Source organism: Paenibacillus sp. FSL R10-2734, assembly GCF_037963865.1.
GTDB lineage: Bacteria > Bacillota > Bacilli > Paenibacillales > Paenibacillaceae > Paenibacillus_AQ.
Genome location: NZ_CP150170.1, coordinates 749,730 through 807,400 on the forward strand (window position 1 = coordinate 749,730; position 57,671 = coordinate 807,400).

Here is a 57,671-nt window from a genome sequence, read left to right on the forward strand (position 1 = left end):
GAACAACTGGGGCGACGCATCTAATGTAATTGAAGATTACGGTAAGAACTTTCAATATGTGTTGAGTGGAAAGATGACGATTGCGGAAGCACTACAAGCCATTGATAAAAAGACCAATGAACTCATCCAAGGTAAAGCACAATAATGAGCTATAATACTTGCGGCAGCCTAGTCGCTGCCCGCAAGTGTTTTACAAGAGAGGTTGAATAGTATGAATACGAAAATGAGGTTGCTAAAGAGGGAACTTGATTATCAAATATTGATCCTGCCGGTGCTGATCTTTTATGTACTATTTTGTGTCTATCCCTTTTTCTCGACATTTTACTATAGTTTTACCGACTATTCCAATATGAAATTAGATAATTTGAAGTTTGTAGGACTTGATAATTTTAAGGGCATTTTCAAAAGTGATCTGCTAACGATATCGATTAAGAACTCCATTATCTACGCCATTCTAATGACCGTATTCCAGACTAGCCTCGGCTTAATTCTGGCTGTATTTCTAGATCGAAAACTAAAAACCAAAAATATTTTACGTTCGATGTTCTTCTTGCCTGCGGTATTTAGCCCATTAATTATCGGTTATTTGTGGAGCTATATTATGTCCACTTCAGACTTTGGTCTGATTAACCGGGCGGTCACTGCGCTGGGATTTGCGAAAATCAATTTTTTAGGCAATCCTGACTTGGCCTTGTATTCGGTGGTCGGAACGCAATTGTGGCAGTGGACAGGGTGGGTGATGGTTATCTTCCTTGCCAATCTGCAATCCATTCCTAAAGACTTATATGAGGCGGCAGAAATCGATGGCGCAAATAGCTGGGGTAAGTTCTGGAGAGTGACTTTGCCACTTATGCAGCCCTCCGTTAACGTTGTGTCGGTCACTGCCATGATCGGTGGGTTAAAAGTATTTGATATTATCTTTGCACTAACCGAAGGCGGACCGGGGAATTCGACGCAAACGATTATGACAGCGTATATCAAGACCGTCTTTACTGAAGGATTTTATGCAAAGGGAGCAGCCTTTGGGGTTGTATTCTTCATTGCCGTGATGATCATTACGATGGTGATGATGAGTTTCTTGAAAAAATGGGGTGAACAAACACGATGAATACGAAATGGTTACGTAAATGGGGTAATCCCTTATTTGAAGTTTGTATGATTATTGCTGCCTTGATTACTTTCATACCGATCTATTATTTGATTGTGACTACGTTTAAGACGCCAGATCAGGCGACGCTGTTTCCCTTGTCATTACCTACTACTTTTAACTTCGGCAATTATGCGGAGGCATGGAACACCATGCAATATCCGCGTGTATTTATGAATACGTTGATTGTTACGGTGCTATCCGTGTTAGGTATTGTCCTGTTCTCCTCCATGGCGGCGTATGCTTTGGCGAGAAGAAATCATGCGTTTAATCGCTTCTTGTTCTACTTTTTCTTGGCGGGGATGATGGTTCCTTTCCAAATGGGACTTGTAAATCTGTATAAATTGATTAATGCGCTTGGTTTAATGGATCACTTAGCTGCCGTTACGGTTGTAAATATCGGTACGGGTAGCATCATTGCAATATTCTTGTTTCATAGTTTCTTCCTTAGCTCAGTTCCGATTGAACTGGAAGAAGCAGCATTTATAGACGGTTGTTCGGTTTTCAAAACATTTTGGCTCATTGCATTCCCCTTATTGAAGCCAGTTATAGCAACTGTGGTGATCCTAAGCACGTTGAACGTATGGAACGACTTTATGAATCCACTCCTATTCCTACAATCAAGAGAGAATAACGTTATTCTATTGGAAGTCTTCCGTAACGTAGGACAATTCTCAGTGGACTGGACCAGCCTCTTCCCAATGCTGCTGATGGGTGTCGCGCCTTTAATGATTTTCTATCTGGCGATGCAAAAATACATTATTAAGGGCGTTGCCGCTGGAGCGCTAAAAGGATAAAAGGAGAATTCATTCTATGATGCTTCAAAGTGTAGATGCAATGGATGTACTAGCTATGATTGAAAGAGTTATCGGGCCCGATAAGTCTTCCCAAATTCGTTTGGAGTCCATAGCGCAGGATAATGGTCAGGATGTATTTGAATTAGTAAGCGACAGTGGCACGGTTGTCATCAAAGGCTCCTCCGGAACAGCTTTAGCATCGGGCTTTCACTGGTATTTAAAGCATACTTGTAAGGCACATTTATCATGGTGTGGGAATCAGCTTGAGTTGCCTGAACAATTACCTGGACTACTCGAATCCGTACGGCTCGGGACTCCTTATAAATATCGGTACTATTTGAACTATTGTACCTACTCTTACTCGATGCCCTTCTGGGATTGGGAGCGTTGGGAACAAGAAATCGATCAGATGGCCATGAACGGCATTAACTTGGCACTTAGCATCATTGGGCAGGAAGAAGTGTGGAGAAGAACGCTGCTTCGGATAGGCTATGAGGAACAAGAGGTTTCTAAATTTGTATGTGGGCCGGCTTTCTTTGCGTGGCAGTGGATGCAGAATATGACGTCTTGGGGAGGTCCGCTGCCCGAATGGTGGTTTGAAGATCGAGCTAAATTAGCGAATGCCATTCATCAGAGGATGTTAAGCTTAGGCATTTCGCCTGTGCTGCCGGGCTATAGTGGTATGGTGCCCCGGGGTTTCGGTGATAAATTCCCTAGTTCACAGCCGATTGATCAAGGCAAATGGTGTAATTTTGATAGACCTTCACTCTTGCTGGTAGATGATCCGATGTATGCTACAGTGGCTACTGCTTTCTACGAGGAACAGCAAAAGCTATTCGGGACAGATATTCATTTCTATAGTGTAGATCCGTTCCATGAAGGTGGAAATACGGAGGGAATCGATTTAGCAGTGTATGCTGTTGGCGTTCAGACTGAGATGCTGCGTCATGATCCACAGGCCGTGTGGGTATTTCAGGCTTGGGAGGGCAATCCGAAAAAAGAAATATTACAGAATGTGCTTCCAGAGCAGGCATTGGTGCTCGATTTATGGTGTGAGTCACATCCGACTTGGGAGACGAATGAAGCTTTTCAGGGAATTCCTTGGGTGTGGTGTATGATTCAAAATTATGGTGGTAAAAACGGGATGTTCGGCAACTTAGACAGAATTGCCCATGATCCCATCACTACCCTGAACAATCCGCAAGCCGGCCGAATGAGTGGAATCGGAATGGCCATGGAGGGAATTGAGACCAATCCCGTAATGTACGATCTATTGGTGGACACCGTTTGGCGCTCAGAAGCTACTGATGTTGGGGAATGGCTAGAGGGTTACATCGAACGTCGGTACGGTAAAGTCGTTCCAGCAGCACAAGAGGCTTGGAACCTCCTACGACAAAGTGTATACAACTGTAATACGATACAGCAGGGTGGGATGGAGTCCTTCATATGTGCACGTCCGTCCTTGGACCTTACCAAAGTGTCTAACTGGGGACCGACCAATGTATATTATGAGCTTGAAGAAGTGCGTCAAGCCTGCAAATCTCTGTTCAACTGTTATGAGGAATATAGCGATTCAGAAACCTATCGGTATGATCTTACGGATGTGACTCGGCAAACCTTGGCCGATTTGTCCCGAGTCTATTATAAACGCTTCACGGATGCTTATCGGGCAGGGGATCAGGTTACATTTGAAAGACAATCAGGTCAATTTCTACAGCTGATTCGTATGCAGGAACGTCTGCTGCGTACCTATAAACAATTTTTGCTCGGACCGTGGCTTGAAGACGCTAAGCGTATGGGTAGAACGGAAGAAGAGAAAGCACTGTTCGAATTTAATGCGAGAACACTGATCACATTGTGGGCTCCAGAGGAATCATCACAGCTCCTACACGAATATTCTCATAGAGAATGGTCTGGTCTAATCGAGAGCTTCTACTTGCCACGATGGGAAATGTTTATCTCTTCCCTTAGTAAGGCGATGTTTAATCAGACCACACCAGAACCTATCGATTGGTATGCTTGGGAGTACAAATGGACGCAAGGTCATGAGCCATTTGCGACAGAGCCAAAGGGATCGCTGTATGAAGCGGTGAGCAGCATCATAAATACGATTTCAGAGTTTGGTATAGCAGATTAAAATGAATGAGCTTCAAGGGAAACAGTGTTCTAGCCAGAAAGTGGCGAGGGGGACTGTTTTTCCCGCATTTCTTGGCTGTAGTGATTTGGCTTCAGAAAACCATTGAATTTAAGAATGAAGTTGATAAAATTAGGCCATAGAGGGGAGTCCTATCATGTACAGAATGCTAATAGCAGATGACAATAAATACGAGAGAGATGGCATGAAATACTTGATCTCTAAATATAAACTTCCTTTAGAAATCAGCGAGGCCAGAAACGGCAAGGAAGCGCTGCAGATTATTGAGCAACAGGAATTTGATCTTTTATTAACAGACATTAAAATGCCCTTTATGGATGGGCTGCAGTTAGTGAAGGCGGCCCGGGAGATCTACCCTACTATGAAAATCATACTTCTCAGCGGGCATAGCGAGTTCGAATATGCTAGAGTAGCTATTCCACTCAGAGTGCTTCATTATTTGTTAAAGCCCGTGGAAGCAGAAGCATTACGCAGCGTTCTGTCTGAGGTCGTTGAACAATGTGAGTTAGAGAAATCCCAGCGAAATAGCAGTGATTTGCAACCGCATACAACCATTGGAGCACCCTCCAAGTCAGAAGCGGATGGAAGCCGTTCGGCAGATAATGAATATGGCAAAAGAGCTGTAGACGAATTGATCCGTATCATCGAGAGCCAATATAACCAGGATCTAAGCTTGGAATATTTAGCGGCGAGTGTCCATCTGTCGGGCAGCTATCTTAGTCATATTTTTAAGAAAAGAACGGGCACAAGTGTGGTGAAATATATCAACCAGTATCGTATGGAAAAAGCGAAAGAATTTTTGGATCAAAGCAACTATAAGATTAACGATGTTTATAAAATGGTTGGTTATTCGGATTTTTCATATTTTGGTGTGTCCTTTAAACAGCATTTCGGACTTACGCCGACGCAATATCGGGAAAAGGTCCGTTCGTTGTGAGAGCGATCCTGACGTTTTTTCGTGATAGAAAGCTCAAAGACAAACTATTGGCCTCCTATCTTGTTGTGATCATTATCCCCATCTTAGTATTAGGAATCTATTCTTACCGGACAGCCGAATTTTATTTGAAGCAGCAGCTGATGATGGGTATGAAGAATACGGTCGAACAGATTTCGCTTAACTTGGAGCAGACCTTTGAAAAACAGAGTAATTTTATTGATTTCATGGTATTCAACCCGATTATCAAGAAAATTATGGGCTATGAATTAGGCGATATCATGAGTTATACCAAGGAGCTAAATGAAAATATTGAGCCGACACTTTGGTACTATACGAATATTAATATGGAGTTAAAAGAAGTTAACTTCTATTCAGAATATACGGGCAAGCAGATCGGAAACTTTATCTACTCCAGTGAGCAGGTTCGAAATTTAAATTGGTATCAATCTGCGAAGATGAGCAATCAGACGGAGTGGAGCTATGACGAGGACGTCTTATTTGTAACTCATAATATTATGAAAAGTAATAATACAACCTTTGCTGGTGTGCTGTACGTGAGGCTGGATAAGGATCGAATATTTGAGAAAATGGATGAACTGAATACAAAGAGTGATTATGGCATCATTATTACAGACCGCAATCAACAAGTCGTCTATTCGAGTGCAAGTAGCGGGGTTGAAGAAGAGAATATCGCAGATCATATCGTAGGTGCGAGTTCAGGACAAATCAATATTGGACATAAGGAATATTCCTTGGTCAAAAGTGATATCGAACGCCCGGGATGGACGCTTTATTATTATACACCTGTAAAAAGTATGATTGTGGATACCAGCAGTATCCTAACAGCGATGGTGTCCATCATAGTGGTGTGTATTTTAATCTTATTGCTGATTATATGGATTTTTACAAAAACGCTAGTGCAACCCATCTATAAGCTGAAAAAGAAAATAAGAGTCGTTGAAGAAGGCGACTTCGATATCCTGATTCATTCTAATTCTAAAGATGAAATTGGTGAGCTTACCAATAGCTTTGCCAGCATGGTTCGTAGGATAAAGGAATTGCTCGGGCAGGTCTATCAATCAGGCATTATGGAGAAAGAAGCGGAATTGAAGGCACTCCAAGCACAGATTAGTCCTCATTTTCTATACAATACGCTTTCAATTATTAATTGGAGGGCGGTTCAAGTGGAGGCGGAGGACATCAGCTTGGTGGTCAATGCGCTTTCGAAATTTTATAGAACCAGTCTGAACAATGGAAAGCAATTGACGAGTATTCGAGATGAAATTCTTAATATTCAGGCTTATATCGATATTCAGTTGGCCATGCATGATGATCAGCTTTTCGATGTTACTTATCATATTGAGGAAGAGTTGTATCCTTATCAGACGATTAACTTTATTTTGCAGCCCATTGTTGAGAATGCGATCAAGCATGGTATCGATGAAAAAGAAGATGGAAAAGGCATGCTCATCATTGAAGCTTATACTTATAATGACGATATTCGGTTTGTGGTAAGTGATAATGGGAAAGGGATGGATCAGGAGCAAATCGAGCAGTTATTATATTCTAACGGAACAGGCTACGGTCTGAAGAATGTCCATGAACGAATTAAGCTGTACTATGGAGAAGCCTATGGCGTCTCTATCGAAAGTGAACTGAATGTAGGGACAAGGATATGTATTGATATTAACAAAAGGTCATTCCTATAAGGGATGACCTTTCTTTATGCTTGGTTACATCTGAAAAAGCTTGTAAGCAATATACGCTGCAACGATCCAAATGATGATTGCAGAGATCTTATTAATGACCATCATGATTTTGCCGCTCGAATCTATTTGCCCTACGGTCTTTCCTGCTACAGCTAGCCCAAAGAACCAAATCCAAGAAACAAGGATAGTCGAAACAGCAAAGGTAACTTTGTCTATGCCAGTATAACTAAGGGAGCTAGTGCCGATAACCCCAATGGTATCCATGATCGCGTGTGGATTTAATAAAGAAACGGACATCGCAAACAGGATTTGTTTTTTTGAGGATAGTGGTGCTGCGTCTTGGGAGGAAGAGGTAGGTGTGCTTCTCCAGATGGACCATCCCATATACAAAAGAAATACAAGTCCTACAGCAAATAAAGCGGTCTGCAGAACAGGGAGGGCAAACACAAGAACGGAAACGCCTAATACCGCTAATAAAATAAGAAGGGTGTCACATAAAGCGGCTGTAATAATAACTGGAATGGCCTTTTTAAACTGTGGCTGTGAGGCGCCTTGGTTAAATACAAAGACATTTTGTGCGCCAAGCGGAAGGATTAATCCAAAGGCTAAGGCGATTCCGTGAAGTAGTGCGGCTAACATAGTTGATTCCTCCGATGATGAGTAATGCGATATAAGAGTTGATGAGTTCTGGCTAAATAATAAGTACTATCATACAATGAGGACTTTCATTTAAAAAGATGTTTAATCAGCAGTAATTACACCCTTAGTGAATATGTCATCCCAACTCATGACCTTTTGTAACTAGTAAGGGCTCAAGGGGTTACACTATAATAAAGGTCTAGTCAGCACAGTATTAGGGGGCAATTCAGTGTTTAATCTGGTTAAGCAGTGGTTCTGGTACGATTGGCTCGTCCTCCTGTTTCGGATTTGTTTTTCTACTTCATTTATGATCACCATGTGTTATCTCTCGGAGGATTTTACGATTCCTTTCTGGATTGTGTTTGTATGGGGCGTGATCTCTTTTTCAGTGCCTTGGTTTTGTTTGCAGCTCCATTACAAGTATTATCTGATTGCGGAGATCCTCCTTTCGGGCGGTTTATGCTTATATTTGGCTGCTCTGTTTCCTGAATCGTATGTAACTTTTCTGCCTATCGCTTTTATGATTGCCAGCAATAGTGCACAGAAGTCCTATCGTTGGTCAGCTCCGATCACGGTTATTTTGATTCCATTTATGTTATCTAGATTGTCACAACAAATGGATGCTGTATCGATGATCCTGAACTTTGGTTTGGTGTATACGCTGGGCTTCGCTTTTCATTTACTAGTGGTTAATCACAAGCAGAGCGGAATTATTAAGGACCAGAATGTGGTCTTGGAGCAGTACATCTCACAAGTCGAGCGCATGACACTTCTGGAAGAACGAGATCGGTTATCCAAAGATCTGCATGATACGGTGGGGCATTCTTATACTTCAATTATTATGGGGCTAGAGACTTTACGTACGGAAGTGAATACATCTGAAGGGGAACAGAAGATAGATTCCTTGTTAAAGCTAACTCGCAATGGCTTGGATGAGGTTCGTCGATATTTGCACCATGTGGGCTCTTCACAGGAATCATTGACGCTTATGCAGTCCCTGCAGAAATTAGTGGATGATTTCCAGACCTTCTCGAGGGTTAAGATTCGCCTAAGAACGTTCGGAGAGGCGTACACAGTATCCAAGCAGGCCCAAATGACTTTATACAGATGCTTGCAAGAGTCGATAACCAACGCAGTACGTCATGGTCAAGCCAGTGAAATTGTCATCAGCCTGCATTACGAAGAGAAGCAGATCCGACTGGAAGTACAGGATAATGGATTAGGCTCTGAAGACTTAAAAGCAGGATTTGGTGTGAATGCAATGAAGGAACGGGCTTCCAACTTGCAGGGCCAAGTGTATTTTTACTCTAAGCCAGGGGAAGGAACCTTAGTAACCTGTAGTTTACCAAGGCTTGAAGAGATAAAGGAGGAAATGGTTCGCCTATTAGTGGTAGATGATCAGCCTTATATCCGGGATAGTCTGCGAATTATTTTAGAGCAGGAGCCGGATTTCGAAATCATTGGGTTAGCAGAAAATGGTGAACAAGCGGTAGACTTCTGCGAGCAGGATCAACCTCACGTGGTGCTGATGGACTTAAATATGCCAGGCATGAATGGTGTGGAAGCAACCAAGCTTTTGAAGCAAAAGTGGCCAAGGGTACGAGTGTTGATCCTGACTACTTTTCAAGAAACAGATATGGCGGTCGAGGCACTGCAAAACGGGGCAGATGGCTACTTATTAAAGTCTACCGAGCCGCAGGAGCTATTCGAAGGTATACGTCTCGTACATCGGGGTGTAAAGATGATAACACCAGCAATTACGAATGTACTGATTGATCACTATGAGATGCATCCAGCGTCTGAAGCAAAGGCTGAGCAGAGCAATGAATATGGGCTGACCTCGCGTGAGCTGGAGATTCTAGAATGTCTCTCGAAGGGGATGCGATATAAATCTATTGCCGCCAAATTGTATTTGTCCGATGGGACGGTGAGAAATTACGCTTCCACTATCTATGCCAAGCTGGGTGTACGGAATCGAGAAGAGGCTGTAGAGAAAGCCTTTGGCACTTCGGAATAGACCATAACCGAATCATTTGGAATTGAGGAGCACCTTATTATCTATTTTCCCTTGCGGGAGTAGGTAATAGGGTGTTTTTTTACGTAAAAGCAAGGATCGATCAATGATTAATTAACTAGTCACTACAACCGGCGAATAAACCTGCGAAAATACATTTTTTAAGGATACGAGGAGAGCTAAAGCATTAATTGCTGCAAATCTACTGCTATTCTTACGCCAGGAGAAGCTTTTGAGCCCTAAGTGAAGATATGCCTGTACATTTGCAGTTTTAGAACTTCATGAAGCAGATATCTTTACAAGGAGCTGTATTTTTGCAGGCTTCCTCTAATCCAGCCGAAGGTATGGATGTTTAAGTGGGAATAACATTTTCAATGTAGGATGTGAGCCGAAAGATCATGAGCGTTTTGTGTGGAATAACTGTCATATGACATTATGGCACTGGCCGATTTTACATGAGGAGCATTAGCATAGGAGCTGCGTAGATGAACAATTTTTGATTGCAGAGAGGGAGAGAAGAGCATGAATCAAATGATCCGCAAACATGTGAGAAATTTCTGTTTTTTACTAATTACTTTTGCCACCGGGCTATTTTACTTTTGCTTTTATTTGGTGGGCATCACCTTTGGGGTTGCAATGTCCTTTACCTTAGTAGGGATTCCGATCCTTTATTATGTCTTACGTACTACTGAGCTTTTTTTACAGCATGAGCGAATTCGAACGAAGGTCTATACGGATATCTCTGTTCGCACGATCCCAACCCGATCTGAAGAAGAAGGCAGCTTGTGGGAGAAGGTTAAGACGACGTTGCTTGATGAGCATAACTGGAGAGCAATTATAGGGTTGATGCTGCAACTTGGAATTGGAATGCTCAGTCTCATATGTGCAACTCTTTTTTACTTGGCCCCTATTATTCTCTTGTTCGCACCTGTCTTGTACTTACTCGACATCTCTTCTATATCGTTATTCGGGATAGAAAATAAGACGCTCAATATCTCGCTTATCTTCATGCTGTTAGGTGCAATATTCCTATGGCTAGGTGCTTATCTCGGCAACGGCTTGGTAAAGATGATCGGCAGGTATACGCGGCGTTTAGTGAAGGATTTTTCTAGAAAATAAACTTTAATAAGAAAGAGGGAAAAATGATGGTAGCCTCCGTTTCATTTATAAAATTATTCTCGCAATCCCTTTGGATGCTGTGGGAGAACCTATTTGCTGTCATAACTAAATTTCGCAGTCATTCCGTGCGTAGATACGGAATATGTAAATTGGTAGTGATGAAGTATCACGGAGAAATCCTGGTTTGCCAAGATGGGCAGCAGATACTACCGGGAGATTGGGTGGGTGAGCTTCATCTAGATAATCGTCAGGTAGTGCAGCTTACGCGTACACTAGGTGCTGATCGGGCTGGAATCCGTACTGCACGCATGCTACGCGAGGCTATGAAGGAGATCAGTCGTGAACTAGATAGCAATCCAGAACTAAGCAAAGTACAGGCGTTAACCGGGATTACGCTCCTTCACCGAGGGATCATTCATGGAATAGGGTTTGAACACCATCCTATCAAGTCCAGCTGGCAGCGGCAATGGTATGGAATCTATCTTCGGTTCTTACTTCGTATGCTGCATCCGGAGGGGAAACAACGCGTAGAGGACAGCACCGAGAAGTTGTCTCCCATGAGGCTGGTGCTTAGTAAGCGGTCTTTGAAAGCGCGGTTTGCTTCGCGAAGGAAAGAGGCGGTTTCCTGATGTGGACGCTCATTATTTTAGCTATAGATGTGTTTATTCTTTATATGATCATTCCTTTCGTGATGACACGAATATTGGGATGGGGTGTTGTCTCCAGAGGGAATGCTGCGAAGGATATTGCCTTTACTTTCGATGACGGACCAGATCCATGCTATACCCCTGAATTACTGAACTTATTACATGAGCATGACGTCAAAGCTACCTTCTTCGTACTGGGCAAAAAGGCGGAGCAATACCCGGATTTAATCCAGCGAATGCATCGTGAAGGACATCAAATCGGTATCCATAACTATACTCATACGCCCAACTGGATATACTTCCCATGGACCAATAGACGGAAGCAAGTAGATCGAACAGCTGACATTGTCGAGCGGATAACTGGAGAGCGGCCTATCTTATACCGCCCACCTTGGGGGCTCCTTAATTTAGGTGATCTTGTCTTTCTCAGACGATCTTATCGGATTGTATTGTGGTCTGTAATGGTGGGAGACTGGAAAGCGTCTGTTAGTGCAGCGCAATTAAAGCAGGATATATTGAAAAAGATTAAACCAGGCTCTATCATCGTTCTACACGACAGTGGTGATACGCCGGGGGCAGATCCAGAAGCGCCGCTGAACATGATCACAGGACTTGAAGAAGTCTTATGTGATATTCAACTACAGGGTCTGAGGTGTCTGCGTGTGGATGAATTGCTCGATAAAGAGGCTGGGCGTATTGGGGCAGTCCAATCCCGGGCTAATGTCACCACCGGGTCAACGCGTAGTTATTAATGATTATTTTTTATATAGGGAGAGCTATGGTACCATTTAGAATTAAGCGATCGTACCTATATTAAATTGTTGAGCAAAGGATGGGGTAGCATGTTGAATGCTTCTTACTGGTTAACCAACATAAGACTAGAGCAGGGTCATGTCATAGAAGACGGACAAGTCGTTGGCACGAATACGAAGGAATGTCATATACGAATTGACGGAAATACAATTTCTGAAGTTATTGGAGCGGAATTGGAGCCTCAGGGCCAACTGCCTAAATATGACGGCAAAGGGTTATTGATGCTTCCATCTTTTGAGGAGGCGCATATTCATTTAGATAAAACATATTTTGCTGGACCATGGAAGGCGGTAAAGCCTGCTGCCGGTGTCTTCGAACGGATTGAGGAAGAGAAGGTATTATTGCCCAAGCTGCTGCCCATGGCGAGACAACAAGCGGAGAGCATTCTGACGCTTATACAGAGTTTCGGTGCCACCTATGTGCGTAGCCATTGTAATATCGAGCCTGTCAGCGGGTTGAAGCGTTTAGAGGCAACCCTGCAAGCATTGGATACTTTCTCAGGCAAAATTTCATCTGAAATTGTAGCCTTTCCGCAGCATGGCCTGCTTCGCTCCAATTCTGTTGAATTGGTACAGCAATCCTTGGCGGAGGGGGCAGCCTATGTAGGTGGTGTCGATCCATACTCAGTGGATGGAGATATCGAAAAGTCACTTCAGACCATGGTCGAGTTAGCAGTTATGAATAATGCTGGCATTGATCTACACTTACATGATGGAAAAGAAGCAGGAAAGCTGACGTTGTCGCGTTTGGCTGATTTGACAGAAGAAGCTGGCCTGCAGGGCAAGGTGACCGTTAGCCATGCCTTCTGGTTCGCAGGTGCTCCGCAGCAAGAAACAGAGGAAATGGCTAAACGGATGGGCTCGTTAGGGATGACTATTGCATCCACGGTGCCTATTGGAAGAATGATGATGCCACTACCGATGCTGAACAGCCAAGGTGTAAAAGTGAAGCTGGCAACAGATAGCCTTACGGATCACTGGTCTCCTTTTGGAAATGGGGATCAATTGGAGAAGGCAGGACGGTACGCAGAGTTATATGGGTATAATGATGAATTGTCCTTATCTCAATCTCTTGGATTCATAACAGGGGGGATAACGCCGCTTAATCTAAAAGGTGAGCAGGTATGGCCAAAGGTTGGAGATACCGCGAATTTTGTACTGCTGCATGCTAGCTGCTCGGCCGAAGCCGTAGCAAGAAGATCGGAGCGTCAAGCGGTATGGTTCGAAGGGCGTCTCGTGAGTGGATCATTATAGAGATATGAGAGGGGGATGACATGCTCATCTCGAACCATTTACAGGAGTATAAAGCGGCGGTGCTCTCACTTCCGAAGGGCACCGCGCTAACGAAAGAGGATCTGCTGGTGGATAAGCTTCTAATGAAGCGCAGCGGCAAGCTTGAAATGTACTATGCACCGCATAATGAGTACATGAATCCTTCTGCAAAGGTGATCATTATTGGGTTAACCCCTGGTTTTACACAAATGAGAATAGCCATGCAAGAGGCAGTCATAGGTTTGGAAGCCGGGCTTTCAGATGAAGAGGTCTGCAAAAGGGCGAAGGAGGCGGCGAGATTCGCGGGGGCTATGAGGCATACTTTAATCCATATGCTAGATACACTTGGGCTTCATCAGTATTTGAACCTTACCTCTTGTGACGAATTGTTTCAGGTGCAGCAAACGAACCTGCATACCATCTCTTTATTGCGTTTTCCTGTATTCGTAGAGAAGAAAAACTATAGCGGAGTGCATCCCAAGCTACTTTCAGATCCATTCCTTAGAGAATATGCGCTATTGTCGTTAGAGCAGGAGCTGGACATCCTGAGCCAAGCTTTAATTATTCCTCTAGGAAAAACTGTGGAGGCAACGCTCCAGCTTTTAGTTTCAGAGGGTAAGCTTGATCATCGGCGCTGTTTATGGGGCTTTCCTCATCCTTCTGGAGCTAATGGACATAGATTTAAACAGTTCGCCAGCTATCAAGAGAATATGACAAAGATTCTACAAGATCATTTATGGAAGGATTAATGTTTTTTAAATTTCATTGCAACATTTTTCACGTACCTTACGTTAAGAATGATAGAGTAGCACAAATTCATTCATCTCAGGAGGTATAACTCATTATGAAAACATTCAAAATCATCGGAGCTGTCCTGGCGGGCACATTCCTAGCATCGAACGTTGTCTCTGCTGCATCAGCACCGGTTAAACCAGTGGTGATTTCTTCTATTCCTCAGGATTCGATAGGTGGTCAGAAATTAGTTCTTGTTATTAATGGAAGCGGTTTCTCTCCTGTCGATGTTCCGCTATATGCAGGTTCAAGCAAGGAAGTTATGATTCCCATCCGTACAGCAGCCGAAGCACTTGGATATAAGCTGACCTGGAATCAAGGTACGCAATCACTAGGACTCGTCAAAGATAGCCACTCACTATCGTTTCAAGTAGGAAAAGATACATATCGCCTGGATACAACGCTCGTTCCGCTGGGTGCTGTGCCAGAGCTAAAGAATGGTAAAACGTACGTTCCATTATCTTTCTTCGAAAAAGTAATGAAGCTTGACGTTATGGTTGGCCCAACAGGGACTGTTTCGATTACTTCCAAGGGCCAAGGCAGTGAAGAAACCCCTTCAGACACTATAAAGCAAGGATCAATTACTAGTATCTATAAAGGTGAAAAGAATGCTGAAATCGGCCTCAACGGCTATGGTCATGGCGTCCGCCTGGGCATTTCCGATGAAACCGAAATCGTATCTGCTGATAATAAGAAGCTAACCTTCGCTGACCTGCAATTAGGCATGTCCATCGAAGTCGAGCACAGCATGGTGATGGCTATGAGCATGCCGCCGTTGACGAGTGCGATCAAAATTGTTGTGAAAGAACAAGCTCCCAATCAGCAAACCTTGGGAACAGCTGGCGTAATCGAAGAGGTTACACCTGTCGATAATGGTTTGACCCGAGTTGTGATTAAAGGCGATAAGCTCAGCGATGACTCTGTGGACACCATCGTTCTGAACCTTTCAAGCACTACACCAATTTTCGGTACGAAGGACAATAAGGCGGTTGCCGCAAGTGAGCTGAAAAAAGGTGACAAAGTGTATGCTTTCTACGGTCCGGTATTGACCAGAAGCTTGCCACCTATCGGCCAAGTAACCAAAATCGTCGTTGAAAACTAATCTACATGAAGTCGAAGAAATAACGGATGACATGGAAAAAGACCGGCGAGGTGTAGGTCAAGCTATCGACACGGCTTAAATAGCTTTCTTTTAAAGCTACAAATTTATCGCCATCGCCGATGAGCAAATCTCGCTTCAGCACAGAAACCGTTAAGCTACCCAAGAAGCCGCTCAAGCTGATCAGCATGCCTGACAGGAAACCGAAGATCGGGTTGAGCGGCGTCAGGTAGGGATAGATCAGATAGGAGACTCCGGTGGTTACGACAAACGCACAAGCAAAACCATCCCAAGTCAAATACGGATTAGCGGTGGGAACCACTTTCCTCTTTCCCAGATAGAGTGAGGTCAGATAGTGAACGACATCATTCAACTGGGTTAATACCACTAGAAATAATACAAGCCCCGCTCCAAACTCCGGTGTAGCAAATTGAAAGTAAGCCAAGTGACTAAGCCCGAAAACCATCAGCATCAGTCCCCATTGGGTTGAACTAACACTACGCAGAAAGCCAACCGTACCTTTATTGATGAGCCTAGGTAACGGTAGGAGTAAGAATACATAGACCGGGATAAAAACAATAAACATCCCATACCACTCGATATAAATCCAGTAGAACTGTAGAGGAATGGATAAGTACGCCCACAGAAATAGTCTGCGGTCGGATTTTCGCGACTTTATCATGGAGAAATATTCTTTAAGTGCGAAGAAGGTCAGCACCATTAGCGACAGTAATGAGACGACTGGATTGAAGAGTGTAGCGAAACAAAAGATGAAAAGCATGCCCCACCATGTTTTGATACGGAAGCCGATACCTGTATAATCTTTACTCGGCTGTAATTTGCCTATGACTACATACATCAAGTGAATGGCTGATAAGGCTGCGAAAATCAGGATTATCGTTAATAGAGAGCGGTCGATAGCTAATCACCAACTTGTTGTAGAGTAGATTCCATTAATGGGTTCATATGTTATTATGAAGGAAACATTCAATCTTGATAAGGGGAAATTTGTAAATGGCAGCTGATCAATCGGTCTTTATCTTGCTTACGAATACCGGAACGCTCTTTACGAAGCTTATTCAAGGCTACACGAGAGCACCTTATAATCATGCCTCGATCTCCTTTAATCGGGCGCTTTCCGAGTTATATAGCTTTGGTAGAAAGCATCCGAGCAATCCTCTGAATGGCGGATTCGTGAAGGAAGATATTAAGACAGGCACGTTCAGCAAGTATCCCAATACGACGTGTGTCCTCTACGAACTTCAAGTAACAGCCCGTGAGGTTGAAAAAATGGGGCGGGTACTCAAAGTCTTTATCCGAAGTCGTCAAAAGTATCTCTATAATATTCTAGGTGTGATTGGCATCGCTCTGAAAGAACCAGTAGAATTCAGTAACTCCTATTTCTGCTCGCAATTTGTAGCTGAGATTCTGGAGCGGTCAGGCATTAAGCTATGGAACAAGCTGCCCGCGCTCGTTACGCCGGATGATTTTCGACAAAGTGATCGACTGCAATTGATCTATCAAGGCAAATTAAGTGAATACGAACCTAAGCGCTAAGGGAGAGTGGTTAGATGAATAACAAAGCACGGTTCTCAAATCGGGTGGATTCGTATGTAAAGTATCGCCCGAGCTATCCTAGGGAAGCCATTGATTATTTGTACCATACGATTGGGCTAAATCCTAATTGTGATATTGCTGATATTGGTGCGGGAACAGGGATATTCTCTGCATTGCTTCTGGAGCGGGGGAGTCGTGTGACTGCCGTTGAACCGAATCCGGAGATGCGTAGAGCCGCGGAGGAGAAGCTCGCAAAGGATAACCATTTCCGTGCGGTGCCGGGGTCTGCTGAGAAGACAGAATTGTCAGACCAGTCCATAGATTTTATCGTGTGTGCTCAAGCATTTCACTGGTTTGATAGGGACGCAGCGCATTTGGAATTCAAGCGGATTCTTAAACCAGGTGGGAAGGCGATTCTGATATGGAACTCCCGGCTTACTTATGGTACCCCGTTTCTGGAGGAATATGAGCAGCTGATTCGAACCTTCGGCACGGACTACACAGAAGTTAATCATAAGAACATTACCCCTGAGAGTCTTAGTTCCTTTTTCAAGACAGGGCAGATGCAAGTAGCACACTTTAGCAATCAGCAGGTGTTTGATTTCGAGGGATTAAGCGGGCGGCTTAGATCGTCTTCATACACTCCGGTTCCCGGAGATCCACGATACGAGAACATGATGACTGAGCTGCGAAATTTATTTGAACGAAATAAGAAGGATGATAAAGTGTTTTTTGAATATGAGACTGAAGTCTATTGGGGCGAGGTATAAAAAATTATTAGTATATTAAAAAGACTCAAATCCTAGTGTAACAGGGTTTGAGTCTTCTTAATGTCAAGAAAGATGAACATAAAATGTGGTGGATTCGCCGACTGTGCTTTTGGCGTAAATTTTTCCTTTATGCTGTTCAATGATCGATTTGGCAATCGCTAGCCCTAGGCCATAACCACCTTGCTTACGCGCTCGGGAAGTATCCGTACGGTAGAAGCGATCAAAGATTCTTGCTAAATGTTCCGGTGGAATGCCCTCACCTGTATTGGTGACAGATAGCACAACAGAATCGGAAATAGCAAGCACTAAAGGGTTGAAGGCTGGAGGAGATAGCAGCATCAACAACGGAACGTTTACGATCGATTCTGCCGATGATGTAGTACACAGTAATAGCAACGTTGCCTTAACAGATGGAGAATTTAACATCAAAACTGGCGACGATGGATCCATGCGGATACCTTGGTGGCGATATCCGGTGGAGAGGGTGGCGGTGGAAAAGGAAGACCATAAGCTATAAACTGCATGTAAAAGCCACTCCATCACATTGGAGTGGCTTGTTAATACAGAGCTTAATTAGTCGCTATTAACAGGGATGAAATTCTGTTTAATCGGTTTATTTAAGGTATTTATAATCACATTGTGTGAATTAAAAGACAGAATTCGGATCAGCTGCTCTGCCATATGGTTAGCGGTATATTTGAACCCACCCTTTACCCACTCTATGATTAATCCAAATAGAGCATAGGCTGTATAACTGGAAAACAACTCAATATTTATATTGTTATTAGTGTTATTAACCACGACTAAATCCTGCTTGGTGAGCTCCTTTAAGATGTCGCAAATCTTATTTTGAAACCCAGGCAGAACATTGGATTCTACAATGATGGTATAGAAATTAGAGTATGAGGCCACATGTTCAAAAATTTTGATGCTAGAGGTGGTAAGTTCACTAACGATAAATTTATCGGTGTGAAGATAGGGATCTTTATAAGCCTTAATTAAATCCTCTAACACATCATCAATCAGCTCATTCAAAAGTTCTTCTTTGGTTTGATAATGCTTATAGAAGGTTCCTCGGTTTAAGTCGGCAAGGGTAACAATATCGGTTATTGTAATGGTGCGGAAATTCTTTTTTTCCATGAGAAATATCAATGCGTTCTTTAATTCTTTTCTCGATTTGCTAGTTCTCCGATTTTTAAGCAACAGAAGCCCACCTAACTGTCTATTTTCTATTCCTATTTCAACATAATTCCGAGTTATATATATTTATGAACATTTGGTGTCTCATTTGTATATTGATAGTTAAATTGTGGAGGATTAAACTTAAGTAGAATAAATTTTAAGTGTTTTAGAAATTTTATGTATTGATATTTACATTATAGATAAACGTAAAGGAGACTTCCAACATGAAACTTCAAGACAGAGTTGCAGTTGTTACAGGAGCAGCATCGGGTATGGGGAAATCTATCGCAGAATTGTACGCTAAAGAAGGTGCAAAAGTGATTGTAGCCGATCTTAACCTAGAAGGTGCAGAACAAGTAGCTGCAGGAATCGTTAGTAATGGTGGAGTAGCCAAAGCATTGAAAGTAAATGTTGCTCAAGTAGAAGATATCAACAACATGATTGATACCGCGGTAAATGAATATGGGACGCTAGATATTCTAGTCAATAATGCGGGTATCATGGATGGATTCGAGCCTGTTGGCGATATTACCGATGAACGATGGGATCTTATCTTTGATATAAATACTAAAAGTGTAATGCGGTCCATACGTAAAGCGCTGCCTATTTTCCTCGAAAAAGGAAAAGGTGTTATTGTGAATACTGCTTCTACAGGTGGCGTAAGTGGTGCCCATGCTGGAGCAACTTATACTGCCTCCAAACATGCTGTAGTAGGCTTAACGAAAAACACAGCTTTTATGTATGCCAACAAAGGCATTCGTTGTAATGCGATCGCACCAGGAGCTACTGCTACTAACATTAGTGCTTCAATGAAGAATATCAATGAGTTCGGCATGAGCCGCACTCAACTAACACAGGCTGTAATTCCTCGGGTAGGTTCACCTGAAGAAATCGCACAGGTTGCGTTATTCCTGGCTTCGGATGAATCGAGTTTTGTAAACGGAGCTATCCTCGCTGCCGATGCAGGCTGGACTTCAGCATTCTAAACATTGGTTATTATATAAGACGATTCGATTCATATTAAAATCGTAAAAAGATAACAGAGCAGCGATTCTCTAGGTATTAGAGAATCGCTGCTCTTTGCTTTGGGGCGTTGTTTGTTTCTGCTTCAATATTTTATCCCCGGAGTCTAACGGACCCAGATGACGTTATTTGCAAATTTTTAGCCTTTTGAGCAAGGTTTCGGACTCCAGAGACGCTATTTCATATAAAGCGGCCCATATTTGGTGTATTTCGTGCCAATAGTTGCAGTGGAGTCCGTTAGCAATATAAATGTTGAATAATACCTCGTTTAGGGTCAGCTGGGTCCGATAACGAACGACTTCTTATGGGCAAAGGTTAGCGGATCCAACGAAGGAAGTGCCCGGTGCCCGGCATGCTTTCGTTGTACCCAATGAGTACACATAGCTTATCTTTTTATGCTCTTGATATTTCCAGGGTAACCCCTCAAAATAGAGAGAATGCTAACTATAAAGGGAGTTATATGAAATGAACGATGTTAGAGCTCGGAATCATGTGAAAGTGATTGGAGAAGGAGAACGAACGATTATTTTTGCACATGGATTTGGATGTGATCAGAGCATGTGGCAGTTTATTACACCTTCATTCGAGAAGAAATATCGAATCGTTCTATTTGATTATGTAGGCTCAGGTAACTCAGATTTAAGTGCATACACAACGGATAAATATAATACGCTCCACGGCTATGTACAGGATGTATTGGATGTTATCGAAACGCTGGAGCTCAAAGATATTATTTTTATAGGCCACTCTATTAGCTCTATGATCGGGATGCTTGCTTCGATTGAGCGACCGGATTATTTTGATAAAATGATAATGATTGGTCCTTCTCCATGTTATTTAAATGAGGGGGATGCTTATTTCGGAGGCTTCGAGAAAAGTGATATCACTGAGCTTCTGGATATGATGGAGATGAATTTCGCAGGCTGGGCTAGCTTTATGGCGCCTCTTGCCATGAACAACCCTGACCCGAAGTTAACGAAAGAGCTAGAACGCAGCTTTATTTCGGCAGACCCTGTTATTGCTAGAGAATTTGCAGAAGTTACGTTCTTTGCGGATCATCGAGAAGATCTATCTAAAGCCACAGTGCCTACACTTATTCTGCAATGCTCTGATGACAGCATCGTACCTATAGAGGTCGGAGAATATTTGCATAGATACTTGAATAATAGTACCTTCCGGTTAATGGAGGCTAAGGGTCATTACCCACATATTAGTCATCCTGAGGAGACCATCACTTTAATTAATGAATATCTTACGTAAGCTGGACAAGATTATGCTGTGTTGAAAGGATATTTAGATAATGGATGACCGATTAAGATATGCGCCTTGTGGCTATGTTTCTATCACTCATGAAGGAATGATTATCGATGTAAATCAAACCTTTCTGGACCGTATGGGGTATAAACAGGTTGATTTGGTGCACAAGCATTTTGAATCTATCATGTCTACGGCAAACAAGCTTATTTTTCATTCATACTTCTATCCTTTTATTAATCTAAATGGACATGTGGAAGAGTTATTTATAAATTTGAAGGACAGTGAAGGGAAAACGATTCCATATTTATTAAATGGCAGACGGTTCGAGAGTGAAGGCGTAGAGATCATTGATTGTATCCTAGTACAGATGGGAAAACGTATCGATTATGAGCTGGAGCTGCGATCTGCCAAGAAGCAGATAGAAGCAGCGTACTGGGAAAAGGATCAAGCGCTTGCTGAGCTCAGGCAAATTCATTTGGAAATTGAACAGAAACAAATCGAACTGCTAGAGATGAATGCCGTTTTAGTAGAACTATCAAATACAGATAAGCTTACCGGATTAAAGAATAGAAGGTTTCTTCAAGAAAAGCTGGAAGAGCAGATTATAGGGTGCGGTCAGGATCAAGAGCCATTTTCGCTGTGTATCATCGATATTGATCATTTTAAAAAAGTGAATGACACCTACGGGCATCAAACAGGAGACTATGTGCTGGAGAAACTAGCAAGTATCTTGAAATTGCAATCCCGTAAAGAGGATATGGCGGCTAGATATGGCGGCGAAGAATTCGTACTTCTTTTACCTAATACAGATATCGCGGAGTCAAGGACCATAGCTGAGAACTTACGGCAATCGATCGCTTATTCAACTTGGGATATGGGCCAGATTACGGTGAGCATTGGCATAGCTACATTTACTCCCATCGATTCAGAGACCACCCTTCTGCAAAAAGCCGACCAAGCCCTTTATGCTTCTAAAGAGCAGGGAAGAAATCGGGTTACGCACATCATAGATTTGAATGAAAAGCTTCTTTAACAGGGGTCTTTTTTTTCTGCTTATCAAAGCGTGACCCAAGGTCAGCACATCTCCGTCTAGAGGATGAGATCAATTCAGGTTAGAGTCTGATTGCAGGTGACCCCCAGGGCTGTACAATTTAGGTAATGAGAAGGGGGACGGGATGGATATGAAATGGCATAAATACATATCACGCTGGGCGGATTCAAGAGGGCTAGGTGGACGAGAAATTGATTATCAATGGCCGTCTCCATCATTTCCGGTGGTAAGTATTCGCAGCAATTTGGGTCGATACTCAGGTCAGGGGTATGGTTACGGAAGTAAGCCTCAAGTGAAGACAGCTGTTGGATTAATTGCCATTGGAGATATAGCTGTCGGCTTGATTTCCATAGGTGCAATAAGCGTTGGCGTACTATCCTTAGGAGCAATATCACTAGGAATGTGGTTAGCGATCGGAGCGATAGCGCTTAGCTGGCTTGGCTTCGCAGCCGGGGCGATTGCCATTGCAGGCGTGGCGGTGGGAGCGATCGCGATAGCGGAAAAAGCGTTTGGTGCGGTTGCCATAGGTGATACGGCGTTAGGAGCGGTAGCCATAGGGAGGATCGCTGCGGGTGCGGTAGCTATTGGTCAATGGGCATATGGTGTAATCGCAGTTGGAGAGCATGGCTTCGGTTTAATTCCTATCACAGGTGATGTGTGGAATTGGTTCCGGCGTTTGTTTGGGGCGGGGAGTTAAATAGACCTCCAGTCCTAAAGTACCTCTCTTTTCTGGGATAGTCGATAAACATTATCTATCAGAATAGAAAAACTAATTGCAATTACCTATTCGTATTTCATACCATTTAATCATGCGATCAGATGTAGCGTTATGTTACTCTTTGTAATGTATTCGAAACTTCATAGGCAAACCTATGGAAATGTAGGGACGCAAAACTATAGGGACTAAGGTTATCACAACTATTGTCAGCCAGCTGCCAAAGAGTGTATTACGCTTTTTGTTCTTAAGGTTTAATAAAAATTAAGTCTTAATTTTTATGCAACTTTATATGCAATCAAGCTACTCTTTTGGGGTAGTTTTTTTTTGTGCCCATTTTTAGGCATAGAAGAGATTCATATTACATCTGGGGGGTAGAAAAGATGAAAAAAATGATTGCGATCGCTACATCGGCAGCCATGTTAGCCAGTTTTTCGAGTGAGGCAGGTTATGCTTTAGCAAGTGATGTAAGCAAGGTAAGTGTAGTGAACACCGTAGTACAAAGCAAAGCTGAGCTATTAAGCAATGCGTCAGTTATTCCGTTTGATCTGTACGGCAAGGCTATCCTAAGCGCTTATAATGATGTTTTTAGAATGAATCCTGCGAATATTAAATCCATCACAAATAACGGTGGCAACTACTCAGGCTCACCTATAGCTAAGGCTATTGATGGCGATATGAGTACGCATTGGGAAACGGGCAAACCGAATAGTTCAACGTTCACGAATGAGGTTGTCTTTGTTTTCAATGAGTCCACTGAATTAAATAGAATCGTATACGCTGCAAGACAATCCAGTGCAAAGGGGAAGGGGTTTGCTCAGGAATTTGATATTTATGGCTCAACTACGGATGCAGGCGATTATACGCTAGTATCCTCTGGAGAATATAAAGACGGAGCAGGTGACGTAGTAGAGATTCAGTTTGCACCCACAGCCTTCAAGAGACTTAAATTTGTCTTCAAAAAAGCTAACCAAGATTGGGCGAGTGCGGCTGAATTTTCTTTTTATAAAGAAGATGCCGTATCCGCTAAGATGAAAAATTTATTTACAGATGATACCTTGAGTCAAGTTAGCGCAGCATTTAATACGGCAGAGAAATTAACAGCATTAGAACAAGAAGTGCAGTCACATCCACTGTACGCGCAGTTTAAAGCAGATATAGAGAACGCCAAAGTACTACTGGAGAACCATCAAATAGAGGCAACACCAGCCAAGGTCTCGAAGCTAAAAGGGTATGGTACAGAATATGAATCTGCCTATAGCCAAGCTTATAGAATGCTAAACTCAAACGTATCTAAAGTAACTGTGAACGGTGGAAGCTACTCGGGCACGAAACCTGAATACATGCTTGATGATCAACCAAATACGCACTGGGAAACGAACAAAAACAATGATGTAAGCTTCACCAATGAAGTTGTGTTTGAGTTAGCACAAGCGGAAGTATTGGATAGAGTGGCTTTCCTGGCTAGAGATAATCGCAAAGGCTTCCCAGAGGCTTTTGAAATTTATGCATCCGAGACGAGTAAGGGAGAAACCTTCCAGCTCGTATCTAGCGGAACCGCCACTAGCACGAACGACTTTCTGGAGTTTAAATTCGAACCTACGAAGTTTAAAAGATTGAAATTCAAGTTCACGAAAGCCAATATCAACAGACCTTTTGCGGCTGAATTTAGATTTTATACAGAGGATAAAGTAAGCGAAGCTGTAAATGGTATTTTCACAGATGGCACGATGAGTGCGGTTGTTCCTGCTTATAATAGCGTCGAAGCAATCAACGAATTAGAAGAAGCGGCAAAAGTACATCCGCTCTATCCAATCCTTAAAGATGCTTTGGATTTAGCTAGAAAGCTAGTGAATGGTGAAGTTCAAATCGAAGGCACCCTCATTGAGGCCGAGCAGCGTGGTGATATGAAAAAGCATGCGACGCAAAACCTGAGAATTGGTTTCGGTACGAACAACCAACCTACGGGGCTTGTGGCAATGCCTGGTGATACGATCAATGTTTATGTGGATGCAGCTTCTAGCGATAAACTACCTTCTTTAGTCTTTTCTCAACAAGAGGCAGCTTGGAATGTTTGGGCTAGAAGCGTGCAATTGCGTCCGGGTAAGAACACTTTAAACGTTCCTGAATTTGCGACGAATAGTTATTATGCACATGATGTGACTAAGGGCGGTACGGTGTATATCGTAAATCCATATACGGCTGATGAACAAGGGAAGGCGCCTCTGATCCGGTTCGAAGGTTTAGAGAAGATTCCATTTATGACGAAGGCTACAGATCCAGAGCAATTTAAAGCTTTCCTTACCACATACAAACAAAGATTAGACGAAGATAAAGCTGCTCATCCGAATGTTCAAGATCGTGAGCTCATCGATGTGGTTGAAATGGTCAGCGATCATGTTATTTTTACAGGAACAGCTACAGAAGCGTACAACAAGTTTATTACGCAAGGTAATAATCCACTGAATACCGTAACCGGCTACGATACTTGGATGAAGACGATCTTTGACTTCTATGGCTTAGATGGCAGTAGCGAGATCCATGATGCCAAGCTAATCCGTGAAAATATTCGATTGATGCAGCCTTATGGTGCAATGTATGCTGCGGGCGATCATACAGGGATACAACTTGGAACAGTGGGGACTATGTTAGGAGATTTTAATACGACTTATCTAGGCTGGGGATTGAATCATGAAATTGGGCATCGCTTGGCTATGGGTGAACGAGAATATGGCGAAGTAACCAATAATATGGTGTCTATGTTGATGTCAGTCTATGCGGACTCGATGGATACTCGTATTCCTTTTGAAAGTGATATTTATAAATATGTGATCGAAGAAAATAAAGTGGTTATGAATCAGCAGGGCTTATTTGCACAGCTTGGTGCCTACTGGCAGTTGGAATTGGCGCACCCGGGTTACTGGACAGAACTGACCAAGCTGTACCGCGAGCGGAAGGTATCCCTTCCGAACGGCGACAACTCCAAGCAGCAGTATTTGGTGGAGTTCTCCTCTGAAGTGCTGGGGTTAGACTTAAGCAGCTATTTTGCCAGACATGGCTTCACTGTGAATCCTGAAACGAAAGAGAAGCTAGCTAAATATCCAGCACCTCAAAAACTATGGTATTTAAATAACTCGGTCGTTCATTATGAGGGAACAGGAATAACAGATAAGAATGTTGCGATAAAGGTTAATATCACGCCTAACCCTACTGCTAAATCGAACACATTAAGCTTCAGTATGGATAAGGATATTAAGAAAGATTTCTTAGGATATGAAGTGTATAGAGACGATAAGCTAGTAGGGTTTACAGGGACTGACCAGTTCGTGGACACGAATGTAGATAGCAGCATCAATTATACGTACAAGATCGTTGGTTATGATAAGAAGCTGAACCCACTGAAGCCGGTACAGGTTAAAGCCTTCAAGCCAGCGCTGTCAGTTGAAGATCAAATTACGTTAAAGCTTAATCAAACCTTTGATCCGATGAAGAATGTAAAAGCGACTAACTATCAAGGGAACGATATTACTGCTGATGTCACCCTGAAATCAAATACCGTCGATGTAACGCAAAAAGGCGATTACGAAGTGGTATATGAAGTGAAGAACGAAGGGGTTACAGAAACCAAAACTACACAGGTTACGGTAACGAGTGACTATGCCTATCTTTCGGATCTCAATGCCAAGTCAGTTGTTGTAGGTTGGGGTGAATTAAAGAAAGACAAAGCCGTTTCTGGTGGAATTATCACCCTTGTTCGACAAGGATTAGCTGCAACTTATGCCAAAGGGATCGGCGTACATGCGAACTCTGAAGTTGTTTATGATACTGAGGGTAAAGGCTATGACTTCTTTGAAAGCTATATCGGAATCGATCAAGCGATGAAAGGAAAGTCATCCTCTGCAACCTTTGAAGTGTATGTAGATGGAGAGAAGAATTTCGCGAGCGAGGTTTTCCGGGCAGGGACAGAGCACGAATTTGTAAAAATCCCTGTGACTGGCGCACGCGAAGTGAAGCTGGTTACAACAGATGCTACAGATGGTAATGGTTCAGACCATACGGTATGGGCGGATGCGAAGTTTACGAATACTTCAAGCAAACCGACCATTACAGTGCCGGAAGAGACAATCTTCGTTAAGCTGAATAGTGAATTTGATGTTTTGACCGATGTTACAGCTACTGATACGGAAGATGGTAACTTGATTGGAGCCGTTGAGGTAAACTCGAATGGGTTCACTTCAAGCAAAACAGGTACTTATAACGTCGAACTATCAGTTACTGATCGGGATGGAAATACAGCTGTAAAGACTAGAACAATCGTTGTATACAGCGCTAGTAAATACCTGAGTGATACAGCTTGGCAATCGGCAAGAACGGATTATAATGTAGTTCGAAAGGATAAAGCAAGTACTAACAATTCGATTAAACTACTCGTAAATGGTGTAACAAAAGAGTTCGCTAAGGGCTTAGGAACGCATGCCAACTCCGAGATCGTGTATAATCTGGCGGGTGCTAATTTCGAATATTTTGAAACATATGTAGGGGTTGACCGAAATATCCCAGAGCAAAACAACTCCAGTGTGATCTTCAAAATCTTCGCTGATGGGGTAGAAGTGTATAATAGCGGACTGATGAAATTTGGTACGGAAGCCAAACTAGCTCGAATTTCTGTGAAGGGTGTAAGTGAACTGAAATTGGTATTAGACAATGCAGGCAACGGAAATGCTTCAGATCATGGCGATTTCGCTGATGCGAAGTTTATGATCCTGAACAGTACACCAGAGCTTACGATACCTAAATCTGTATCTACCAAAGTGGGCCAAGCGATAGCCATAAACGAAAGCTATTCAGCAATAGATTCAGAGGACGGTGACTTGACGGCTAAAGTTAAGGTTACGGGTGAAGATCAAGTTAAATTTAATAGAGCCGGAAAGTATCCGATCACGTACACTGTAACCGATAGTGATGGAAATACGACCACGAAGACTAGAACTATAGCCGTAGTAGACATGACGGACTTTACGTACCTGACGGATTATGATTGGAATTCTACTCAGAACAGCTATACCGCACCTTTGAAGGATAAATCTATTAGTGCCAATACGCTGAGATTAACAGATGAGAGCAACCAAGTAGTGGTATACGAAAGAGGGATTGGAGCACACTCTAACTCCACGATTGTGTACGATCTAAGCGACAAGAACGCGGACTACTTCACTTCCTATTTAGGTGTAGATCGACAAATGTATGGTACGGTCGGTTCGGTGAGCTTTGAAGTATTCGTCGATGGAGAGAAGAAATTCGATAGTGGCGTTATGGGCTCCAGAGATCCGCAGAAATTCATTGAATTGGATATTAACGGAGCAAAAGAGCTGAAATTAGTCGTTACAGACGGCGGAAATGGTAACGGATCTGACCATGCTACATGGGGAGGAACCAGACTACATTTTGCGAATGGAGATCACCTATTCACTGGAGATCTGGAACAAGCGATTGCAGCGGCGAAAGCAATTTCTCTAGAAGGCTTCACGGCTGAGAGTATAGCAGCATTTACGGCCAGCCTTTCGGGTGCAGAAGCAGCTTTGGCTAATCCTTCTGTCACACAAAGTGAAGTTGATGCAGCTGTAGCAGCATTACAACAAGCAATAGAGGGTCTGACCGAAATAGACCTCACGCAAATCATTACTATTGCGGACCCATATTTAAGTGCTTCGATCAAGACCACTTTAGGCGTAACTGGAGAATTAACATTAGGTGATATGTATAACCTTACAACGTTAACGAGTGAGACCGGAAGAGCTAGATCCTTGGAAGGTCTACAGTACGCCAAGAACCTAGAGACACTTGATATTACTGGAAATGAAATTACAGATTTCTCCCCACTACAAGGGTTAACTAAACTAACGAGCTTATTGGCTGACCCTCAAGTGGTAGAGGTTGGAGAATTAAAGGGACCTGTGGTTGAATTGACCAATCCGGTGAAAGGGCTCGATGGCAGTAAAGTGATCCCTATTTCAGCAGGGGTCAGAAACACTGGAACATCTAAAGAAATCATGTTTGATATGAATGAATGGGCAGCTAATCCTGATGTGTTCACTATAGACCTATCGAACGAGGAGAAGGGAACTTACATGCTGGGGATAACTTACCAAGTCGCAGGTAATCTCGTGCAATTGATTTCTTTTATTGATAACAATTAAATCCCATAGGCAAAAAAAGAACAGACGAATTGTGGTTTATATAAACCGTGATTCGCCTGTTTTTTTGTTCCTTTTACATACTTATATTATAAAATTATCCATTTTGTAATATGACAGAAGTGATGACAACGCTCACTATAACCTGACAAGTCTTTTAATTATAATTAATCAGAACCATTTCAATCCATTCAATCAAATACACTAGAGGTGATACAGATGTTAGGAATCGGCTTGGTCATCGTTATTATAGCAGTAACCTATTTACTGGTTGCTTACAATCGATTGGTCATGATGCGTAATCGTGTGAAGGAGCCTTTTGCTACAATTGAAGCCTATCTACAAGAGCGGTTTGAGGCGCTAACGGAAGTTGCGGAAATGGTCATCTGTTATGCTACAAATGAACGTGAGACCCTAGCGCTAGTGAATAGGATGCGTACTGGTTTAAAAGATCATCAGCTACCTGCTGAGAAGCTAAGTAGATATGTGAAAATGGAGAAGTATCTTCATATGATAAATGTTCAGGTGGACAATTATCCGGAGCTGAAAGCTGGCGATGAGTATCTCAAATTGCAACGTAGCATTAATATTTTGGAGGAAAAGTTATCCGCCAGTAGACGAATCTATAATACAAATGTGACAAGCTACAATACGATGATTAGTATTTATCCTTATCGTTTATTTGCAAGGATAGCTGGATTTAAGTCGGAAATCTTGCTTAAAATGGAGGGCGCCAAACGGGCAGAGGTGAATTGGACGGTATCCTAACTGGATTTGATACAGAGAATTAAAAAGCAAGGGTTAGAGGGAGGTGTTTTCATGAAAATCGTTATTGTAGACGATCATCCTTTAGTTAGAAGAGGGCTGGCATCTGTCATTTCAATGCAACCGAATGTGCAATTTGCTGGTGAAGCTACGAATGGTCAAGAAGCATTTGACGTGATTGAAGCGACAAAGCCTGATATTGTTCTCATTGATCTTAAGCTTGCTGATGAATCGGGGCTGGATGTCATTAAGAGAGCGCGTGCTCGCGGCATTGTTAGTAAGTTCATTCTGTTGACTTCCTCTGCGAGTAGAGAGGATTTCTTAAGGGCTGAAGAAGTACTGGTAGATGGATATGTCCTGAAAGAAGCGCTGCCGGAGGAATTACTTTTTGCTATCCAGTTGGTGCACAAAGGGAGAAAGTATTATGATCCTGGTCTAATGGAAGAAAAGATGCGTATTAGCGGCAGCAGTCCGACGGATGAATTGACACCGAAAGAGAAGGAAGTACTGATTGAGCTTGGACAAGGTGCTTGCAACAGAAGAATCGCTACACGTCTCTTTATCAGTGAATTTACGGTGAAGAAGCATGTCAGCCAGATTTTAGCGAAGCTGCAGGTGAATGATCGGACACAGGCGGCACTGTACGCAAACGCGATAGGGCTAACGAAATATGAAATGTCTTATGAGTAAAAATATTGCCTTAGCATTACATACGAGGAGGTGTCCCAGCAGCCAGTTCATAGCTTTTGGGACACCTCCTGAATTGACGGTTTGTCAAGCTAAGTGCGACACCTGTTCCATAAAAGATTCGTGAGCAGATTTCCATCCTAGACATTTTCGAGGGCGGTTGTTAATGAGATGGATGGTATGAGCGAGTTCCTCATCAGTAACCTGCCCAAAGTCATGACCTTTTGGAAAGAACTCTCGAAGTAGCCCATTCCCGTTTTCGTTAGATCCTCGTTGCCAGGACGAATAGGGATCGGCAAAGTAGATATCCAGTCCGTGAAAGGTTTCTAGGGCGCTATAGCAGGCGAATTCTTTCCCGCGATCTGTCGTAGCCGTTAGAAAAGTTTTGTGAGGGTACTGGCTAGCAATGACACCGAAAGCGATCTCCATCGAGTGAGCCGTACGGTCTGGCATTTTTAGGGCTAGATACATCCGTGTCTTGCGCTCGATGAATGTGGCGGCACAGGCTCGGCTTTTTCCTCGGCTGGATACAACCGTATCCAATTCCCAATGTCCGAAAGCCTCTCGTTTACGCACCTCTTTAGGGCGCTGGCTAATGGGTTTCCCGATGAGAAAGCGTCCACGTGTCTCCATGGGCTTACGCCGTTTACCCTTATGTCTTAGTACCTTTACTTCACCTGTAGCAAGGCGTCCAGTATAGAGCCAACGGTAGATGGTCTTGAAACAAACGAACGATTTACCGTGAAGTCTCCTATGCTCGGCAATTTGCTCAGGTGACCAAGTCTGCTGTAGGTTTGCTTCCAGTTCGCTGGCTAACTCAAGGGTAAACCGACCCTTTGGTTTACACGATACTCGCCGCTCCGTGTAACTAGCCTGTGCAATCTCTGCGGCGTACGTCTCCCTGCAACTCTCTCTGTTTCGCTCTCTAGCAATGGTGGAGTGATGTCTGCCTAGTTCCTTGCCAATCTGTCGATTGGACCATCCCAAGCGAAGTAAGATTTCTAGCTGACTGCGTTCAGTTATGTTAAGATGTGTGTAGCCCATGGTTTGATTCTCCTGTGTAATGGTTGTTGTGGTGACTCCATTTTACACGAATCTTCCATGGGTGTTTTTTATCTGTCGCACTTCATATTACAATCCGTCGTATGCAATGTATCTAAGAAGTTGCTATCTTCTGGCGGATTTGGGCAATCGCTTCTCTTGTTACCACTTCCCCAGCGGCTATGTAGTCGTCCGCATCCTTAAAGCTGATTTGATTAAAGCCAAGATCGGGACGCAAGATTACATCCGCTAACTGCAGCTCTTCCTTTATTAGCTTTGCGCTCATGATGTCTATCGTATTCATTAAGGAATCTATCAGATGTCTGGCTGCTCCCTTTGTGAAAGATTCAGGGCAAACGTTAACTGCTATCACAATATCGGCTCCCATGCTTCGTACTAGCGCAGCTGGCACAGGATGAACAATGGCTCCATCGGCTAAGTGCTTTCCTTGATAATTGACAGGTCGCATGGCTACGGGAACGGCTGTACTTGCGGCAATGGCATGTGCAAGTGAACCCGTCCTCATAATATGAGCCTCACCGGTGGAGACGTCTGAGGCTATTGCGCCGAAGGGTATCGGCAGATCCTCAATTAGACGCTTACCGACATGCTTTTCGATAAAGCTGATGATGGGCGCGTTATGAACAAGGGAGCGCATAGGGAAGGTTGGGCGCACCAGTTGTCCCCAACTGATCGTAGAAAGAACCTTCATACATTCTTTTACAGACATTCCGGCTGCATAGGCACCTCCTACCATAGCTCCGACGCTTGTTCCTGCGATCATATCTATGGGAATGCCCTCCCGCTCCAGAATGTTTAACACACCAAGATGAGCCATGCCTCTTGCAGCACCGCTTCCTAACGCCAGGCCAATAACGGGGCGATCTCCTGCTTTACGGACTCGACCGAAGCGGAGGTGGTGACTGTAAATCATACGTCCTTCGCTCCGAATATAGGCTTCCCTTACGATATTTCTTAATTCCTCTACATTATTGTCGAGGTAAGGGAACAGGGACAGCATACTCAGGGCTTCTTGAGAGAGGATTTCTTGCGCATTTCCTGCTCCTTCTTTCTCTAAAAAGTATTGCGCAAGCAGCGGTATATCTTCAGTTCGCTCACGAAGAGGAGGGACAGACAAGACGGCTAAATGGGAAACGGTCTTCAGGGAACAAGTGCTAGTCAGAATGATTCGTAGCTGTGTAGCTGCCCCTAGCATCTGCAGCAACTTCTCAGAAGGACAGGATTCGGCTTCCTCGATGACAATGGTCCCTCCTTTTGCCGCAATGACCTTGGTCTCCCAATCAACGAGGCTCATGTCTGCTACATTTAACACCAGTAGCGGATATTGTCCGTTCGTTGCTCGGTAATGAAGTGCCCTTGCTACGTTTACCTTCCCTGTACCGGGTTCGCCTATCACGACAACGTGGGCCCGCTTCGTTGACAGGTGTTCAATCGATCCGAGAAGTGTTCGCATTTCGGCGCTTTCTCCGATAAGCTCACCATAACGTTCTTGTTCCTCGGATTCATGAAGTTTCATGATGATCTGACTTTTCGAATGTTCTTCTAGTACACGTTCGTTGGAATTTTGGATTCTCTTGATCATGGATTCGATGATCAGGCTGCGGAACTCGCGATTTTTATCCATCAACAGCAGCATGCCATTCCGGGATACAGATATCACATGAACGTTATCGATCGCTTCTACATGCGCACTGATAGGGTCTCTGGTAAGACAGGACATTTCCCCGAAGAACTGGCCCTTCGAGAGTACAGCTAGTTCTACCTTTATTTCCGTACTAATAAATACTTGTACCTGACCGGATACCAAAATATAAATCCGCTGGCTGACCTCGCCCTGTTGCATGATGAGCTTGCCGGGTACATAATGCTCTTCTTGTATTTCTGGGGCTAACTGCTGTATTTCTTCATCGGACAGGTGCTCAAGCATAGGGTAGTTTATGTAGGAAAGATGCAATTTGAATCCTCCTTATGTGGGCATGATTGAGTATTTTCCCCTATATTATCACAATGAAACTTAATGGATGTCATATGACAAAATAGATGACAAAACAGATGACAAATCCGATGATTAAGTTCATTACAACATAGCGTAGCACGGCGAGATCAGATGGTATAATGATAGTAATTACTTGCGATATTGCGTATTCTGTCTACCTAATTGTAACTAGGGAGTGCTGTTGATGTTTGAGATGCCAGGATACCAAACCTTAGATCTGATAGATAATACCGCAGATATCAGACTGTACAGACTCCTGCGCCAAGAGGATGGCATAAGGGTTATCGCCAAGACAACAACAGGCGAATATCCCGGATCTGCCATGGTCGATGCTTTTCGTCATGAGTATGATATGCTTCAGCGCCTTTGCGGTCGTGGAGCAATCGAGGCGTATAGTCTGGAAATCATGGCGGAACGCCCAGTCCTTCTTTTAAAAGATATAGAGGGAAGTACGCTGGATCAAATACTGCATACACCTGATCATTCACTGGGGCTTCCAGTGCTGCTTCGCATTGCCGTAGCTGTTGCTGATTGCCTTATGCAAATTCATCGTGAAAAAATAACGCTAAATGAACTAACCCCCGCTCATCTAATCGTCAATCCAATTACCCTTGAAGTGAAATTTATTGATATACGAATGTGCTCTACTGAAAGTACTACAAGTCCATTGTCGCCATTGAGCGGCCGACCAGATGCTTTTCTTCCTTATATATCGCCAGAACAAACGGGTCGAACCGGGGTGAACCCGGATTATCGTTCGGACTTTTATTCGCTTGGAGTCATCATGTATGAATGTCTCTCAGGCAGTCGCCCCTTTGAGCTTCAGGATGTTGTTGATATTGTATATCGTCATCTTGCAGATACACCTGAGCCTCTACATCGCAGGTTTCCCACTATCCCACTATCTGTCTCTGACATTGTTGGCAAATGCATGGAGAAAATGCCTGATGCGAGATATGCCAGCGCGTTTGGAATCAAGTTGGATCTAGAGGAATGTCTATCCCACCTACAACAATTCGGGTACATCGAGCCCTTCCCGTTAGGAAGCTGGGATATTCCGGAACGCTGGAGGGTATCTGAGCGATTCTACGGAAGACATTTTGAGCAACTTAGCTTACGGGAAGCGCTGAAACGAGCATCACAAGGTGCTGTACAGACGGTCTGGCTTAGTGGCGAGAGTGGTATCGGCAAAACAACCTTTATAAAAGAAACGCTTAGAAACACGATTTCTTTGGATGGTTTTTTCGCCAGAGGCAAATTCGAATCTCGACATACCTCACGCCCTTATGTCATCTGGCATCAAGTTATAGAGGAATTGGTCAGTCAACTGCTGATGGAGACGAAGCTGCAGGTGGAGGTTTGGAAGCTGCGTATTTTACAAGCTGTAGACAGTTACGGGCAGCTGCTGATTGAACTCGTCCCTAAACTTGAGCTCTTGATTGGCCCACAACCCTCCGTACCTCCGTTGCCGCCGCTGGAAGCTCAGCATCGATTTCAATTAATCATGAGCCGATTTATTCAACTCTTCCCTCATGAGGATCATCCTTTGATCTTGATATTGGACAATCTGCAATGGGCAGATGAAACATCGCTGCAATATCTCACTTCGCTTATAGAGGACACGGCCACAAGTCATCTGCTAATCGTTCTTTCCTATCGTGATCGGGAAATTACGAGGCTGCACCCACTCAGTAGGCTGGAAAAGAATTTGATAGACCGCAACGTAGGAATGAGTAGAATTTCTCTACAAGCGCTTGAACTCACTGATTTAAAACAACTGCTACTTGATGTCATGCGTTACGAGGCTGCTGACTTGGAGGAGCTAGCGCGGGTACTTCTACATAAGACCGATGGAAATCCGTTATTCATTAAGCAATTCCTGCAAGATTTGATTGATGATCAGCGAGTGGGGTTCGATGAGAATATTCGAAGCTGGAAATGGGACCTCCAGCGCATTACTGAATTGAATGTTCCCGATAATGCAGCAGCATACCTTTCAAGTAAGTTACAACAATTTCCCGATCAGACGGTATATGCACTTAGTAGAGCCGCTTTACTAGGCAGTCTATTTGATTTGGGTACTCTGGCTGAAATTACGGAGATCCCGATAGAGATTTTGACCGAAGCGTTGGTAGTTGCTGTACATGAGCGCTTGCTGCAGCCCGTTAACGGGGAGGGATATGCGTATTATAAATTCCAGCACGACCGCATTCAGCGGGCGGCCTATGCTCTTGTTCCCGAAGAGGAGTGCCCCGAGCTGCATTGGAGGATTGGCTTATTATTGCTGGGTCGCGACCCTCTTAGTGAAGCAACCACTCTATTTGAAGCGGTCCATCATTTGAATCAGGCGCTTGCGTGGATAGATCGTCCGGAGCAGAGGCTTCAACTAGTGGAGCTGAACTTACGGGCAGGGATAAGCGCAAAGCAATCAACCGCGCATGAGACGTCCTTGCAATATATCCTTCAGGCGACAGCGCTATTAGAGGAGCAGAGCTGGGAGGAGCACTATGGGCTAACCTTCCGCGTATTTCGTGAGAGAGCTGAGCTTGAATACCTATGCTCACATTTTGACAAGGCTAATGAATTATTCCATCTGTTAATTGACAAAGCTGCGACAAATATGGATAAGGCTTACGTCTACGCGATGAAGGTTCAGTTGGAGGCTAGTAATGATAACCATGAAGAGGTTATCTCCTTAGGCCGGCATACATTATCGTTACTGAAAGTGAGCCATCAATTTGATCCTAGCTATGCTCAATTGACGCTTCAATGGTTAAGATTGCGTCGCAGACTACCGAAGGTCTCCCTCGAATCGCTTAATCTTTTACCTCCGATGACTGATGAAGCACGTAGAGTCGCAATGTCCACCTTAGTTCATACGAGCAATGCCTGCTTCTATGTTAATCGAAATGGATGGCTCGCTTCTTCCTTCACCATGATTGAACTAACGCTCGATTATGGGATGACTCCGGAGGCTTCCATTGGGTTCATAGGCTACGCAATGTTTCAATACTATTACTTTCGTAATGATGAAGAGACGTTCAAATGGTCCATGTTGGCGTGCAGCTTATCCAAACCCTATCCGAAGCTGCATGTGAGAACCTTGGCCGTATTCGCATTGTGCTTTGACAGCTGGCGGCGTTATGATCCAGATATGCTCTATACGTTTACCGAGCATGCAGGTAAGGTTGGACTGGAATCCGGTGATTTATGGCAGGGTAACCAGAGTATACTGATCAATTGCGCCACACTTTTGCAATTTGGTCACCCGCTCGGCGATATCTATGATCGGTTAATTACTCATTCTGGCGATTTGCTACGCCATAACAATAGTCTTCATTGTAAGCAGGCTATTGTAGCCGTGGCCCTTCTAGTTCGATTAACAGGTTACCGCTCTGTAGATGATCCATTTAACATCGCTGAGATTAACGAGCCTGAGTTTGCACAGTCGGTTCATGGAGACACATTTGATTTTATACAAGAAATGGTTTGGATCTATCGTTACTTGACGGGCTATGTGTTTGGGGAGTACCGAGAAGCCAGTGAGGCATTAATCAAGTCAGCCGCGATTATTGATTCACGTGATGATGGGGAAGATCATGCCATGCAGATCATGTATGAGACATTGGTCTGGGCTCAGCTGTATGAAGAATATACTGCTGAAGAGCAGCGTGTATATCGGGGGAGAATGCTCAAGCGGCTGAAGATGATGAAGAAGCTTGCTAGTCGTTGCCCAGAAAATTATCAACATAAATATTTATTAATGAAGGCTGAGCTGGCACGCTTATCGGCAGAGGTTCGGCAAGCTGAAGAGCTATATGAACAATCCATTGAAGTTGCTCGTAGCAACGGCCATATTCACGATATGGCAATGGCCGCGGAGTGCTATGGTAAATATGGTCTTCGTCAAGGCAAGATGCATTTAGCGAGGATCTATATGACTGAAGCCTATGAAGCCTATCTGCAATGGGGAGCGAAGGCGAAAGCGGCAGACCTGGAGCAAAAGCATAGCCATCTTCTGCACCTTAAACGGGAACCCGGTTTGGATCGTGTCGATTCCCTTTCTGTGTTGAAATCTGCGCAAGCTTTATCGGGTGAGATGGAGATGAGTCGATTACTAGCTACGCTAATGCGGATCATGCTCCACAATGCTGGGGCCGAGTATGGAGCGGTTATTTTTGATCATGATGGCAGGTGGATGGTCGAAGCTTATGGGACATCGGAAGCACAACATATCGAATCTGTTCAACTTATGGATGAATCGGGGTTGGTTCCGGCAGCGATTATAGCCTACGCGGCAAGAACACAGGAGCAGGTTGTATTACATGATGCCTTCAGTGAGGGAATATTTACGCGTAACGCTTACGTTAGGAAGAATAGATTGAAATCGGTTCTTTGTCTGCCTATCATGAATCAGAATAAATTAGTTTGCTTGCTCTATTTGGAGAATAACCTATCACCAGGTGTATTTACACCGAGTAGGCTTGATGTGCTCAAGCTGCTTGGCTCTCAATGCGCCATCTCTATCGCCAATGCCAAGCTGTATTCAGGCATTCAATATCTTAAGAAAAATCTAGAGGATCAAGTCACAGAAAGAACCCGTAGCCTAGAACGTTCGATGCGTGAGACGTCCGCGGCTTTGGCTGAAGCTACGGTCTATGAGGAACGAAATCGCATCGCTCAGGAGATTCATGACATTGTTGGGCATACACTCACATCGACGATTCTTCAAATTGAGGCAGGGAAGCGCCTGCTCCAGAAGAAAGATATTGATAGTGGTGTTCAACGACTGGTTGAAGCACAGGACCTTGTTCGGCATAGCTTGAATGAAATCCGCGGCTCTGTCCATATGCTGAAGGAGGACAAGTATTCGGACCTCACGGTCATGTTGAAGCAAATGATTCGTGATACAGAGCGTAATGCAGGCGTTGTCGTTCATGCCATTATTTATGATCTGCCGGAGGCCATGTCAACAGCCTATAAAAAGGCCATCTATCATGCTTTACAGGAGGGCTTAACGAATGGAATCAGACATGGTAAGAGTACGGAATTCCATTTTAGTCTGGAGTCTGTCGGAGCGAATTTGCAGTTTAGGCTCAAAGATCGTGGGTCAGGAGATAGTCACATAGAGATGGGCTTTGGACTTAGGACAATGAAAGAGCGGGTTGAGCAACTGGGAGGTAGCTTATCCATCGATTCAGAAATGAATGAGGGCTGTCTACTGGAAATCGATCTGCCAATGCGAAGGGTTGGGAATAGAAAATGAGTAAGATAAAGATTGTAATTGCCGACGATCAATTGTTGACGCGTGAAGGACTTCGTACCATTCTGGATCTGGAGGATGATATGGAGGTGGTGGGTGCTGCCAAGAACGGGGAAGAAGCCTGCGAGATGGTGGAAGCATTCCAGCCTGATCTGGTACTGCTCGATGTTCAAATGCCGGTTATGAATGGGATTAGTGCACTAAAACGAATAAAGCAGATTCGTCCGGACATATTCATTCTGATTTTGACCACTTTTATAGAGACCGATTATATTGTTGAGGGTATGGCATTCGGAGCAAGCGGCTATATGCTGAAAGATATGGATGCAGATAAAATGATTACCTCGATCCGTGATACGATATCAGGGCAATTTATCCTGCCAGCCCCGGTAGCTGCCAAATTGGCGACAAGGATGAATAGATTGACGGAGGAGCACGGACATTGGCAAAGATCCAATGTGGATCGTATGAGTCTGACAGAACGGGAGGAGGAGCTGGCGCAGCTCATTATCCGGGGACTGAACAACCGCGAAATCGCCGATACACTACATATCGCGGAGGGGACGGCGCGTAATTATATTAGTAATCTTTATAGCAAACTAGAGGTGGTTGACCGGGCTCAGGCTATCGTTCGACTTCAAAGCATGAGGTAACATTACAATTTTTACAGTTTCAGGACAATTCCCATATGTAGTGGAATCCTTGCTGAATATGAAATATACTTTTAAAGTCCAGCCGCAAGACAACTAGAATTTGAACTACGATTGGAGAAAATGAAACGATGTCTAATTTACCAAACTGTCCGAAATGTAATTCTGAGTACACGTATGAAGATGGAAGTTTATTAATTTGCCCGGAATGTGCACATGAGTGGACATTAGAATCAGAGTCTGAGAATAATGAAGATCAAAAGGTTATCAAAGATGCCAATGGCAATGTATTAAATGACGGCGACTCAGTAACTGTAATCAAAGACCTTAAGGTAAAAGGAAGCTCATCCGTTCTGAAGATAGGTACCAAAGTTAAAAACATCCGTTTAGTGGACGGAGATCATGATATTGATTGCAAAATTGATGGGTTCGGAGCTATGAAATTAAAATCTGAATTTGTTAAAAAGATATAAAAAGAAAGAATCAGCTTAACTTCGATAGAAGTAGGGCTGATTCTTTTTTTGAGATAATATTCAAAGTCGCGTCATCTTATGATCTCAACAATCTGGTTTCGTCCTGTATTTTTGGCTTGATATAAGGCTTTGTCCACAGATTCGAATAAATCATTTAGTTGATTTGTCGGGCTTTCTATATACTGCTCTGCAAAATTATTAATGGACAGAAGTCCCATGCTTACAGTGATCGATACAGAATGTACAACCTCACCCACATGTACTTTATTGGCCCCTATCATGAATTTGATATGCTCTGCCCAGCGGTTTGCTTGTGTATGGTTCGTATTTGGTAAATAGACGATGAACTCTTCTCCGCCATAGCGTGCAAGAATATCCGTCTCCCTCAGCGATTGCTTAATGACCTCTACCGTGCTACAAATTACGACATCGCCTACTAAGTGGCCGTAATTGTCATTCACCGTTTTGAAAAAGTCGATATCCAGTAGAATGATGGCAAAAGGCTGCTTCAAAATCATGTTTTCTATGATCTCACGCTCTAAGTGCTGTGTTAAGTAATGACGGTTATAACAACCTGTTAAGCTGTCGGTTATGGCCATATGCTTGAGTTTTTGGTTAGTTTGAGAAAGCTCGTTCTGAATTTTAATTAATGCTAAGTTACGCTCTTGCAGGACCTCGTTCTGCTGATTAGTCTCAGCTATGAGGCGCTGTAGCTCGCTTCTATCCTGAAACGTGAGGATCCGTCCAACCATGATCTCGCCTACGACAATTGGCGCCACTGTAATGTGGATATATGCATTGAACGAGGTGTAGAATACTTCAACTTCGCTTCTCTCCATGGGCTGGTTAAGATATGTATGATGGAACATACGGAAAGCACTGGCGGTCTGTCCCAAGGGGGTGAGAGTAGACAAGTCGAAACGATCACCGATCTGCAGATTGATTTTTGGAAAAAGCGCTCGATTGATTTCTACCACAGTTTCGTTATCATCTAGCACAAGAATGCCTTGTGTTAGTGTGTCAATGATATCCTGATGGGCGATGGTTACGAGATCAAATATTTTATCACGATGGATGGCAATGACGAAAAAGATTGCAGAGATTAGTATCCCTAGAGAGGTCATCCCCGGAATCACCGGCTGAGATTTAAGCAGCACCACATTAAGGAACACGTCGAGTAATACAAATACAGCCAGCACTAGCACACCTTTGAGTACGTGAGTAACCTGTTTTTTGATCCGCTGTGTGGCGTTTGATACTAGGGCTGAATAGATGATATGAAGAGAAATAACAATGACGCTGGCTAAGTAAATAATGAACAGCCAAAAAATCGGACCATAAGATCTTTCAATATATCCGCCATGCATGGGGAGGACAAAACTTTCATTTGGATTGGTGATCACCCCAAGTATGATTAATGCTGCGACAATGTATAGGATCAACATGTTCTTTTTTCGGAGGAGGTGTGATTTGCTAGTGAGTAATATCGTAAAAAGAAGCCATCCAATCGCCAACAAAACCGAGTCGATAAATGCGACCTTCACATAAAACAATTGAACACCGGGATCATCCGTCATTTTGATAGCAAATTGACAGAAGGGCCATAACATCATAGTAAAATGAAAAACCAAGTACGCCTTATGTAGGCTAGTGATTTTTACAGAAGCAAATATGTATATGAATAGAACGAACAGAACGAAGAATAATAATAAGTCAATCCATATCATGACATCCAATTTGGGAACACCTTCTTATATAAAAAAATAGGTTCATCTTTATTCGTTAAAGCTCGAAACCTTCTCCCACTCGGTTAACAGCTCCTTCACGCTCTGTGCGGACTGAGGCTTACTGAACAAGTAGCCTTGAATTTTATCGCAGCCTTGCTCTTGTAAATAATCGAGTTGTACAGTCTGCTCCACGCCTTCTGCAATAACACACATATTCATTCGTTTACCAATCATAATAATTTGTTCTACGAGAACGGCTTGATGTGTCCCTGTTTCAATGGAATCAATAAAGGACTTGTCTATTTTCAACGTAGAGATCGGCATATGTGTAAGATAGCTTAAGGAGGAATAACCGGTACCAAAGTCGTCCAATGCAATTTTGATGTTGTAAGCTCTGAGTTCAGCCAGTTTACTGCTCACATATTCGTAAGATTCAACCAGAACACTCTCTGTAATCTCTAGCTCTAAATATTCAGGCGCTAGCCCGGAGGTTTGTAAGGTGTCCAATACTAACTCGTTGAAGTCACTTTGCAGCAGCTGCAGCATTGAAATATTAACAGACATCGTTAGATGCGATAATCCTTGTTCATGAAGACTTTTCAGAAAGGTACAGGCCGTTCTTAACACCCACGCTCCAAGGGGAATGATGAGATGGGAATCTTCTGCTATTTTGATAAACTTATCGGGTGGGACCATTCCTAGCATAGGGCTGTTCCAGCGCAAAAGAGCCTCCAGTCCCGTCACCCTATTCTGAGTCAGATCAATCTGGGGTTGATAGAATAACTCCAGCTCATTTTTCTCTAAAGCGTTATATAACTGCTTCTCAATGTTCATTCGTTCAGTAAAGGTGTCATGCAATGGTTGATCAAAGACGATAATTTGGCCCTTTCCGGCTTCTTTGGCTTTATACAAAGCGATGTCTGCACATTTAAGGAGCTCCATGATAGTATTTCCGTGCTCGGGGTAAGTACTGATTCCGACGCTGAGGCTGACATGCAGTATACTCTCATCCATCTCAATGGCATCTTTAAAACCAGCAAGAATGTGGGAGGTCATGCTGTTTATGCTCTGTCGGTTCTCAATAGAATGTAAAAGAACGATGAATTCATCGCCGACGAAACGATACACATCGCCACTACTTCCAACTAGGGAGCTCAATCTCTCGCTAACCTTAACAATTAGCCGGTCACCGAATTCATGCCCCATCGTATCATTTACATATTTAAAGTAATCAATGTCGATGAACAATAGGGCAGCAGTATTGTTTAAATCCAGAATAGGAGGGCCATTCTCATATAAAGCAAATTTGTTGGGCAAGCCGGTTAATATATCATGATAAGCCAGGTATTGCATCTTTTCTTCATTTAAGGCTAGCTTTCGTTGATTCTCAATGAGCTGATCATATTGCTGTCTGAGTTCTTCTTCTGTAGCAGTGATTTCCTCATAGGCGGCCTCTAGATTTTCGTGTGCATTCACCCTATCCCTGTAGGCGAGGTCCAGTTTTTTTTCGACTCTTTTAATACGTTTGAGAGTACCTAGAATTAGAGCAAAGATAAGCAGTGCTGTTATAAGAATGAAGAACCAGCCTTTAATTATATTAATAAGTCTGATCCACTCTGGATCTTGCGTAAAAGTGGAAACAGCCTTGTCTGTTAGGGGGATCCATAGGCATCCTACAATAAAATATATGACGGCAATTTTTAAGGAACCCCGAACAGGATTGAAGCTTTGTTTGTTTATGGAGTTTTTGTGTTTGTTTCTTTGAAGCATATGACCCTCCTATATCAAGCATGAGAGCTACTTGTTGTAGATGATTTCAACATATTTCATCAAAATCCTCTATTTGTCAGCGATGTTCTGCAAATTTTAAGGATGAGTCTTTGGACAAGGTGGAGCTAGGCATTAATGCCTAGCTTTTTTAATGTTAACTTGTGTTATAATCAAACAAACAACTTGAAGAGAAAATTATAGTTAAGGGGGATTTGTAAGTGGAGATAGGGATCAGTACGTTCGTAGAAACAACACCGGATGTTCACACGGGGGAGTTAATAAGCCATGCGCAGCGATTGCGTGAGGTAGTAGAGGAGATTGTTCTTGCTGACCAGGTAGGATTAGATATATTTGGTGTGGGTGAGCATCACCGAAAAGATTATGCGGCGTCTTCTCCAGCAGTCTTGCTAGCAGCCGCTGCATCACAGACGACACGAATTCGGCTGACTAGTGCCGTAACCGTGCTGTCCTCTGCAGATCCAGTACGTGTATTTCAGGATTTTGCAACACTTGATGGAATCTCGAATGGACGGGCAGAAATCATGGCAGGCCGGGGTTCTTTTATCGAATCGTTCCCGCTCTTTGGCTATGATCTAAATGACTACGATGAGTTGTTCGATGAGAAGCTGGATTTGTTGCTAAAAATAACCGCATCGGAAAAAGTAACCTGGAGTGGAAATCACCGTCCTGCCATTAATAATCTAGGAATTTATCCGCGCCCTGTTCAGAATCCTTTACCCGTATGGATTGGCAGTGGAGGTAATACAGAATCGGTGATTCGTGCAGGTCTGCTCGGACTACCGCTTGTGCTCGCGATCATTGGGGGCAGTCCGCTGCAATTTGCGCCGCTCGTGAAGCTCTATAAGAAAGCAGCGGCTCAAGCTGGACATGATGTGTCGAAGCTTCCGGTTGCCTCACACTCGCACGGCTTTATTGCAGAGGATAATCAGCTTGCGGCCGATATGTTCTTCCCCTCTACGCAGGCTAGCATGAATGTGATTGGCCGGGAGCGAGGCTGGGGTCATTACAGTCGGGCAAGCTATGATGCCGCTCGCAGATTTGAAGGCGCCTTGTATGTAGGTGATCCAGATACTGTCGCTGAAAAGATCATTCACCTACGCAAACATGTAGGCATTACACGCTTTATGCTACATGTGCCGCTAGGTACGATGCCTCATAAGGATGTAATGAGAGCCATTGAGCTACTGGGTACTGAAGTAGCGCCAATCGTTCGAGCTGAGATCGCGAGATGGGAAGCAGAGGTTGAATCGAAATAATAAACGGGGCATCTCATATTGACCCAATCTAGATAAACCAGTATGATCTTACCAATTTATTATTGCTGTTGTAGATTGGGGAGGAGACTGAAGTGGAAGATCAAACCATAGCGAACAGACTTGAAGAATTAGGTATTGTCCTACCTAGAGCTAGTGAACCAGCGGCTAAATACGCTAACTACGTAATCGTTAATGAATTATGTTTTGTATCGGGAAAAGGACCAGCTGGCCATCCCAAAGGAAAGCTGGGTCAAGACTTCACCACCGAAGAAGGCTATGATTTCGCACGCCAAACTGGATTGGAGATCCTTGCCGTTCTTGAGTCAGCTTTAGGTTCTTTGGATAAGGTGAAGAGAGTAGTCAAAATTCAAGGCTTTGTGAACGCTGATCCCTTATTCGAAGAGCATCATAAAGTGCTCAATGGCTGTTCGGATGTATTGCTGGAGGTGTTCGGAGACAAGGGGATGCATGCCCGTTCTGTGTTTGGGGCTGTTTCCGTGAGAGATAACCTTCCGATCATCATTGATTCTATTTTTGAAGTGGATTAAAAAGAGGGCTGCGGCACCGAAAGGTGATCGCAGTCCTCTTTTTTAAAATATAGAATATGTTAAATCTTAATGTGGGACCGGAATTTCTTTTTCCATAATAAAATCATCCATGATGAATCCGTTCCCGATATCCGCAATTTGTTCCCGCACGGTCCGGAAGCCTTTTTTCTCATATACCGCAATACTGGATTCGTTATGACGATTGACCGTCAGCCAAATATGGCTTAGGTTTCGGTCTTTGCACAGCTTCTCTAGGAATGCCAACGCTTGGCTGGCATAGCTGCGTCCCCTGTACTCTTTGCCGATATAAAACTTGCTCAAGAAGAGCTTTCCCTCTTCTTGTCTGGCCGAAATATATCCGACTGCGGAGCCATCGTTATGGATCAAGTAATATTCGTAGCCCTGATGATGGATCTGATCCGTAATCGCTGGAATCGATTGGAACTTGCCAATCATGTAATCAATCTGCTCGATTGTAATAATGGAAACATAATATTCGCGCCATATTTCTGCCGCCAATCGAGCAACCTCAGCGGTTTCTTCCACTGTATTCACGTGTGGAAACATAAGCCTCATGACATGTGCCTGCCTTTCCTAGATCTCTCGCTTCAACCTATCAATTAGAATATCATAACTTATTATAGATGCTTAGTCGCAACTAGCGAAGCATGAAAGGTAAGTAACTTTTCCAGCTGCTTTTGTTGGCTTCTATCCTGTCCCTTAACTGTTAAGTTATGAGATTTAAAATATCATCCATTGCAAGCAGTGAAATATTGTTTTCCATATTATGTCGGGCACGTTTCAAGAACTCCCTAGACCAACCATCGAGTGCTTCAATATTTCCGTTTCGATAGAGAGCTGAATAAAGTATAGCTTGTCTCAAATCTAGAAATAGTGGTAGGTCTTTTAACAATCTTATATCAATCGTGTTTTGCTTTTCATAACCTTTCAAAAACGAAGTTAGATACCTTTTCACAAAAGTTGGAACATCTTCATCAGGACTAGGTACTGCAATGCCATAGAATAAATTAACAGAAATATCTTGCGTGAACCATCCGTATTGACATTCATCGAAGTCAAATACAGTGATGCTTCCATTTGGTTGAACTGTATAGTTACCAAAACAAAAATCACCATGAATAAGTCCGAAACTTTCACTATCACGTGATAATTTGTGGACCCTCTGCATCAAGGATTCAAAATGAGCAATTACAAGGCTCTGGGAAGAGGGAATATGAGTTATGAATTGTTGAAGATAACTATTTTCTTGCCAGTTGTATCGTGTTATCTCGGCTGTACTAGGAACGTATTCTTTAGCTAGTGCGTGCATTCTCCCTGCAATTTCCCCCAGTTTATTAAACTCTTCATTTTGAGATATTTCATCACTCCATAAGGCACCAAGACCTTTTTGGAATGCTACAACTAAAAAACTATTCATCTTTTCAATTAGCTCGCCGTTACTTGATTTCACCGGGGAGGCTACTGGAACACCGTTATTCGCAAGATATTGTATCCATTCTAGTTCACCTTGGATAAGCTCCAGCGTCCTGTGAGATTCATGTATAATCCGAATGATAAGATTCCGTGCCTCGTTATTACTTCCATAAGTGAAGTTTTGGTTCTTCCCCAATAAAATCAACTCTTCAGGCATGAACCCATACCTTTTTGCTGCTTCAGCTACAATCTTATCCGTAAATAAGATTTCAATTGATGGATTCATATTACACCTCATTATTTTTAATTTAAAGTGTTATCTCCCTTCTAGCTAATGCTTTATTAGCACTTCTTTACTCGAAGATTTCTCCCAATAGTATGGTTCATTTTTTCCGCCTCTTTCCATAAAGACTATTCTCGCTGAAACACAGCCCCAATAATTGTAACAAAACTAATTACCCTAATTTTAGTAATAATATATGAACGTATCAATCAACGAGGTGATGACATCATGAAGATTCAAAAGAAAGCGTTACTGCTTCTACCACTTACATCTATGCTCTACACAGCCCCGGCTCATGCGGCTACGATACCTCAGAATCAGGTTACAGGTGTTTTCCTGGATGATCGGCCGCTTGAATTAGAAGTTCAACCCTTGCTCATAAATGGTACAACGCTAGTTCCTATGCGTAAGCTATTTGAAGAACAGGGGGCGAAGATTTCATGGAACAACGATACCAAAATGGTTAAGGCCACCAAGGGAAATCTGGTACTGACCTATCAGATAGGAGATTCGACTGCTAATAAAAACGGACAATCCTTAAACTTAACTGTTCCGGGTCAGGTTGTCGGTGGTAATACGATGATGCCGCTGCGTTTTGTAAGTGAAGCTCTGGGTAGCACCGTGAAGTGGGATGCTAATACTCGGAACATCCGTATCTACTCAGCGGTGGATTACGACACGACGATTCTTTATGGAGTTAACCTGCGAAGTTCGCCGAATTCATCGGACCAGTCAGCTGTTCAGCAAATGTTGTCTGCAGGCGATAAAGTCCATGTCGTTAGGGAAGTGGATGCTTTCTGGTTAGAAGTGCGAACACAAGATAACAAGACGGGATACATATCTGCTAAACCCCAATATAGCAATTATACTAGCGAGTCGCTCGCAGAGAAGCAGGGAAGCGCGCTACTTGCTTACGGAGAGAAGTATCTGGGCACACCCTATGAATTTGGTGCAGCAACGAACCAGACGTCTACCTTTGACTGCTCTTCTTTCGTAGCGCATCTGTTTGATAATGTGTTGTCGGTGGATCTGCCACGCGCCTCTTATAATCAAGCCAAAGAGGGAAAACAAGTTGGAATCAACGAACTGCGTAAAGGGGATTTGTTGTTCTTCAGTGCACGTGGTCTCGACATTGGTCATGTTGCCATGTATGCAGGGAATAATCAGATCTTGCATACGTATTCTAAGGAGAAAGGCGTCCATTATGAAGCCCTAAGTGAGAAGTGGAAGAAGCGTTTTGTGACGGCACGTAGGTTCTTTTAGATTAGGCAGTAATTAGGCTATAATGATCACGATGAAGAAGCGTCCGAATACATTTGGGGGATGAAGCATAGTGACTAAAACAATCGTAGAAAAGCTGAACTTACAAAAATACAACCAAGTAGCGATATTGAATAAACCAGAGGGATCTGATTATTTAGCGGAATTGACAGGTTATGATACTTCGCTTGAACAAGCCTATGATCTTATATTTGCCTTTGTACTAGATATGTCGTCCTTACAAGAACTAGTGAACCGTGTGATTGAGCATCAGCATCTTCATAAGAATGGCTATCTCTTTGTGGCGTATCCTAAAAAGGGAAACAAAGTGTATCCGACCTTTATTCATCGTGACGACTTACTAGAGGGTCTGGGTAGTGATGAGAATGGATACATCGGGACAAGCAATATTAAATTTGCACGCATGGTAGGATTGGATGATGTCTTTACCGTTGTGGGGTTAAAAGAGGATGCTAAGGGTAAAGGTCAGCTTTCCAATACCCCCAGTCAATGTGTGGATGATTATATCTCCTTCATTCCAAATGTGGAACAAGATCTGAAGGAAACACCAGAGCTGCTTACGATCTATCAATCGCTTACTCCGGGATACCGTAAAGATTGGGCTCGATATATCTATAGTGCTAAACAAGAGGCAACGAGAGATAAGCGCAGAGAGGAAATGAAGATGATTCTAAAGGCCGGATATAAGAGTCGGGAGCTATATCGGCAAGGATCCACTTTATAGCGTATCAACATTCGCACCGTCACCAAAAGCATATTATAAAAATAAAAAAGAGATGGTACAGGATTTCTCCTGCGCCATCTCTTTTCGTGCTGTTTATTTTATTTCATAAATCTTGTAAAGCTCATCAAGCATAAGGTTAGCTGCGATAACGCCACCAGATGTATTCCAGATCGCGTCGCTTACTCTGATTGCTTTATTGTTCTTAACAACATTAAGACTTTGCCAGAGTGGATCTTTCAGCATTTCTTGCTCCATCTCGGTGCCTTTGCCGTCACCAGTGTCGTAAGTGAAGTAGAACAACATGTCTGCATCTACTTCCGGAAGACGCTCTTTGGTAATCTCTTCAACAAATGTATCGGTGTACTTCTGATTGTCAGGACGAGTGATACCTAGCTTGGAGAAGGCGATTCCTGTGAAGGTATCCTCTAGGTAGATACGTGTCTTTCCTGCCATAAAACGAACGACAGATACTTTCTGGTTTAGCTTGTCACCTGCTTTTGCTTTGAAATCTGCAGTGCGGCTATCGTATTCGGCAATCTGTTTTTTGCCTTCGTCAGTTTTACCTAAAGCTTCAGCATAGAGCAAGAAGTTCGATTGCCATTCGCCACGAAGCGTTTCAGAGAAGACGGTCGGTGCAATGGCTTTTAGCTGGTCGTATACTTTTTCCTGACGCAATTTATTCCCGATGATTAGATCAGGCTTAAGACTGGCAATGAGTTCAAGGTTTGGCTGGCTTTCTTCACCAACGACAGTTACACCTTCCATATCCGCTGCGATGTGTTCATACCACGGATCACCTGTCCACGATTTAACAGCTCCTACTGGCTTCACGCCAAGGGCCAGCAAAGCCTCCGTTCCTTCATTCGTTAGTACGACTACACGTTTTGGTGTTCCTGTAATCGTAGTTTCTCCCATAGCGTGTGTTACTTTATGTTCTTCTCTTGAGTTGGCTGCATTAGATTCAGCTGGACTAGCTGTATTACTATTATTGGACCCTGCTTGACCACAACCTGACACAATGACAGTCAAGGCGAGTAAAGCTGCGGATACAGTTAAAGAAAATCGTTGTTTTTTTATAACGGAAAACATTTATTAACCCCCTATATATTATGAAAATGATTCTCACTTACGCTGGAAAAAACTATAACAACTTAAAATCTTAAAGTCAACGATTTTTATGATAATGATTATCAGCTTCATTGACAGCCTTTACCTCATGACCTAAAATGTCTTAGAAACCTGATTGGTTTATATGTAAATTAATCATAGGATAATAGGAAAGAGGAAACTATGAGCACTCTACTTACCACGCGATCGCAGAAGGTTGTCGGATTACTGATAGGTCTGTTGTTATTAGTTGCCGGAATTGTATGCAGTATCGCCTTTGGCGTGACCAATATTAGTTGGCATACGATTGCCCAATCCTTCACGGATTACAATGGTTCACAAGAGCATTTGATTATACAGACAGCTAGAGTACCGCGAGCTTTCATAGCTGCGATAGCTGGAGCGAGTCTCGCTGTTGCAGGCTCCTTGATGCAAGGCATCACACGCAATCCCTTAGCTTCACCGAGTCTCTTCGGCATTAACGCAGGAGCAGCCTTCTTCATTGTTGCGGGCTCTGCTTTTTTCGGTGCCAGTGGTCTGACCACCTTTGCAACACTAGCTTTTATCGGCGCGGCAGTTACAGCCGCCATTGTATACATACTCGGCTCCATTGGAAGCGATGGACTGACTCCCCTTAAGGTTACACTCGCGGGTGCTGCAATGACTGCTTTTTTCTCCTCTTTATCCCTTGGTTGCTTGTTAACCGGTGGGCAGACCTTTGATCAAGTCTTATATTGGTTCGTCGGTTCTGTTGCTGGCCGGGACATGGGAATATTCACTACGGCTGCACCTTATATGGGTATAGCGCTGTTGGGGGCTTTTGTAATTGCTAGACATATGAACTTGCTTACGCTGGGGGAAGATGTTGCTACAGGGCTCGGACAGAAGACGATCTTCATTAAACTAGCTGCTGGGATTATCATTGTCTTGCTTGCAGGGGGTTCTGTATCGATTGCAGGTCCTATAGCTTTTGTAGGTATTGTAATTCCACATATTACACGTTACTTGGTAGGCCTGGACTATCGCTGGGTTATTCCTTACTGCGCTATACTTGGGGGTATTTTACTGCTTGGCGCAGATATTGGATCACGGTACATTGCATTTCCGAAGGAAATACCTGTCGGCGTTATGACTGCTATTCTCGGGGTCCCTTTCTTCGTATACATTGCCAGAAGAGGGGATGCCTAATATGGATAAATGGATGACCCTTAGAGGTCGTAATCACTCTTTTCAAATTAGTCGTAGAACATTAATCATGATTTTGTTGCTGCTAGCCGCTAATGTAGTTACGATGATCATCTGTGTAGGACTGGGTAGTACTTTTATTAGTCCGATTGCCGTTATTCGAACGCTTTTCGGTATGGGCGATCCATCCGATGCGATGATCATTTTCTCCTTAAGAATGCCTCGTGTCGTCGTTGCGGTGATGGTCGGTGCGGCACTAGCCATCTCTGGAGCATTGTTGCAGGGCATCGTTCGCAATCCACTCACTTCACCTGATATTATAGGGATTTCGGGTGGTGCATCGCTTGGAACCGTGATTTTTATTCTGTATTTCTCTCATGTAAGCATCCGCTTCATGCCTATTAGTTCGATTGCCGGGGCTTTTGGGGCAGCACTTCTAATCTATCTATTCGCATATCGACGGGGGATTACTCCACTTCGGCTTGTGCTGATTGGGATCGGAATGTCTACGGCGATAACAGCAGTTACGTATATGTTGATCCTCTCATCATCGTTTACGCCGACGGCCGTAGCGGTCAAAGCATTCACCTTCATGACAGGAAGTATATATGGTGTATCTTGGGACCGAGATGTGCTAACGATGTTACCCTGGATGGTTATTCTGATTCCTGCTGCATTAATTTATGCTAGGCACCTGAATGTACAAGAGCTAGGGGATGAGGTAGCTACGAGTGTTGGTAGTTCAGTCCAAGTCAAAAGAACGATTCTGCTCCTTATCAGCGTTGCCCTTGCAGGGGTAGCTGTTGCCATTGGTGGTGCAATCAACTTTATTGGTCTGATGGCTCCACATATTGCTCGAAAGCTTGTCGGGCCTGCCTATGGTGGTGTTATTCCAGTCTCAGCCCTAATTGGTTCACTTGTCTTATTACTATCTGATCTTGTCGCTAGAATTGCGTTTATCCCTCTGGATATCCCGGCCGGCGTATTCACCGCTGCTATTGGAGCGCCTTTCTTCATCTACTTATTGTACCGTCATCGCAGTTCATAAAGGGAGTGACTCTCGTGTCCGTTATCCAAGCGAATAATCTTACGTTATCCTACGGAAAAAAGCCGGTGTTTTCTAATCTCGATGTGCTTATTCCCAAAGGGAAAATTACTGTATTTATAGGGAGTAATGGCTGTGGTAAGTCAACCTTGCTGCGTTCTCTCGCCCGCCTATTGAAGCCTCAAGAGGGCACCATTATTCTGGATGGGAGTGACATTGCCAAGCTGCCTGCCAAGGAAGTGGCGCGACGTCTTGCGATCTTGCCTCAAGGTCCAATTGCTCCAGAAGGATTAACTGTACAGCAGCTAGTAAAGCAAGGCCGTTATCCATATCAAAGCTTCCTTCAGCAATGGTCTCGGGAAGATGAGGCTATGGTGAAAAAAGCGCTTGAAGTGACGCATATGGACGATTTCTCAGGTCGTTCAATAGACTCTCTTTCTGGGGGACAAAGACAACGGGCCTGGATTGCCATGACGCTGGCTCAGAATACCTCGACGATTCTGCTCGACGAACCTACGACTTACCTGGATATGACCCATCAGATCGATATCCTGGATCTCTTATTTGATCTTAATGAGCAGGAGAATCGGACCATTGTAATGGTGCTTCATGATATTAATCTAGCTTGCAGATATGCGCATCATATCGTTGCGGTTAAAGAAGGTCAAATTTACGCGCAAGGGGAGCCAGAGAATATTGTAAACGAGCAGCTGATCCGTGATGTGTTTGATATGGAATGTCAAATAACACCTGATCCACTCTTTGGTACGCCGCTGTGCATTCCTTTTGGCAAAGGCCGAAAGGTAATGATGTCGCCTTCTTAGTACAACTATTATCCAATCCTATTCATCCATTTTCTTCGAAACCACTTCATGCTAGGAGTGGTTTTTAAGTTTAGGGTATAATGGATGAAGATCAAATAGCACAAACCTACGGGGGTGAAATATAGATGAAGCGCATCACGATTTTAATTGCGGATGATGAGGCAGAGATTGCGGATTTGGTGGCCTTGCATTTGCAAAAAGAAGGGTATCGTATCATTAAAGCATCCGATGGGCGGGCAGCGGTACAAGCTATTGAGTCCCAAACGGTAGATTTGGCGATTCTGGATATTATGATGCCAGGGTTGGATGGTTATGAGGTAACTCGCCACATTCGGGAGCAGCATCATCTGCCGATTATATTTTTAAGTGCGAAGACTTCTGATCTCGATAAGATCACGGGACTTGTCATGGGTGCGGATGATTATATGACCAAACCGTTCAATCCAATGGAATTAGTCGCCCGTGTTAATTCTCAACTTCGGCGCTCTATACAATTCAGTCAGCCCGCAGCCATTCTTAAGTCGATTCTTGAAGTGGGTGGATTGACGATTTCACCAGATGAGCACACCGTTACTCTTTATGGGGAGGTTATAGACTTAACTCCGAAAGAGTTTGATATTCTGCATTTATTAGCCAGTCATCCTAAGCAGGTGTTTAGCGCAGAAAGTATTTTTCAACAGGTATGGGGAGAAGCCTATTATGAGAGTGGCAACACGGTCATGGTACATATCCGTACATTACGCAAAAAGCTTGGCGAAGATATGAACAAGAATAAATTCATTAAGACGATCTGGGGCGTAGGGTATACTTTTAATGGGTAAAGCCTGTGAAGCTTGAGTTTAAGAAAAACTTTATAATTGTCCCGCTATTTCTTTAAAGTGTCTTCGGTATTCTATTCCTATCAAGCATAAACGCTTTAAGGAAATGGGAGGACATTGCTGATGAAAAAGTGGGGCTTTTTGGTGATCGTTGTGTTGTTGCTCGGTTATGGCGCAGCTCGTTATTTACCGGATACGGGTAATCTAAATAATAATGATAAGATCCGGAACGGATCGGTTAGAAATAGCGATAGTTTAAAGGTAGTTACGCAAGATGAGGTGTATCAAGGGGATTTGTTACTGGTGAACAAACAATATCCAGTACATAAGGAGAGTGTGAAATCTGATATTGTGACTTTATATGATCGGACGGATCTGGTTCAGGGATATGGACTACTGGATAACTCTATTCGTTTATCTGAAAGTGTGGCGCATGAATTCAATAAGATGATTAAAGCGGCTGATAAAGATGGCGTGAATCATTTTTTAATTAGCAGCGGGTATAGGGATTTTGAGGAGCAAGAGAAATTATACGAGGAAAAAGGCTCTGATTATGCTTTACCAGCACAATATAGCGAACATAACTTAGGATTATCTCTGGACATCGGATCGTCTCAATCGGAAATGAGCAAAGCACCTGAAGGAAAGTGGCTAGAAAAAAATGCTTGGAAATACGGCTTTATTCTACGCTATCCGAAAAATAAAACTGAGATTACAGGGATTAAATATGAACCTTGGCATTTCCGATATGTCGGGTTGCCCCACAGTGCGATCATTCAAGAGAAGGGGATTGTGCTGGAACAATATTTAGATCTCTTGAAGGAGAATAGCGATATTTCAACGGTTGTAGACGGTAAAACATATACTGTAAGCTATTATCCGGTATCCGGCTATACAAGTATTAAGATTCCAAAGAAAGGGCAATATAAGACGTCGGGTGATAATATGGATGGCTTAATTGTGACTACATTCTAATGAGTACAGAACCTAAAAACAAGTCTACTATGAAGTTTTTGCTGGCAGCCGTATTCATCGTCTATATGTATTTTTTGATCCGTATCATTTTATTTAAAGGTGCCCCTGTTAGCATACAATCACTTTGGGAACAAGTGGGGCGTATGCTTGAGCATTCCGACAGAATGTTTAATCGACAGGGTAACTATGTACCCTTTAAAGAGATCTCGCGTGGGTTAGAGCATCTGTCGCTGTCAGATCCTTTTTCATCACTTAATTTGGTGGGCAATCTTCTGGCATTTATTCCGTTTGGAATGATTGTCCCTATGCTGCTCTCACAAAAAGTAAGGTTATTCCAAAAAGTCTTCATGCTCTCTCTTGCGCTTAGTCTGAGCTTTGAAGTTACACAATTAGTATTGTATATCGGTACCTTTGATGTGGATGATCTTATCTTAAACACTAGCGGTGGGGTAGTCGGTTACGCCATATATAGACTCTCGGTTTCTTCTGGATTGTTTACAACTATATCGAAGCGGTGTTAGTATTTGTGGATGTAGGTTATAGACATAGGGTAGAAGGGGCATGTTATGAAAAAGCGTATTTCGGATATTGTTTCCATCATTGTAGGAGCATTGCTGTTCTCCTTGGCCGTTAACTTGTTTGTTATTCCGAATGAGTTCGGTGAAGGTGGGGTAACGGGGCTGACTATGATTACATACTATTTGTATCAGTGGTCGCCAGGTATTGTTAGCTTGATTCTTAATGCTTTATTATTAATAATGGGTTACAAATTTCTAGACAAAACTACAACGGTATACACGATTATTGCGGTATTTTTTAATTCGTTGTTCCTGATTCTTACGAAGAATTGGCATATTGCTAGCGATGAGTTGATCATCAATGCAATATTTGGAGGCATCTTGTCTGGTGTGGGTATCGGACTGATTATACGAGTGGGTGGGACGACCGCAGGGTCAACTATTATCGCCAGAATCCTGCATAAATTTTTGGACTGGAACGTTAGCTACGCTCTTCTGCTTGTCGATTTAGTAGTGGTGTTCGCTTCGTATTTCATTATTGGTGTTCAAAGTCTGATGTTTACGATCGTGATGCTCTATATAGCGACTAAGGTGATGGACTTCATTATTGAGGGAGTGAATCCTAAGAAGGCAGTTACAATTGTATCCACGGAACAGGACAAAATTGCTGAGCAAGTCAATGGAATTATGGATAGAGGTGTCACAGTAATTTATGGCCGAGGGTACTATAGTAAAACACCCAAAGAGCTTCTTTATATTGTCATTAGCAAACAGGAAGTGACCATGCTCAAGAAAATCGTGAGATCGATTGATAAAGAGGCTTTTATCACCATCCACGATGTAAGAGATGTGTTCGGAGAAGGCTTTGTAGAATTGTCAAAATAAAGCGGAAGAGCTGTTCAGTAGCTATAAAGGCTGCTTGGACAGCTTTTTTTTGGATCAGGGGTTAAAGTGTGATTGATATCATTGCAATTTATATTTCGTTCACGTTTTATTAATTTTTAATGTGATTCAACGCACACTCTCCCATATGCAGCATCTATATGCTTTTTATAAGGTAATTATTTCACTGTAGAAGAGGGGTTATTTATATGTTAGATCAGCAGACGATTGATATCATAAAATCAACGGTACCGGTATTACAGGTTCATGGAACAACCATTACTACTGTCTTCTATGGCATGTTATTTGAAAATCATCCAGAGCTATTAAATATATTTAATCATGCCAACCAGCGGCAAGGGAAACAGCAGACAGCACTTGCTAACGCAGTACTTGCAGCGGCCGTTAATATTGATCAGCTAGGAAATATTTTGCCTGTGGTAAAGCAGATTGCAGAGAAGCATCGAGCACTAGGTGTATTGCCTGAGCATTATCCTATCGTGGGCGAGACCCTGTTAGCTGCGATTGGGCAAGTGCTTGGCGATGCGGCAACGCCGGAAATTATAGGTGCATGGGCCAAGGCGTATGGTGTGATCGCAGATGCTTTTATTGGTGTCGAAGAAGAGAAGTATCGTGAAGCTGCCGAAGCTCCGGGTGGTTGGAGTGGATTTAGAAATTTTGTTGTGACTAAGAAGGTTAAAGAAAGCGAGCTTATTACTTCCTTCTACCTCTCTCCAGAGGATGGAGGGGAAATAGCTTCATACTTGCCGGGTCAGTACATCACGGTTCGTGTTCAGCCAGCTGGCGAGGAATACACCCATGTTCGCCATTACAGCTTGTCCAGTGCGCCAGGAAATCCTTATTACCGTATCACAGTTAAACGGGAAGGCGAAGGGATCGATAAACCGGCAGGTGTCGTATCCACTTATCTGCATGATGTCATCCAAGTGGGATCTAAATTGGAAGTGGGCTCCCCAGCTGGTGATTTCGTACTGGATCAGAGTAGTGATATTCCGGTGGTTCTAATCAGTGGGGGTGTGGGGTTAACTCCAATGGTAAGTATGCTGGAGACAATAATTACTGCACAGCCAGAACGCAAGGTAACATATATTCATGCAGCCATCAATGGAAGCTTGCATGCTATGAAAGATAGGTTGGCGGAGTTAGACCAATCTCATCCTGCTTTACGCTCCTATGTATGTTATGAATCTCCAGTTAAAGGAGATACGTTCAATAAATCCGGTTATATTGATTTATCTTGGCTGCAAGAGGTGGCAGACGTAAACTCTGAATTCTATTTCTGTGGACCTACCCCTTTTATGAAGGCAATCTATAAGGCCCTTAAGGAATGGAAGGTACCTGATGAGAGAATTCATTTTGAATTCTTCGGTCCAGCCGGCAGTTTAGAAGCATAATAGTTAGATCAAAAAGAGCGTCTCAGTCATTAAGACTGGGACGCTCTTTTTATGAGTTAAGACTTATTTGAAGG

The 57,671-nt window shown here is 43.3% G+C and carries 49 protein-coding genes, 1 pseudogene and 1 riboswitch (2 of these 51 cut by a window edge); of the genes and pseudogenes, 38 read left to right on the top strand and 12 right to left on the bottom strand.

Annotated elements, in window-relative coordinates; translation table 11 throughout:
• The 6 genes from NSS67_RS03450 to NSS67_RS03475 form a co-directional block, all read left to right on the top strand.
• Positions 1 to 145: the end of an extracellular solute-binding protein gene (locus tag NSS67_RS03450; protein ID WP_339318318.1), read on the top strand. 1,133 nt of this gene lie to the left of the window's left edge; 145 of the gene's 1,278 nt are visible here — the last part of the coding sequence; the start codon falls outside the window, past its left edge; it ends in the stop codon at positions 143 to 145.
• 66 nt (positions 146 to 211) lie between these two features.
• Positions 212 to 1,108, top strand: a complete 897-nt coding sequence (locus NSS67_RS03455; RefSeq protein WP_339318319.1) for a sugar ABC transporter permease — start codon at positions 212 to 214, stop codon at positions 1,106 to 1,108.
• The gene (locus NSS67_RS03460) at positions 1,105 to 1,944 is read left to right on the top strand and encodes a carbohydrate ABC transporter permease (RefSeq protein WP_339318320.1); all 840 of its coding nucleotides are present in this window, start codon (positions 1,105 to 1,107) and stop codon (positions 1,942 to 1,944) included. Before NSS67_RS03455 ends, NSS67_RS03460 begins: the two co-directional genes overlap by 4 nt.
• 16 nt (positions 1,945 to 1,960) lie before the next feature.
• Positions 1,961 to 4,081: an alpha-N-acetylglucosaminidase gene (locus tag NSS67_RS03465; protein ID WP_339318321.1), complete on the top strand. Its 2,121-nt coding sequence runs from the start codon at positions 1,961 to 1,963 to the stop codon at positions 4,079 to 4,081.
• 154 nt (positions 4,082 to 4,235) lie between these two features.
• Entirely contained in the window at positions 4,236 to 5,036 is an 801-nt protein-coding gene (locus NSS67_RS03470) for a response regulator (protein WP_339318322.1), read from the top strand.
• A 149-nt stretch (positions 5,037 to 5,185) separates the two neighbouring features.
• Positions 5,186 to 6,745 carry a sensor histidine kinase gene (locus NSS67_RS03475; RefSeq protein ID WP_339318323.1) on the top strand — a complete coding sequence of 520 codons (1,560 nt, stop codon included), beginning with the start codon at positions 5,186 to 5,188 and terminating at the stop codon, positions 6,743 to 6,745.
• A gap of 24 nt (positions 6,746 to 6,769) precedes the next feature.
• On the opposite strand, the gene NSS67_RS03480 is transcribed toward NSS67_RS03475, so the two are convergent.
• Positions 6,770 to 7,384, bottom strand: a complete 615-nt coding sequence (locus tag NSS67_RS03480) for a LysE/ArgO family amino acid transporter (protein ID WP_339318324.1) — start codon at positions 7,382 to 7,384, stop codon at positions 6,770 to 6,772.
• A gap of 229 nt (positions 7,385 to 7,613) precedes the next feature.
• Between NSS67_RS03480 and NSS67_RS03485 the strand changes: the two genes are divergently transcribed.
• The 7 genes from NSS67_RS03485 to NSS67_RS03515 all read left to right on the top strand — a co-directional run bounded on the left by NSS67_RS03485 (position 7,614) and on the right by NSS67_RS03515 (position 15,142).
• The gene (locus NSS67_RS03485) at positions 7,614 to 9,401 is read left to right on the top strand and encodes a hybrid sensor histidine kinase/response regulator transcription factor (RefSeq protein ID WP_339318325.1); all 1,788 of its coding nucleotides are present in this window, start codon (positions 7,614 to 7,616) and stop codon (positions 9,399 to 9,401) included.
• A gap of 519 nt (positions 9,402 to 9,920) precedes the next feature.
• Positions 9,921 to 10,517: a sensor domain-containing protein gene (locus NSS67_RS03490; RefSeq protein WP_339318326.1), complete on the top strand. Its 597-nt coding sequence runs from the start codon at positions 9,921 to 9,923 to the stop codon at positions 10,515 to 10,517.
• Between the two features lie 23 nt (positions 10,518 to 10,540).
• Entirely contained in the window at positions 10,541 to 11,146 is a 606-nt protein-coding gene (locus NSS67_RS03495; RefSeq protein ID WP_339318327.1) for a polysaccharide deacetylase, read from the top strand.
• The gene (locus NSS67_RS03500; protein WP_339318328.1) at positions 11,146 to 11,916 is read left to right on the top strand and encodes a polysaccharide deacetylase family protein; all 771 of its coding nucleotides are present in this window, start codon (positions 11,146 to 11,148) and stop codon (positions 11,914 to 11,916) included. Before NSS67_RS03495 ends, NSS67_RS03500 begins: the two co-directional genes overlap by 1 nt.
• A 90-nt stretch (positions 11,917 to 12,006) precedes the next feature.
• Positions 12,007 to 13,230, top strand: coding sequence for an amidohydrolase (locus NSS67_RS03505; RefSeq protein ID WP_339318329.1), 1,224 nt, complete (start codon positions 12,007 to 12,009; stop codon positions 13,228 to 13,230).
• Between the two features lie 20 nt (positions 13,231 to 13,250).
• Complete coding sequence (locus tag NSS67_RS03510; protein ID WP_339318330.1) at positions 13,251 to 13,997, top strand: uracil-DNA glycosylase family protein; 747 nt, start codon at positions 13,251 to 13,253, stop codon at positions 13,995 to 13,997.
• Positions 13,998 to 14,092: 95 nt separating this feature from the next.
• Positions 14,093 to 15,142: a copper amine oxidase N-terminal domain-containing protein gene (locus NSS67_RS03515; protein ID WP_339318331.1), complete on the top strand. Its 1,050-nt coding sequence runs from the start codon at positions 14,093 to 14,095 to the stop codon at positions 15,140 to 15,142.
• 1 nt (position 15,143) lies between these two features.
• On the opposite strand, the gene NSS67_RS03520 is transcribed toward NSS67_RS03515, so the two are convergent.
• The gene (locus NSS67_RS03520; RefSeq protein WP_339320491.1) at positions 15,144 to 16,058 is read right to left on the bottom strand and encodes a phosphatidate cytidylyltransferase; all 915 of its coding nucleotides are present in this window, start codon (positions 16,056 to 16,058) and stop codon (positions 15,144 to 15,146) included.
• A 95-nt stretch (positions 16,059 to 16,153) separates the two neighbouring features.
• On the opposite strand from NSS67_RS03520, the gene NSS67_RS03525 reads away from it, so the two are divergent.
• Together NSS67_RS03525 and NSS67_RS03530 are read left to right on the top strand one after the other, a co-directional pair.
• Positions 16,154 to 16,696 carry a hypothetical protein gene (locus NSS67_RS03525; protein WP_339318332.1) on the top strand — a complete coding sequence of 181 codons (543 nt, stop codon included), beginning with the start codon at positions 16,154 to 16,156 and terminating at the stop codon, positions 16,694 to 16,696.
• 14 nt (positions 16,697 to 16,710) lie between these two features.
• Positions 16,711 to 17,466, top strand: a complete 756-nt coding sequence (locus NSS67_RS03530; RefSeq protein ID WP_339318333.1) for a class I SAM-dependent methyltransferase — start codon at positions 16,711 to 16,713, stop codon at positions 17,464 to 17,466.
• A 63-nt stretch (positions 17,467 to 17,529) separates the two neighbouring features.
• On the opposite strand, the pseudogene NSS67_RS03535 reads toward NSS67_RS03530, so the two are convergent.
• Positions 17,530 to 17,751: pseudogene (locus NSS67_RS03535) on the bottom strand (ATP-binding protein); the annotation flags it as partial.
• Between the two features lie 28 nt (positions 17,752 to 17,779).
• Here NSS67_RS03535 and NSS67_RS03540 point away from each other — a divergent pair.
• Positions 17,780 to 17,983 carry a carbohydrate-binding domain-containing protein gene (locus NSS67_RS03540; protein ID WP_339318334.1) on the top strand — a complete coding sequence of 68 codons (204 nt, stop codon included), beginning with the start codon at positions 17,780 to 17,782 and terminating at the stop codon, positions 17,981 to 17,983.
• A gap of 56 nt (positions 17,984 to 18,039) precedes the next feature.
• Here the strand turns inward: NSS67_RS03540 and NSS67_RS03545 are convergent, their stop codons facing one another.
• On the bottom strand, positions 18,040 to 18,606 hold the full coding sequence (locus tag NSS67_RS03545; protein WP_339318335.1) for a TetR/AcrR family transcriptional regulator: 567 nt from the start codon (positions 18,604 to 18,606) through the stop codon (positions 18,040 to 18,042).
• Positions 18,607 to 18,872: 266 nt separating this feature from the next.
• Between NSS67_RS03545 and NSS67_RS03550 the strand changes: the two genes are divergently transcribed.
• The 7 genes from NSS67_RS03550 (at position 18,873) to NSS67_RS03580 (ending at position 30,343) form a co-directional block, all read left to right on the top strand.
• Positions 18,873 to 19,634, top strand: coding sequence for an SDR family oxidoreductase (locus NSS67_RS03550; protein WP_339318336.1), 762 nt, complete (start codon positions 18,873 to 18,875; stop codon positions 19,632 to 19,634).
• 502 nt (positions 19,635 to 20,136) lie between these two features.
• Complete coding sequence (locus NSS67_RS03555; RefSeq protein ID WP_339318337.1) at positions 20,137 to 20,931, top strand: alpha/beta hydrolase; 795 nt, start codon at positions 20,137 to 20,139, stop codon at positions 20,929 to 20,931.
• Between the two features lie 40 nt (positions 20,932 to 20,971).
• Positions 20,972 to 21,961 (top strand): sensor domain-containing diguanylate cyclase, encoded by a 990-nt coding sequence (locus NSS67_RS03560; RefSeq protein ID WP_339318338.1) that lies wholly within the window; start codon positions 20,972 to 20,974, stop codon positions 21,959 to 21,961.
• A 148-nt stretch (positions 21,962 to 22,109) separates the two neighbouring features.
• Entirely contained in the window at positions 22,110 to 22,676 is a 567-nt protein-coding gene (locus NSS67_RS03565; protein WP_339318339.1) for a hypothetical protein, read from the top strand.
• Between the two features lie 156 nt (positions 22,677 to 22,832).
• A riboswitch (cyclic di-GMP riboswitch) is annotated at positions 22,833 to 22,919 on the top strand.
• A gap of 158 nt (positions 22,920 to 23,077) precedes the next feature.
• Entirely contained in the window at positions 23,078 to 28,891 is a 5,814-nt protein-coding gene (locus tag NSS67_RS03570) for an NPCBM/NEW2 domain-containing protein (protein ID WP_339318340.1), read from the top strand.
• Between the two features lie 216 nt (positions 28,892 to 29,107).
• The gene (locus tag NSS67_RS03575; protein WP_339318341.1) at positions 29,108 to 29,656 is read left to right on the top strand and encodes a LemA family protein; all 549 of its coding nucleotides are present in this window, start codon (positions 29,108 to 29,110) and stop codon (positions 29,654 to 29,656) included.
• A 51-nt stretch (positions 29,657 to 29,707) separates the two neighbouring features.
• Entirely contained in the window at positions 29,708 to 30,343 is a 636-nt protein-coding gene (locus NSS67_RS03580; RefSeq protein WP_339318342.1) for a response regulator transcription factor, read from the top strand.
• 84 nt (positions 30,344 to 30,427) lie between these two features.
• On the opposite strand, the gene NSS67_RS03585 is transcribed toward NSS67_RS03580, so the two are convergent.
• On the bottom strand, positions 30,428 to 31,384 hold the full coding sequence (locus tag NSS67_RS03585; RefSeq protein WP_339318250.1) for an IS30 family transposase: 957 nt from the start codon (positions 31,382 to 31,384) through the stop codon (positions 30,428 to 30,430).
• Positions 31,385 to 31,496: 112 nt separating this feature from the next.
• On the bottom strand, positions 31,497 to 33,329 hold the full coding sequence (locus tag NSS67_RS03590; protein WP_339318343.1) for a patatin-like phospholipase family protein: 1,833 nt from the start codon (positions 33,327 to 33,329) through the stop codon (positions 31,497 to 31,499).
• 253 nt (positions 33,330 to 33,582) lie between these two features.
• Here NSS67_RS03590 and NSS67_RS03595 point away from each other — a divergent pair, with 253 nt between their 5' ends.
• The 3 genes from NSS67_RS03595 (at position 33,583) to NSS67_RS03605 (ending at position 39,784) form a co-directional block, all read left to right on the top strand.
• Entirely contained in the window at positions 33,583 to 38,664 is a 5,082-nt protein-coding gene (locus NSS67_RS03595; RefSeq protein WP_339318344.1) for an AAA family ATPase, read from the top strand.
• A complete protein-coding gene (locus NSS67_RS03600) occupies positions 38,661 to 39,314 on the top strand; it encodes a response regulator transcription factor (RefSeq protein WP_339318345.1) in 654 nt (217 codons plus the stop codon). Before NSS67_RS03595 ends, NSS67_RS03600 begins: the two co-directional genes overlap by 4 nt.
• A gap of 128 nt (positions 39,315 to 39,442) precedes the next feature.
• On the top strand, positions 39,443 to 39,784 hold the full coding sequence (locus NSS67_RS03605) for a zinc ribbon domain-containing protein YjdM (protein ID WP_339318346.1): 342 nt from the start codon (positions 39,443 to 39,445) through the stop codon (positions 39,782 to 39,784).
• Between the two features lie 71 nt (positions 39,785 to 39,855).
• Here NSS67_RS03605 and NSS67_RS03610 read toward each other — a convergent pair whose 3' ends face one another.
• Both NSS67_RS03610 and NSS67_RS03615 read right to left on the bottom strand, forming a co-directional pair.
• Positions 39,856 to 41,511, bottom strand: coding sequence for a diguanylate cyclase (locus NSS67_RS03610; protein WP_339320492.1), 1,656 nt, complete (start codon positions 41,509 to 41,511; stop codon positions 39,856 to 39,858).
• A gap of 48 nt (positions 41,512 to 41,559) precedes the next feature.
• Complete coding sequence (locus NSS67_RS03615; protein ID WP_339318347.1) at positions 41,560 to 43,281, bottom strand: EAL domain-containing protein; 1,722 nt, start codon at positions 43,279 to 43,281, stop codon at positions 41,560 to 41,562.
• A gap of 218 nt (positions 43,282 to 43,499) precedes the next feature.
• On the opposite strand from NSS67_RS03615, the gene NSS67_RS03620 reads away from it, so the two are divergent.
• Together NSS67_RS03620 and NSS67_RS03625 are read left to right on the top strand one after the other, a co-directional pair.
• Positions 43,500 to 44,558 carry an LLM class flavin-dependent oxidoreductase gene (locus NSS67_RS03620; protein WP_339318348.1) on the top strand — a complete coding sequence of 353 codons (1,059 nt, stop codon included), beginning with the start codon at positions 43,500 to 43,502 and terminating at the stop codon, positions 44,556 to 44,558.
• A gap of 92 nt (positions 44,559 to 44,650) precedes the next feature.
• Entirely contained in the window at positions 44,651 to 45,106 is a 456-nt protein-coding gene (locus tag NSS67_RS03625; RefSeq protein WP_339318349.1) for a RidA family protein, read from the top strand.
• Positions 45,107 to 45,172: 66 nt separating this feature from the next.
• Here the strand turns inward: NSS67_RS03625 and NSS67_RS03630 are convergent, their stop codons facing one another.
• Both NSS67_RS03630 and NSS67_RS03635 read right to left on the bottom strand, forming a co-directional pair.
• On the bottom strand, positions 45,173 to 45,682 hold the full coding sequence (locus tag NSS67_RS03630) for a GNAT family N-acetyltransferase (protein WP_339318350.1): 510 nt from the start codon (positions 45,680 to 45,682) through the stop codon (positions 45,173 to 45,175).
• Positions 45,683 to 45,833: 151 nt separating this feature from the next.
• Positions 45,834 to 46,826, bottom strand: a complete 993-nt coding sequence (locus NSS67_RS03635) for a phosphotransferase (RefSeq protein WP_339318351.1) — start codon at positions 46,824 to 46,826, stop codon at positions 45,834 to 45,836.
• A 225-nt stretch (positions 46,827 to 47,051) separates the two neighbouring features.
• On the opposite strand from NSS67_RS03635, the gene NSS67_RS03640 reads away from it, so the two are divergent.
• A complete protein-coding gene (locus NSS67_RS03640; RefSeq protein WP_339318352.1) occupies positions 47,052 to 48,086 on the top strand; it encodes a stalk domain-containing protein in 1,035 nt (344 codons plus the stop codon).
• Between the two features lie 67 nt (positions 48,087 to 48,153).
• Positions 48,154 to 48,828 (top strand): YdeI/OmpD-associated family protein, encoded by a 675-nt coding sequence (locus tag NSS67_RS03645; RefSeq protein WP_339320493.1) that lies wholly within the window; start codon positions 48,154 to 48,156, stop codon positions 48,826 to 48,828.
• Between the two features lie 93 nt (positions 48,829 to 48,921).
• On the opposite strand, the gene NSS67_RS03650 is transcribed toward NSS67_RS03645, so the two are convergent.
• Positions 48,922 to 49,917 carry an iron-siderophore ABC transporter substrate-binding protein gene (locus NSS67_RS03650; RefSeq protein ID WP_339318353.1) on the bottom strand — a complete coding sequence of 332 codons (996 nt, stop codon included), beginning with the start codon at positions 49,915 to 49,917 and terminating at the stop codon, positions 48,922 to 48,924.
• Between the two features lie 201 nt (positions 49,918 to 50,118).
• On the opposite strand from NSS67_RS03650, the gene NSS67_RS03655 reads away from it, so the two are divergent.
• The 8 genes from NSS67_RS03655 (at position 50,119) to hmpA (ending at position 57,597) form a co-directional block, all read left to right on the top strand.
• On the top strand, positions 50,119 to 51,123 hold the full coding sequence (locus NSS67_RS03655) for an iron ABC transporter permease (protein ID WP_339318354.1): 1,005 nt from the start codon (positions 50,119 to 50,121) through the stop codon (positions 51,121 to 51,123).
• A 1-nt stretch (position 51,124) separates the two neighbouring features.
• The gene (locus NSS67_RS03660; protein ID WP_339318355.1) at positions 51,125 to 52,168 is read left to right on the top strand and encodes an iron ABC transporter permease; all 1,044 of its coding nucleotides are present in this window, start codon (positions 51,125 to 51,127) and stop codon (positions 52,166 to 52,168) included.
• 14 nt (positions 52,169 to 52,182) lie between these two features.
• Positions 52,183 to 52,989 (top strand): ABC transporter ATP-binding protein, encoded by an 807-nt coding sequence (locus NSS67_RS03665; RefSeq protein WP_339318356.1) that lies wholly within the window; start codon positions 52,183 to 52,185, stop codon positions 52,987 to 52,989.
• Positions 52,990 to 53,114: 125 nt separating this feature from the next.
• Entirely contained in the window at positions 53,115 to 53,810 is a 696-nt protein-coding gene (locus tag NSS67_RS03670; RefSeq protein WP_339318357.1) for a response regulator transcription factor, read from the top strand.
• Positions 53,811 to 53,930: 120 nt separating this feature from the next.
• Positions 53,931 to 54,782 carry a M15 family metallopeptidase gene (locus tag NSS67_RS03675; RefSeq protein ID WP_339318358.1) on the top strand — a complete coding sequence of 284 codons (852 nt, stop codon included), beginning with the start codon at positions 53,931 to 53,933 and terminating at the stop codon, positions 54,780 to 54,782.
• Between the two features lie 29 nt (positions 54,783 to 54,811).
• Entirely contained in the window at positions 54,812 to 55,303 is a 492-nt protein-coding gene (locus NSS67_RS03680) for a VanZ family protein (RefSeq protein WP_339318359.1), read from the top strand.
• 45 nt (positions 55,304 to 55,348) lie between these two features.
• Entirely contained in the window at positions 55,349 to 56,185 is an 837-nt protein-coding gene (locus tag NSS67_RS03685; RefSeq protein WP_339318360.1) for a YitT family protein, read from the top strand.
• 206 nt (positions 56,186 to 56,391) lie between these two features.
• Positions 56,392 to 57,597, top strand: a complete 1,206-nt coding sequence (gene hmpA / locus NSS67_RS03690) for an NO-inducible flavohemoprotein (RefSeq protein ID WP_339318361.1) — start codon at positions 56,392 to 56,394, stop codon at positions 57,595 to 57,597.
• A gap of 63 nt (positions 57,598 to 57,660) precedes the next feature.
• Here hmpA and NSS67_RS03695 read toward each other — a convergent pair whose 3' ends face one another.
• A protein-coding gene (locus tag NSS67_RS03695) for a DUF4163 domain-containing protein (protein WP_339318362.1) crosses the window boundary here: on the bottom strand, positions 57,661 to 57,671 show its 3' end. 1,096 nt of this gene lie beyond the right edge of the window; the window shows 11 of its 1,107 coding nt (coding positions 1,097-1,107); its start codon lies off the right edge, out of view — the gene reads right to left on this strand; it ends in the stop codon at positions 57,661 to 57,663.

What these genes read in the sequence shown, in the direction of transcription:
- NSS67_RS03505 (WP_339318329.1), top strand. Translation starts at nt 12,007, where the DNA reads ATGTTGAATGCTTCTTACTGGTTAACCAACATAAGACTAGAGCAGGGT.
- NSS67_RS03655 (WP_339318354.1), top strand. Translation starts at nt 50,119, where the DNA reads ATGAGCACTCTACTTACCACGCGATCGCAGAAGGTTGTCGGATTACTG.
- NSS67_RS03525 (WP_339318332.1), top strand. Translation starts at nt 16,154, where the DNA reads ATGGCAGCTGATCAATCGGTCTTTATCTTGCTTACGAATACCGGAACG.
- NSS67_RS03640 (WP_339318352.1), top strand. Translation starts at nt 47,052, where the DNA reads ATGAAGATTCAAAAGAAAGCGTTACTGCTTCTACCACTTACATCTATG.
- NSS67_RS03635 (WP_339318351.1), bottom strand. Translation starts at nt 46,826, where the DNA reads ATGAATCCATCAATTGAAATCTTATTTACGGATAAGATTGTAGCTGAA.
- NSS67_RS03490 (WP_339318326.1), top strand. Translation starts at nt 9,921, where the DNA reads ATGAATCAAATGATCCGCAAACATGTGAGAAATTTCTGTTTTTTACTA.
- NSS67_RS03590 (WP_339318343.1), bottom strand. Translation starts at nt 33,329, where the DNA reads ATGCTTGAGCACCTGTCCGATGAAGAAATACAGCAGTTAGCCCCAGAA.
- NSS67_RS03615 (WP_339318347.1), bottom strand. Translation starts at nt 43,281, where the DNA reads ATGCTTCAAAGAAACAAACACAAAAACTCCATAAACAAACAAAGCTTC.
- NSS67_RS03550 (WP_339318336.1), top strand. Translation starts at nt 18,873, where the DNA reads ATGAAACTTCAAGACAGAGTTGCAGTTGTTACAGGAGCAGCATCGGGT.
- NSS67_RS03600 (WP_339318345.1), top strand. Translation starts at nt 38,661, where the DNA reads ATGAGTAAGATAAAGATTGTAATTGCCGACGATCAATTGTTGACGCGT.
- NSS67_RS03675 (WP_339318358.1), top strand. Translation starts at nt 53,931, where the DNA reads ATGAAAAAGTGGGGCTTTTTGGTGATCGTTGTGTTGTTGCTCGGTTAT.
- NSS67_RS03605 (WP_339318346.1), top strand. Translation starts at nt 39,443, where the DNA reads ATGTCTAATTTACCAAACTGTCCGAAATGTAATTCTGAGTACACGTAT.
- NSS67_RS03480 (WP_339318324.1), bottom strand. Translation starts at nt 7,384, where the DNA reads ATGTTAGCCGCACTACTTCACGGAATCGCCTTAGCCTTTGGATTAATC.
- NSS67_RS03465 (WP_339318321.1), top strand. Translation starts at nt 1,961, where the DNA reads ATGATGCTTCAAAGTGTAGATGCAATGGATGTACTAGCTATGATTGAA.
- NSS67_RS03560 (WP_339318338.1), top strand. Translation starts at nt 20,972, where the DNA reads ATGGATGACCGATTAAGATATGCGCCTTGTGGCTATGTTTCTATCACT.
- NSS67_RS03680 (WP_339318359.1), top strand. Translation starts at nt 54,812, where the DNA reads ATGAAGTTTTTGCTGGCAGCCGTATTCATCGTCTATATGTATTTTTTG.
- NSS67_RS03460 (WP_339318320.1), top strand. Translation starts at nt 1,105, where the DNA reads ATGAATACGAAATGGTTACGTAAATGGGGTAATCCCTTATTTGAAGTT.
- NSS67_RS03565 (WP_339318339.1), top strand. Translation starts at nt 22,110, where the DNA reads ATGAAATGGCATAAATACATATCACGCTGGGCGGATTCAAGAGGGCTA.
- NSS67_RS03685 (WP_339318360.1), top strand. Translation starts at nt 55,349, where the DNA reads ATGAAAAAGCGTATTTCGGATATTGTTTCCATCATTGTAGGAGCATTG.
- NSS67_RS03470 (WP_339318322.1), top strand. Translation starts at nt 4,236, where the DNA reads ATGTACAGAATGCTAATAGCAGATGACAATAAATACGAGAGAGATGGC.
- NSS67_RS03555 (WP_339318337.1), top strand. Translation starts at nt 20,137, where the DNA reads ATGAACGATGTTAGAGCTCGGAATCATGTGAAAGTGATTGGAGAAGGA.
- NSS67_RS03585 (WP_339318250.1), bottom strand. Translation starts at nt 31,384, where the DNA reads ATGGGCTACACACATCTTAACATAACTGAACGCAGTCAGCTAGAAATC.
- NSS67_RS03570 (WP_339318340.1), top strand. Translation starts at nt 23,078, where the DNA reads ATGAAAAAAATGATTGCGATCGCTACATCGGCAGCCATGTTAGCCAGT.
- NSS67_RS03670 (WP_339318357.1), top strand. Translation starts at nt 53,115, where the DNA reads ATGAAGCGCATCACGATTTTAATTGCGGATGATGAGGCAGAGATTGCG.
- NSS67_RS03660 (WP_339318355.1), top strand. Translation starts at nt 51,125, where the DNA reads ATGGATAAATGGATGACCCTTAGAGGTCGTAATCACTCTTTTCAAATT.
- NSS67_RS03610 (WP_339320492.1), bottom strand. Translation starts at nt 41,511, where the DNA reads ATGATATGGATTGACTTATTATTATTCTTCGTTCTGTTCGTTCTATTC.
- NSS67_RS03500 (WP_339318328.1), top strand. Translation starts at nt 11,146, where the DNA reads ATGTGGACGCTCATTATTTTAGCTATAGATGTGTTTATTCTTTATATG.
- hmpA (WP_339318361.1), top strand. Translation starts at nt 56,392, where the DNA reads ATGTTAGATCAGCAGACGATTGATATCATAAAATCAACGGTACCGGTA.
- NSS67_RS03515 (WP_339318331.1), top strand. Translation starts at nt 14,093, where the DNA reads ATGAAAACATTCAAAATCATCGGAGCTGTCCTGGCGGGCACATTCCTA.
- NSS67_RS03530 (WP_339318333.1), top strand. Translation starts at nt 16,711, where the DNA reads ATGAATAACAAAGCACGGTTCTCAAATCGGGTGGATTCGTATGTAAAG.
- NSS67_RS03475 (WP_339318323.1), top strand. Translation starts at nt 5,186, where the DNA reads ATGAAGAATACGGTCGAACAGATTTCGCTTAACTTGGAGCAGACCTTT.
- NSS67_RS03595 (WP_339318344.1), top strand. Translation starts at nt 33,583, where the DNA reads ATGTTTGAGATGCCAGGATACCAAACCTTAGATCTGATAGATAATACC.
- NSS67_RS03455 (WP_339318319.1), top strand. Translation starts at nt 212, where the DNA reads ATGAATACGAAAATGAGGTTGCTAAAGAGGGAACTTGATTATCAAATA.
- NSS67_RS03510 (WP_339318330.1), top strand. Translation starts at nt 13,251, where the DNA reads ATGCTCATCTCGAACCATTTACAGGAGTATAAAGCGGCGGTGCTCTCA.
- NSS67_RS03575 (WP_339318341.1), top strand. Translation starts at nt 29,108, where the DNA reads ATGTTAGGAATCGGCTTGGTCATCGTTATTATAGCAGTAACCTATTTA.
- NSS67_RS03650 (WP_339318353.1), bottom strand. Translation starts at nt 49,917, where the DNA reads ATGTTTTCCGTTATAAAAAAACAACGATTTTCTTTAACTGTATCCGCA.
- NSS67_RS03630 (WP_339318350.1), bottom strand. Translation starts at nt 45,682, where the DNA reads ATGAGGCTTATGTTTCCACACGTGAATACAGTGGAAGAAACCGCTGAG.
- NSS67_RS03545 (WP_339318335.1), bottom strand. Translation starts at nt 18,606, where the DNA reads ATGGAAAAAAAGAATTTCCGCACCATTACAATAACCGATATTGTTACC.
- NSS67_RS03495 (WP_339318327.1), top strand. Translation starts at nt 10,541, where the DNA reads ATGATGGTAGCCTCCGTTTCATTTATAAAATTATTCTCGCAATCCCTT.
- NSS67_RS03580 (WP_339318342.1), top strand. Translation starts at nt 29,708, where the DNA reads ATGAAAATCGTTATTGTAGACGATCATCCTTTAGTTAGAAGAGGGCTG.